Source organism: Roseovarius sp. MBR-79 (assembly GCF_053628555.1).
Map to the genome: position 1 here is coordinate 54,458 of NZ_JBRJGP010000006.1, position 53,547 is coordinate 108,004.

General features: G+C 66.3%; 59 protein-coding genes and 2 tRNA genes (1 of these 61 running past the window's edge). 38 read left to right on the forward strand and 23 right to left on the reverse strand.

Annotated features, from left to right (window positions below):
- On the forward strand, positions 1–888 hold the 3' portion of the coding sequence (locus ACSSV8_RS07710) for a hypothetical protein (protein ID WP_454282044.1). The gene continues 297 nt to the left of window position 1, outside the view; 888 of the gene's 1,185 nt are visible here — the last part of the coding sequence; its start codon lies beyond the left edge, outside the window; the stop codon is at positions 886–888.
- Here the strand turns inward: ACSSV8_RS07710 and ACSSV8_RS07715 are convergent.
- Together ACSSV8_RS07715 and ACSSV8_RS07720 are read right to left on the reverse strand one after the other, a co-directional pair.
- On the reverse strand, positions 874–1,788 hold the full coding sequence (locus ACSSV8_RS07715; RefSeq protein ID WP_454282045.1) for a LysR family transcriptional regulator: 915 nt from the start codon (positions 1,786–1,788) through the stop codon (positions 874–876). The genes ACSSV8_RS07710 and ACSSV8_RS07715 overlap by 15 nt on opposite strands.
- A 234-nt stretch (positions 1,789–2,022) precedes the next feature.
- A complete protein-coding gene (locus tag ACSSV8_RS07720) occupies positions 2,023–2,544 on the reverse strand; it encodes a hypothetical protein (protein WP_454282046.1) in 522 nt (173 codons plus the stop codon).
- A gap of 32 nt (positions 2,545–2,576) precedes the next feature.
- Between ACSSV8_RS07720 and trkA the strand changes: the two genes are divergently transcribed.
- The 6 genes from trkA to ACSSV8_RS07750 all read left to right on the forward strand — a co-directional run bounded on the left by trkA (position 2,577) and on the right by ACSSV8_RS07750 (position 7,422).
- A complete protein-coding gene (gene trkA / locus ACSSV8_RS07725) occupies positions 2,577–3,956 on the forward strand; it encodes a Trk system potassium transporter TrkA (protein ID WP_354538300.1) in 1,380 nt (459 codons plus the stop codon).
- A 4-nt stretch (positions 3,957–3,960) separates the two neighbouring features.
- Positions 3,961–5,484 (forward strand): TrkH family potassium uptake protein, encoded by a 1,524-nt coding sequence (locus ACSSV8_RS07730; protein WP_454282047.1) that lies wholly within the window; start codon positions 3,961–3,963, stop codon positions 5,482–5,484.
- A gap of 125 nt (positions 5,485–5,609) precedes the next feature.
- Complete coding sequence (gene hfq / locus ACSSV8_RS07735) at positions 5,610–5,849, forward strand: RNA chaperone Hfq (RefSeq protein ID WP_210876827.1); 240 nt, start codon at positions 5,610–5,612, stop codon at positions 5,847–5,849.
- Positions 5,846–7,123, forward strand: a complete 1,278-nt coding sequence (gene hflX, locus ACSSV8_RS07740; protein ID WP_354538298.1) for a GTPase HflX — start codon at positions 5,846–5,848, stop codon at positions 7,121–7,123. The genes hfq and hflX overlap by 4 nt, the downstream gene beginning before the upstream one ends.
- A gap of 112 nt (positions 7,124–7,235) precedes the next feature.
- A tRNA-Asp gene (locus ACSSV8_RS07745) sits at positions 7,236–7,312 on the forward strand.
- Between the two features lie 33 nt (positions 7,313–7,345).
- Positions 7,346–7,422: transfer RNA gene (locus ACSSV8_RS07750), tRNA-Asp, on the forward strand.
- Between the two features lie 78 nt (positions 7,423–7,500).
- On the opposite strand, the gene ACSSV8_RS07755 is transcribed toward ACSSV8_RS07750, so the two are convergent.
- Positions 7,501–8,355, reverse strand: a complete 855-nt coding sequence (locus tag ACSSV8_RS07755; RefSeq protein WP_454282048.1) for an alpha/beta fold hydrolase — start codon at positions 8,353–8,355, stop codon at positions 7,501–7,503.
- Positions 8,352–9,728 carry a M20/M25/M40 family metallo-hydrolase gene (locus tag ACSSV8_RS07760; protein WP_354538296.1) on the reverse strand — a complete coding sequence of 459 codons (1,377 nt, stop codon included), beginning with the start codon at positions 9,726–9,728 and terminating at the stop codon, positions 8,352–8,354. The genes ACSSV8_RS07755 and ACSSV8_RS07760 overlap by 4 nt, the downstream gene beginning before the upstream one ends.
- A gap of 211 nt (positions 9,729–9,939) precedes the next feature.
- Between ACSSV8_RS07760 and hemA the strand changes: the two genes are divergently transcribed.
- From hemA to ACSSV8_RS07785, 5 genes are all read left to right on the forward strand, one after another.
- The gene (hemA, locus tag ACSSV8_RS07765) at positions 9,940–11,169 is read left to right on the forward strand and encodes a 5-aminolevulinate synthase (protein ID WP_454282049.1); all 1,230 of its coding nucleotides are present in this window, start codon (positions 9,940–9,942) and stop codon (positions 11,167–11,169) included.
- Between the two features lie 116 nt (positions 11,170–11,285).
- Positions 11,286–12,497: a helix-turn-helix domain-containing protein gene (locus ACSSV8_RS07770; protein ID WP_454282050.1), complete on the forward strand. Its 1,212-nt coding sequence runs from the start codon at positions 11,286–11,288 to the stop codon at positions 12,495–12,497.
- Between the two features lie 72 nt (positions 12,498–12,569).
- A complete protein-coding gene (ispG, locus tag ACSSV8_RS07775; protein WP_454282051.1) occupies positions 12,570–13,694 on the forward strand; it encodes a flavodoxin-dependent (E)-4-hydroxy-3-methylbut-2-enyl-diphosphate synthase in 1,125 nt (374 codons plus the stop codon).
- Between the two features lie 64 nt (positions 13,695–13,758).
- Entirely contained in the window at positions 13,759–14,904 is a 1,146-nt protein-coding gene (locus ACSSV8_RS07780) for a DNA cytosine methyltransferase (RefSeq protein WP_454282052.1), read from the forward strand.
- The gene (locus ACSSV8_RS07785) at positions 14,901–15,440 is read left to right on the forward strand and encodes a GIY-YIG nuclease family protein (RefSeq protein WP_454282053.1); all 540 of its coding nucleotides are present in this window, start codon (positions 14,901–14,903) and stop codon (positions 15,438–15,440) included. Before ACSSV8_RS07780 ends, ACSSV8_RS07785 begins: the two co-directional genes overlap by 4 nt.
- Before the next feature lie 128 nt (positions 15,441–15,568).
- Here ACSSV8_RS07785 and ACSSV8_RS07790 read toward each other — a convergent pair whose 3' ends face one another.
- Positions 15,569–15,886, reverse strand: coding sequence for an H-NS histone family protein (locus tag ACSSV8_RS07790; RefSeq protein ID WP_354538290.1), 318 nt, complete (start codon positions 15,884–15,886; stop codon positions 15,569–15,571).
- Positions 15,887–16,122: 236 nt separating this feature from the next.
- Between ACSSV8_RS07790 and ACSSV8_RS07795 the strand changes: the two genes are divergently transcribed.
- The 16 genes from ACSSV8_RS07795 to ACSSV8_RS07870 all read left to right on the forward strand — a co-directional run bounded on the left by ACSSV8_RS07795 (position 16,123) and on the right by ACSSV8_RS07870 (position 29,656).
- Entirely contained in the window at positions 16,123–17,313 is a 1,191-nt protein-coding gene (locus ACSSV8_RS07795) for a phage portal protein (RefSeq protein WP_454282054.1), read from the forward strand.
- The gene (locus ACSSV8_RS07800; protein WP_354538288.1) at positions 17,306–17,548 is read left to right on the forward strand and encodes a GTA head formation protein, RCAP_rcc01685 family; all 243 of its coding nucleotides are present in this window, start codon (positions 17,306–17,308) and stop codon (positions 17,546–17,548) included. The genes ACSSV8_RS07795 and ACSSV8_RS07800 overlap by 8 nt, the downstream gene beginning before the upstream one ends.
- 17 nt (positions 17,549–17,565) lie before the next feature.
- The gene (locus ACSSV8_RS07805; RefSeq protein WP_354538472.1) at positions 17,566–18,114 is read left to right on the forward strand and encodes an HK97 family phage prohead protease; all 549 of its coding nucleotides are present in this window, start codon (positions 17,566–17,568) and stop codon (positions 18,112–18,114) included.
- A gap of 32 nt (positions 18,115–18,146) precedes the next feature.
- On the forward strand, positions 18,147–19,325 hold the full coding sequence (locus ACSSV8_RS07810) for a phage major capsid protein (RefSeq protein WP_354538287.1): 1,179 nt from the start codon (positions 18,147–18,149) through the stop codon (positions 19,323–19,325).
- 150 nt (positions 19,326–19,475) lie between these two features.
- Positions 19,476–20,075: a head-tail connector protein gene (locus ACSSV8_RS07815; protein WP_454282055.1), complete on the forward strand. Its 600-nt coding sequence runs from the start codon at positions 19,476–19,478 to the stop codon at positions 20,073–20,075.
- Complete coding sequence (locus tag ACSSV8_RS07820) at positions 20,072–20,413, forward strand: head-tail adaptor protein (protein WP_454282056.1); 342 nt, start codon at positions 20,072–20,074, stop codon at positions 20,411–20,413. Before ACSSV8_RS07815 ends, ACSSV8_RS07820 begins: the two co-directional genes overlap by 4 nt.
- A complete protein-coding gene (locus ACSSV8_RS07825; RefSeq protein WP_454282057.1) occupies positions 20,410–20,823 on the forward strand; it encodes a DUF3168 domain-containing protein in 414 nt (137 codons plus the stop codon). The genes ACSSV8_RS07820 and ACSSV8_RS07825 overlap by 4 nt, the downstream gene beginning before the upstream one ends.
- A gap of 22 nt (positions 20,824–20,845) precedes the next feature.
- Complete coding sequence (locus ACSSV8_RS07830; protein ID WP_354538283.1) at positions 20,846–21,259, forward strand: phage major tail protein, TP901-1 family; 414 nt, start codon at positions 20,846–20,848, stop codon at positions 21,257–21,259.
- A gap of 5 nt (positions 21,260–21,264) precedes the next feature.
- The gene (locus ACSSV8_RS07835) at positions 21,265–21,588 is read left to right on the forward strand and encodes a gene transfer agent family protein (RefSeq protein ID WP_454282058.1); all 324 of its coding nucleotides are present in this window, start codon (positions 21,265–21,267) and stop codon (positions 21,586–21,588) included.
- Complete coding sequence (locus ACSSV8_RS07840) at positions 21,585–21,791, forward strand: rcc01693 family protein (protein WP_454282059.1); 207 nt, start codon at positions 21,585–21,587, stop codon at positions 21,789–21,791. Before ACSSV8_RS07835 ends, ACSSV8_RS07840 begins: the two co-directional genes overlap by 4 nt.
- Entirely contained in the window at positions 21,784–22,446 is a 663-nt protein-coding gene (locus tag ACSSV8_RS07845) for a phage tail tape measure protein (protein WP_454282060.1), read from the forward strand. The genes ACSSV8_RS07840 and ACSSV8_RS07845 overlap by 8 nt, the downstream gene beginning before the upstream one ends.
- A gap of 12 nt (positions 22,447–22,458) precedes the next feature.
- Positions 22,459–23,091, forward strand: a complete 633-nt coding sequence (locus ACSSV8_RS07850) for a phage distal tail protein, Rcc01695 family (protein ID WP_454282061.1) — start codon at positions 22,459–22,461, stop codon at positions 23,089–23,091.
- The gene (locus ACSSV8_RS07855) at positions 23,088–23,975 is read left to right on the forward strand and encodes a DUF2163 domain-containing protein (protein ID WP_454282062.1); all 888 of its coding nucleotides are present in this window, start codon (positions 23,088–23,090) and stop codon (positions 23,973–23,975) included. The genes ACSSV8_RS07850 and ACSSV8_RS07855 overlap by 4 nt, the downstream gene beginning before the upstream one ends.
- On the forward strand, positions 23,972–24,409 hold the full coding sequence (locus ACSSV8_RS07860) for an NlpC/P60 family protein (RefSeq protein ID WP_354538277.1): 438 nt from the start codon (positions 23,972–23,974) through the stop codon (positions 24,407–24,409). Before ACSSV8_RS07855 ends, ACSSV8_RS07860 begins: the two co-directional genes overlap by 4 nt.
- A 3-nt stretch (positions 24,410–24,412) precedes the next feature.
- Positions 24,413–28,411 (forward strand): baseplate multidomain protein megatron, encoded by a 3,999-nt coding sequence (locus tag ACSSV8_RS07865; RefSeq protein WP_454282063.1) that lies wholly within the window; start codon positions 24,413–24,415, stop codon positions 28,409–28,411.
- Between the two features lie 84 nt (positions 28,412–28,495).
- Positions 28,496–29,656, forward strand: a complete 1,161-nt coding sequence (locus ACSSV8_RS07870; protein ID WP_354538275.1) for a M20 aminoacylase family protein — start codon at positions 28,496–28,498, stop codon at positions 29,654–29,656.
- A 74-nt stretch (positions 29,657–29,730) separates the two neighbouring features.
- On the opposite strand, the gene ACSSV8_RS07875 is transcribed toward ACSSV8_RS07870, so the two are convergent.
- Both ACSSV8_RS07875 and purB read right to left on the reverse strand, forming a co-directional pair.
- The gene (locus tag ACSSV8_RS07875; protein WP_454282064.1) at positions 29,731–29,895 is read right to left on the reverse strand and encodes a hypothetical protein; all 165 of its coding nucleotides are present in this window, start codon (positions 29,893–29,895) and stop codon (positions 29,731–29,733) included.
- Between the two features lie 34 nt (positions 29,896–29,929).
- A complete protein-coding gene (purB, locus tag ACSSV8_RS07880) occupies positions 29,930–31,237 on the reverse strand; it encodes an adenylosuccinate lyase (RefSeq protein WP_454282065.1) in 1,308 nt (435 codons plus the stop codon).
- A 76-nt stretch (positions 31,238–31,313) separates the two neighbouring features.
- Between purB and ACSSV8_RS07885 the strand changes: the two genes are divergently transcribed.
- Positions 31,314–31,715, forward strand: coding sequence for a DUF6314 family protein (locus ACSSV8_RS07885; protein WP_454282066.1), 402 nt, complete (start codon positions 31,314–31,316; stop codon positions 31,713–31,715).
- Complete coding sequence (locus ACSSV8_RS07890; RefSeq protein WP_454282067.1) at positions 31,712–32,434, forward strand: heme-dependent oxidative N-demethylase family protein; 723 nt, start codon at positions 31,712–31,714, stop codon at positions 32,432–32,434. Before ACSSV8_RS07885 ends, ACSSV8_RS07890 begins: the two co-directional genes overlap by 4 nt.
- A gap of 125 nt (positions 32,435–32,559) precedes the next feature.
- Here the strand turns inward: ACSSV8_RS07890 and trpA are convergent, their stop codons facing one another.
- The 4 genes from trpA to ACSSV8_RS07910 form a co-directional block, all read right to left on the reverse strand.
- Positions 32,560–33,351 carry a tryptophan synthase subunit alpha gene (gene trpA / locus ACSSV8_RS07895; RefSeq protein ID WP_354538270.1) on the reverse strand — a complete coding sequence of 264 codons (792 nt, stop codon included), beginning with the start codon at positions 33,349–33,351 and terminating at the stop codon, positions 32,560–32,562.
- 54 nt (positions 33,352–33,405) lie between these two features.
- On the reverse strand, positions 33,406–34,314 hold the full coding sequence (locus tag ACSSV8_RS07900) for a cation diffusion facilitator family transporter (protein WP_354538269.1): 909 nt from the start codon (positions 34,312–34,314) through the stop codon (positions 33,406–33,408).
- A 4-nt stretch (positions 34,315–34,318) separates the two neighbouring features.
- Positions 34,319–34,735, reverse strand: a complete 417-nt coding sequence (locus ACSSV8_RS07905) for a Fur family transcriptional regulator (protein ID WP_354538268.1) — start codon at positions 34,733–34,735, stop codon at positions 34,319–34,321.
- A gap of 71 nt (positions 34,736–34,806) precedes the next feature.
- Complete coding sequence (locus ACSSV8_RS07910; protein WP_454282146.1) at positions 34,807–35,139, reverse strand: SMR family transporter; 333 nt, start codon at positions 35,137–35,139, stop codon at positions 34,807–34,809.
- Positions 35,140–35,276: 137 nt separating this feature from the next.
- Between ACSSV8_RS07910 and ACSSV8_RS07915 the strand changes: the two genes are divergently transcribed.
- The 3 genes from ACSSV8_RS07915 to ACSSV8_RS07925 all read left to right on the forward strand — a co-directional run bounded on the left by ACSSV8_RS07915 (position 35,277) and on the right by ACSSV8_RS07925 (position 37,472).
- Complete coding sequence (locus ACSSV8_RS07915) at positions 35,277–35,921, forward strand: pyrimidine 5'-nucleotidase (RefSeq protein ID WP_354538266.1); 645 nt, start codon at positions 35,277–35,279, stop codon at positions 35,919–35,921.
- Positions 35,922–36,029: 108 nt separating this feature from the next.
- Entirely contained in the window at positions 36,030–36,248 is a 219-nt protein-coding gene (locus tag ACSSV8_RS07920; RefSeq protein ID WP_354538265.1) for a hypothetical protein, read from the forward strand.
- A 21-nt stretch (positions 36,249–36,269) separates the two neighbouring features.
- Positions 36,270–37,472 carry a UbiH/UbiF family hydroxylase gene (locus tag ACSSV8_RS07925; RefSeq protein WP_354538264.1) on the forward strand — a complete coding sequence of 401 codons (1,203 nt, stop codon included), beginning with the start codon at positions 36,270–36,272 and terminating at the stop codon, positions 37,470–37,472.
- Between the two features lie 247 nt (positions 37,473–37,719).
- On the opposite strand, the gene ACSSV8_RS07930 is transcribed toward ACSSV8_RS07925, so the two are convergent.
- The 4 genes from ACSSV8_RS07930 to ACSSV8_RS07945 form a co-directional block, all read right to left on the reverse strand.
- Positions 37,720–38,847 (reverse strand): aminotransferase class V-fold PLP-dependent enzyme, encoded by a 1,128-nt coding sequence (locus ACSSV8_RS07930; RefSeq protein WP_454282068.1) that lies wholly within the window; start codon positions 38,845–38,847, stop codon positions 37,720–37,722.
- A 62-nt stretch (positions 38,848–38,909) separates the two neighbouring features.
- A complete protein-coding gene (locus ACSSV8_RS07935) occupies positions 38,910–39,794 on the reverse strand; it encodes a CHAD domain-containing protein (protein WP_454282069.1) in 885 nt (294 codons plus the stop codon).
- 44 nt (positions 39,795–39,838) lie between these two features.
- A complete protein-coding gene (locus ACSSV8_RS07940; protein WP_454282070.1) occupies positions 39,839–40,297 on the reverse strand; it encodes an Lrp/AsnC family transcriptional regulator in 459 nt (152 codons plus the stop codon).
- Complete coding sequence (locus tag ACSSV8_RS07945; protein ID WP_354538260.1) at positions 40,294–40,749, reverse strand: Lrp/AsnC family transcriptional regulator; 456 nt, start codon at positions 40,747–40,749, stop codon at positions 40,294–40,296. The genes ACSSV8_RS07940 and ACSSV8_RS07945 overlap by 4 nt, the downstream gene beginning before the upstream one ends.
- Before the next feature lie 132 nt (positions 40,750–40,881).
- On the opposite strand from ACSSV8_RS07945, the gene ilvC reads away from it, so the two are divergent.
- Complete coding sequence (ilvC, locus tag ACSSV8_RS07950; protein WP_354538259.1) at positions 40,882–41,904, forward strand: ketol-acid reductoisomerase; 1,023 nt, start codon at positions 40,882–40,884, stop codon at positions 41,902–41,904.
- 100 nt (positions 41,905–42,004) lie between these two features.
- Here the strand turns inward: ilvC and ACSSV8_RS07955 are convergent, their stop codons facing one another.
- A complete protein-coding gene (locus ACSSV8_RS07955; protein WP_354538258.1) occupies positions 42,005–42,598 on the reverse strand; it encodes a lytic transglycosylase domain-containing protein in 594 nt (197 codons plus the stop codon).
- 191 nt (positions 42,599–42,789) lie between these two features.
- Here ACSSV8_RS07955 and ssb point away from each other — a divergent pair, with 191 nt between their 5' ends.
- Both ssb and typA read left to right on the forward strand, forming a co-directional pair.
- Positions 42,790–43,290: a single-stranded DNA-binding protein gene (ssb, locus tag ACSSV8_RS07960; protein WP_354538257.1), complete on the forward strand. Its 501-nt coding sequence runs from the start codon at positions 42,790–42,792 to the stop codon at positions 43,288–43,290.
- 82 nt (positions 43,291–43,372) lie between these two features.
- On the forward strand, positions 43,373–45,193 hold the full coding sequence (typA, locus tag ACSSV8_RS07965) for a translational GTPase TypA (protein WP_454282071.1): 1,821 nt from the start codon (positions 43,373–43,375) through the stop codon (positions 45,191–45,193).
- Positions 45,194–45,254: 61 nt separating this feature from the next.
- On the opposite strand, the gene ACSSV8_RS07970 is transcribed toward typA, so the two are convergent.
- Together ACSSV8_RS07970 and ACSSV8_RS07975 are read right to left on the reverse strand one after the other, a co-directional pair.
- Entirely contained in the window at positions 45,255–45,815 is a 561-nt protein-coding gene (locus ACSSV8_RS07970) for a histidine phosphatase family protein (protein ID WP_454282072.1), read from the reverse strand.
- Between the two features lie 40 nt (positions 45,816–45,855).
- A complete protein-coding gene (locus tag ACSSV8_RS07975) occupies positions 45,856–46,293 on the reverse strand; it encodes a PaaI family thioesterase (protein WP_454282073.1) in 438 nt (145 codons plus the stop codon).
- Between the two features lie 95 nt (positions 46,294–46,388).
- Between ACSSV8_RS07975 and ACSSV8_RS07980 the strand changes: the two genes are divergently transcribed.
- Positions 46,389–47,198, forward strand: coding sequence for a LytTR family DNA-binding domain-containing protein (locus tag ACSSV8_RS07980; protein ID WP_454282074.1), 810 nt, complete (start codon positions 46,389–46,391; stop codon positions 47,196–47,198).
- A 6-nt stretch (positions 47,199–47,204) separates the two neighbouring features.
- Here the strand turns inward: ACSSV8_RS07980 and bhcD are convergent, their stop codons facing one another.
- Genes bhcD through bhcA form a run of 4 tightly spaced genes read right to left on the reverse strand, consistent with a single transcriptional unit; the run spans position 47,205 to position 51,593 of the window.
- Positions 47,205–48,200: an iminosuccinate reductase BhcD gene (gene bhcD, locus ACSSV8_RS07985; protein ID WP_454282075.1), complete on the reverse strand. Its 996-nt coding sequence runs from the start codon at positions 48,198–48,200 to the stop codon at positions 47,205–47,207.
- Between the two features lie 10 nt (positions 48,201–48,210).
- On the reverse strand, positions 48,211–49,374 hold the full coding sequence (gene bhcC / locus ACSSV8_RS07990) for a 3-hydroxy-D-aspartate aldolase BhcC (RefSeq protein WP_454282076.1): 1,164 nt from the start codon (positions 49,372–49,374) through the stop codon (positions 48,211–48,213).
- A gap of 42 nt (positions 49,375–49,416) precedes the next feature.
- Positions 49,417–50,391 (reverse strand): beta-hydroxyaspartate dehydratase BhcB, encoded by a 975-nt coding sequence (gene bhcB, locus ACSSV8_RS07995; protein ID WP_454282077.1) that lies wholly within the window; start codon positions 50,389–50,391, stop codon positions 49,417–49,419.
- Positions 50,392–50,402: 11 nt separating this feature from the next.
- Positions 50,403–51,593, reverse strand: coding sequence for an L-aspartate--glyoxylate aminotransferase BhcA (gene bhcA / locus ACSSV8_RS08000; RefSeq protein ID WP_454282078.1), 1,191 nt, complete (start codon positions 51,591–51,593; stop codon positions 50,403–50,405).
- Between the two features lie 200 nt (positions 51,594–51,793).
- Here bhcA and ACSSV8_RS08005 point away from each other — a divergent pair, with 200 nt between their 5' ends.
- Entirely contained in the window at positions 51,794–52,615 is an 822-nt protein-coding gene (locus ACSSV8_RS08005) for an IclR family transcriptional regulator (protein ID WP_454282079.1), read from the forward strand.
- A 79-nt stretch (positions 52,616–52,694) separates the two neighbouring features.
- Here the strand turns inward: ACSSV8_RS08005 and truA are convergent, their stop codons facing one another.
- Complete coding sequence (truA, locus tag ACSSV8_RS08010; protein ID WP_454282080.1) at positions 52,695–53,465, reverse strand: tRNA pseudouridine(38-40) synthase TruA; 771 nt, start codon at positions 53,463–53,465, stop codon at positions 52,695–52,697.
- Positions 53,466–53,547: the final 82 nt, after the last annotated feature.

A 53,547-nucleotide genomic window follows, 5' to 3' on the forward strand; every position in this document is an offset into this window, starting at 1 on the left:
CTTTTCCCGGAGGTGGCGGGGGAGTTGGAGATCGGGTCCTTCACCCATCGGCTGACGCTGACCGGGGAGGGTGACAAGTGGTTTGACTACCCGCTGACCTCCGAACCGGTGCGTGTCTCGGTGCAGCCCGCGCCGGTGCCGCTGGCCGAGTGGTTCCCGGTGCGCGGGTTGCGCATCACCGACGAGTGGTCGAACCCGCCCGATCAGCTTGCCCCCGGCGAGGGGGTGTTGCGCGTGATCCGGCTGGAGGCGCTTGGCGCGCTGCCGGGGATGGTGCCGCCGATGCCGGAATTGCGCTCGCCCTCGGGCGGGGTCTTTGCCCATCCGGTCAAGCATCTGGTGGACCTCACCGCGCGCGGGCCGGTCACGATCACCTTCTGGCGCTGGACGATCCGGCCCGGCAACGGCGTGTCGGCCATCGTGGAGCCGGTGGCATTCGACTATTTCGACAGCGCGAACCGGGTGGCGCGGCGGGTGGAGATCGGCGCGCAACGCGTGGCCTATGGCGCGGTGGTCCCGGTGGCGCGCGAGGCCGTTGTGATCACGCCTGCGCGGCTGCCCGGAGCGGTCGAGGCGCTTGTGGCGCTGGCGGTGTTCGTGGCCGGGCTGGCGCTGGTTCTGGCCGGGTGGCGGCCCGGCGGCTGGCGCTGGCGGCCCGGTGATCCGCTGGCACGGCAGGCGCGGCGCGCGGCGCGGGCAGGGGATGCGGCGGGCTTGCGTCGTGCGCTGGCGGCAATGATCGCCCGGGACGGGCCGGACGGCGCGCGCCAGGCGGCTCTTGACCGGCTCGACGGGGCGGTGTTCGGTCGCGCGCAGGGGGCACCCGACCTTGTCACCCTTGCGCGCGCGGCCCGGTCACGCGGTTGGACGGCTTCAGGAGTTGACTGAAACAATCCGGGTCTGCCGGTTGCGCATCGCATGCTCGGGCAAGGCCGGAAGGCGCGCTGTCTGTCGGCAGATCCAGTCGATCACGCAGCGCAGGTCGGAGTCCTCGCTGCGGCTCTCGTGATAGATCATGTGAAGGTCGCGTGTGAGGTCAAGCCCGCTGCCGGGGATGTGGTCGAACGCGGGTTCGGACGCCCCCACCACGACCGGAAGGATGCCCGCAAGGCCAAGCGTGTGCATGGACATGACCGCCTGGGCGAAGCTATCGACCTTGAGGGCGGGTTCGGTGCCGAACCAGGTTTCGCGCGCCTCGGAGTAGCGGGCGGCGTAGCGGTCGGTCAGGCTCACCCAACCGTCCCCGTGCTGCCAGCCGGATGGCGCGTAGAGGCCGAAGGCGATGCTGCCGCAGCGGCGCGTCTTGATCCGTCCGCCCTCTGGCAGGGTAAAGACCAGCGCCACGTCGCACATGCCCAGCCCGACCTCCTGGATGCGGTTCTCGAAAACGGGACGCAGGCCGGGCACGGCACTGCGCAGCGCGCCAAGCGCGGGGATGAGCACCTCCACTATGACCGAGGGCATGGCACCGATGCGGATCTCGCGCGGGGCCTCCGGATCGGTGTCGATCAGGCGCCCGATCTCCGAGGCGATGGCCCCGTCGGCATGTTCGAACGTCTCGATCAGCGCGGTGATGCGGGGATTGAGCAGCCAGTCGCCTTCGGTCTTGATGAAGGGTGACACGCCGAGTGACTCGCGCAGGCGTGCGATCTGGCGTGACACGGTCGAGGTGGTCGTGTCCAGTTCCACCGCCGCGCGCGTCATGGAGCCGCAGCGATGCACCGTGAGCGCAACGCGCAGATCGTCAAAAAGACGGGCATAGGAGAGGTCGGAGCGGGACGTGGGCACGGCTGGTATGATCCTTTTCGGTTCGTGTGACATCGGGGTGCGGCGCTGCGGCAAACTTGCACGCAAATGAGGATACGCAGGCTGAAAACAAGGCCCTTCAATGCAAGGCCGATATGAGCTCAGCGGGACTGTCTGATTGATGACAGGCTAACACAATGAGGCCCAATGATGAACCCGGTGTGCATGTTTAGGGGCCTGATCGGCCAGAAACCACCTGCCCCTTTGGGTAGGGCGTCATCCGGGGGTCACGACCTGCCAGCCGCCATCCGGCAGGCGCCGCGCACAGCTTGTCGAGTTAAGCGGCGGTTGCGCGCTGTCTGGCGCAGGCGCGGGCGTGTCGCGGGGGCAGGCGGGCAGGCGCACGGGGCGGAAACCGGCCTCTGCCATGCATTGATCCACCACGCGGGCGCGCAGATCGGCATTGGCGTCGTAGCTCTCGGTGCGGCCCGGTTCGACCAGCACGAATCCGCGATGAAACCGGCCATGCGGCCCGTGATGGACGCGCGGGATATACCGTGGCGGCACATAGGTGGTGCGGATGTCGCGCGGCACGTCGCGCAAGGCCGCCACCTCGCATCGCGTGCGCAGCGCCGCGACCTGATCGGGCCCCGCGCCGGTCTTGTGAAAGAGCGGCGGCGGCGCGCAGGCGGTGAGGGCAACGAGGCAAAGAAGGAGCATGAGGCGCGACATGGCGGCACAATAGCAGCAGAGATGGCCGGGGACAAAGCGATTGACCGGTTTAGAGGCTTCTGTCATGCAACGGCCTCAGTCAGGACGGGGCGAAGGGCATGAAGGTCATCATCTGCGGGGCCGGTCAGGTGGGCTGGCAGATCGCGCGGCACCTCTCGGGCGAAAACAACGACGTGACGGTGGTGGACAGCAACCCCGATCTGGTGCGCCGCGCCACCGATACGCTCGACGTGGCCGGGATCATCGGCTTTGCCTCCTATCCGGATGTGCTCGACCAGGCGGGCGCGCGCGATGCCGAGATGATCATCGCCGCCACCTATTCCGACGAGGTCAACATGGTGACCTGCCAGGTGGCGCATTCGGTCTTTGGCATCCGGCGCAAGATCGCGCGGCTGCGCAGCCAGACCTATCTCGATCCGGCCTATGCCGATCTTTACCGCCGCGACCACATGCCGATCGACGTGATGATCAGCCCCGAGCGCGAGGTGGCGCAGGCGGCGCTGCGGCGACTGTCGGTGCCCGCGGCCTTCGATACCGAGCTTTTCATGGACGGGGCCGCGCAGCTCATGGGGCTGCGGCTTGACGGGGACTGCCCGGTGCTCAACACGCCCTTGCGGCAGCTCAGCGATCTCTTTTCGACGCTGCGGGTGGTGGTGCTGGCGGTGCGGCGCGAGGGGCGGCTCTTTGCGCCCGAGGCGGGGGATCAGCTTTTCGAGGGCGATGAGGCCTACCTCTTTGCGCCGGTGGAGGATGTGCCGCGCACACTCGAGGTCTTTGGCAAGTCGCAGAAGAAGCAGGAGCGGGTTGTGATCATCGGCGGCGGCAATATCGGCCTGTCGGTGGCGCGGTCGCTGGAAAAGCGGCAGGGCGGGCGCATCCGCGCCAAGGTGATCGAGATGAACCGCGCCCGCGCGGAGGTTGCGGCGGATGCGCTGGAGCGGACCATTGTGCTCAACGGCGACGGGCTCAACGCCGCGATTCTCGCCGAGGCGGGGATTGCGCGCGCCGACGCGGTTCTGGCCGTCACCGATGACGACAAGACCAACATGCTGGCCGCCGTGCGCGCCAAGTCCGAAGGCTGCCCCTTCGCCATCGCGCTGATCAACGATCCCACCCTCGTGCCGCTGCTCGAGCCCTTGGGGATCGACGCCTATATCAACCCGCGCTCGACCACGGTCAGCTCGATCCTGCGCCATATCCGGCACGGGCGGGTGCGCGGGGTCTATTCGATCGGCGACGCCGAGGGCGAGGTTCTGGAGGCAGAGGTGCTGTCGACCTCCTCCATCGCGGGCGCGGCGTTGCGCGACATCGACTTTCCCGAGGGGGTGCTTGTGGGGGGCGTGCGCAAGGGCGGACAGATCCACAAGCCCTCTGGCGGGCTTCGGGTCGAGGCGGGCGATGTCATCGTGATTTTCGCGCTTGCGGCGGATGTGGCGGCGGTCGAGCGGCTGTTGCAAGTCTCGGTCGATTATTTCTGATGCCATGAGCGCGCGGATCCTCCGATTTCCCTTGATCCTGATCCTCGGCGGTCTGGCGGCGCTCATGATGTTCCTGCCCGCCATCGATGCGTCGATGCGGGGCAACAGTCAGGTGGGGCGGGCGTTCCTCTATTCGGGGGCCTTGGGTCTTGCGGCGGTGATCTGTCTGGGGCTGGCGATCTCGAACCGGGTGGCCACGCGCGAGCCGACCGATGTGCAGAACCTCGCCTCGCTCCTGCTGGCCTATCTGGTGCTGCCGCTCTATCTGGCCCTGCCGTTTTATCTGGGGGTGCGCAATACCACGTTTCTGAATGCCTGGCTGGAGATGGTGTCGAGCCTGACCACCACGGGTGCCTCGATGTTCGACGCGACGGGCCGCATCAAGGAAAGCCTTCATCTGTGGCGCGGGCTGGTGGGCTGGGCTGGGGGGCTGCTCATCTGGGTGTCCGCCTTCGCGGTGCTGGCGCCCATGAGCCTTGGCGGCTTCGAGGTCACCGTGCGCGCCGAGCCGGGGCAGGATGACGCGGTGCTGGGCCGGTTTCAACGCGCGCGCCCGGCGCGGCGGCTGGCAATCGCCACGCGCACGCTTGTTCCGGTCTATGGCGGGCTGACGCTGGTGCTGTGGATCGCGCTGATGGCGACGGGAGAGCGGTCTTTCGTGGCGCTCATCCATGCCATGTCCACGCTGGCGACAAGCGGGATCTCTCCCATCGGCGGGTTTCAGAACGCGGCGTCGGGGCTTGTGGGCGAGGGGGTGGTCTTCCTCTTTTTCATCTTCGCACTGTCGCGGCTCACATTCTCGTCGGACACTGTGCCGACCGCGCGTCCCGGTCTGATCAACGATCCCGAGTTCCGGCTGGGGGTGCTGATCGTGGCGGTGGTGCCGCTGATCCTGTTCCTGCGCCACTGGATCGGGGCCATCGACATCGAGGCGGGGGCGACCTTTGCGGAGGCGCTGCACGCGCTCTGGGGGGCGGTCTTCACGGTGCTGTCCTTCCTTTCGACGACCGGTTTCGAGAGTGCCGACTGGCAGGCGGCGCGGGCCTGGTCGGGTCTGGGCACGCCGGGCCTCATCCTCATCGGGCTGGTGATGGTGGGCGGCGGGGTGGCCACGACGGCGGGCGGCGTCAAGCTCTTGCGCGTCTACGCGCTCTATCTGCACGCGCAGCGCGAGATGGAGCGGCTGGTGCATCCCTCCTCGGTGGGGCGCGCCTCTGATACCGGGCGACGCATCCGGCGGCAGGGGGCTTATGTGGCATGGGTTTTCTTCATGCTGTTTGCGATCTCGCTGGCGGGGGTGACGGCCGGTCTTTCGCTGGCGGGGCTCAATTTCGAGACGGCGCTCATCGTCGCCCTGTCCGGGCTCTCGTCCACGGGGCCGCTGATCCACAGCGCCGCCGAGGTGCCGATCCGCCTTGTGGAGCTTGGGGCGGGAGCCAAGATCATCTATGCGGGCGCGATGGTGCTGGGGCGGGTCGAGACGCTGGCGCTGATCGCGCTGCTCAACCCGGCGGCTTGGCGCACGTGAGCGCCCATGACAGGGCATTGAAATTCGGGCTGGAAACCCGGCCCGTTGCAAGACATACTCGGCCCGTCAGCGATGAATTTCCGCGTCGAAACGCGGCGCGAGCAAGAACAAGGGCAGGGAACGCAATGGCTTCGGATCGTCAGAATTTGCAGGACGCTTTTCTCAACCACGTGCGCAAGACCAAGATTCCGGTCACGATCTTCCTGATCAATGGCGTGAAATTGCAGGGCGTGATCACGTGGTTCGACAATTTCTGCATCCTGCTGCGCCGCGACGGGCAATCGCAGCTTGTCTACAAGCACGCGGTTTCCACCATCATGCCGTCGCAGCCGGTTTCGCTCTATGAAGGCGATGGCGAGAATTGAGGGAACACGCGCGCCCGATCACGCGGGCCTTTGTCATCCATCCTGAAATCGCCGGTGCCGAACGCGACCGTGAGCCCGCGCTTGCGCTGGAGGAGGCCGTGTCGCTGGCGCGCGCACTGCCCGATCTGGAGGTGGTGGGCGCCGTGGCCGTGCGATTGCGCAAGCCCGACGCGGGCAGGCTTTTCGGCAAGGGCAAGCGCGAGGAGTTGCACGCCGCGATTGCCGGGGCGGAGGCTGAACTGGTGCTGGTCGATGGTCCGCTCAGCCCGGTGCAGCAGCGCAATCTTGAAAAGCTCTGGGAGGTGAAGATCCTCGACCGGACGGGCCTGATCCTGGAAATATTCAGTGATCGGGCGGCGACGCGCGAGGGCGTGCTTCAGGTCGAGATGGCGGCGCTCAGCTATCAGCGCACGCGGCTGGTACGGGCATGGACCCACCTTGAGCGGCAGCGCGGGGGTCTCGGGTTCGTCGGCGGCCCCGGCGAGACGCAGATCGAGGCGGACCGGCGCGCCATCGACGAGCAGCTTGTGCGGCTGCGGCGGCAACTCGACAAGGTCGCGCGCACGCGCACCCTCCACCGCGCCGCGCGGGCCAAGGTGCCCTTTCCCGTCGTGGCGCTGGTGGGGTATACGAATGCCGGGAAATCGACCCTCTTCAACCGGCTGACCGGGGCCGATGTCCTGGCCAAGGACATGCTCTTTGCCACGCTCGACCCGACCATGCGGCGCGTCGCCCTGCCGGGTGGCGGCCCCGAGGTGATCCTGTCGGACACGGTGGGGTTCATCAGCGATCTGCCGACCGAACTGGTGGCGGCGTTTCGCGCCACGCTGGAAGAGGTGCTGGCCGCCGATCTCATCGTGCATGTGCGCGACATCTCGCATCCCGAAACGCAGGCGCAGGCGGATGATGTCGCGGCGATCCTCGAAAGCCTCGGGGTGGATGAGGCGGTGCCGCGTCTGGAGGTCTGGAACAAGATCGACCGGCTGGACGAGGGGGCGCATGACACGGTGCTGACGCAGGCGGCGCGCAGCGAAGGGGTGCTCGCGCTCTCGGCTGTGACGGGCGAGGGGCTGGCGGCGCTTGTTGCCGCGATCGGCGAGGTGCTGGCGCAGGTCACCCATCTGAGCAAGCTGCATCTGGGGTTCGACGAGGGGCGCAGGCGCGCCTGGCTCTTCGAGAGGGACCTTGTCGAAGACGAGCGTCAGGGCGAGGACGGTTTCGATCTGACCGTGCGCTGGAGCGCGCGCGACGAGGCGCGGTTTCGCGCGCTTTGAGGCGGCAAACCGGGCCTTTGCGGAAAATATCCAAAAGCCGTGCGCGGCGCTTGACGAGGGCGCGGGGGACGCTTAGAAGCGCCACACGTCCGAGGGATCGGGCGGGCAGCGAGCGGTTGTAGCTCAGTTGGTTAGAGTACCGGCCTGTCACGCCGGGGGTCGCGGGTTCGAGCCCCGTCAACCGCGCCACCGCTGCCCCGAACGATCCCGATGACGCATTGCGCGGTTGTAGCTCAGTTGGTTAGAGTACCGGCCTGTCACGCCGGGGGTCGCGGGTTCGAGCCCCGTCAACCGCGCCATTTTCCCGTTTTGTCCGATCCCTGAGGCGGCGCGCCCGTGGTGCGCGGGGAATTTGAGTATTTCTGGAACAGTGAAGCTCAGGGCGACAGAAACCCGAGCAGCGCGGCGGCGGTCTCCTCGGGGGCGGTATCGGGGAAGAAGTGCCCGCCCGTGATGGCACGGGCCTGCATGTCGGTGCATTTCGGGGCCCATGTGGCGGGCACGTCGTAATGTCTGGCCATGGCGCCCGTCGCCCCGTAGAGGATGAGCGTGGGGCAGGCGAGGCGCGCCGTCGCATCCGCGCTGTCATCGGCCATGTCATCGCCGAGCGTGGCGCGGTAATCGTTGCACATGCCGCGGATCGTGTCCGGATCGCGCCAGGCGGCGCGATACTGTGCGAGTTGGGTCGCGTCGAAATCCGAGAGCTGCGCGCCGCCCCAGCCGAGCAGGCAGGATTCGAAATAGCGATCGGGGTCGGCGGCGATCATGCGGTCGGGAAAGGGCGCGGGCTGGGCGAGGAAGAACCAGTGGTAATAGGCGCGCGCCACCGGCCAGCGCAGGTCCGAGAGCAGCGTGTGGGTGGGGATGATGTCGAGGAGCGCAAGACGCGCTACCCGGTCGGGCGCATCAAGCGCCAGACGATGCGCCACCCGCGCGCCCCGGTCATGGCCGATGAGGGCAAAGGTTGCGTGGCCGAGACTGGCCATGAGGGAGGTCATCTCTCGGGCCATGGCGCGGAAGCTGTAGGCGGCGAGGTCTTCGGGCTTGGTCGAGGCCCCGTAGCCGGGCAGGTCGGGGCAGATCACGGTATGGGTGCGCGCCAAGGCGGGGGCGATATGCGCCCACATGGCGCGGGTCTGGGGAAAGCCATGCAAGAGCAGGAGCGGCGGACCGTCGCCGCCGATGCTGAAGGCGAGCGTGTCCGTCCGGTGATCGGTGAAGCCGGGGATCATCGCGTGAGCGCGTCCAGCACGCGCGCCCAGCTTCGGATGCCCTTGTGGAAGCTCTGGACATTGTATTTCTCGTTGGGGGAATGGATGGCGTCATCCTCTTGCGCGAAGCCGATGAGCATGGCGTCGAGCCCGAGGATCTGTTTGAAAAACCCCGCGATGGGGATCGAACCGCCCATGCCGGTAAAGACCGCCTCGCGGTTCCATTCGTCGGAAAGCGCCTGGCGCGCTGCCTCGAATTCGGGGCGGTTGGTGTTCATCACGGCGGCGGGAGAGCCGTCAAGGTTCTGGTCCCAGGTGATTTTCGCGTCGGGCGAAAGCCGCTCCTCGACATGTTTGCGGATTTTGCGGCGCAGGCTGTCGGGGTCCATGTCGCCGACAAGGCGGCAGGTGAGCTTGCAATGCGCCTCTGACGGGATGACCGTCTTGGTGCCGGCACCCTGGTAGCCGCCCCAGAGGCCGTTGATTTCCAGCGTCGGGCGCGCCCATTGCTGCTCCAGCGTCGAATAGCCCTGCTCGCCATGGGCGCGGGTCATGCCGACCGAGGAGAGGTATTCGTGCTCGTCAAAGCCGCTGTTCTGCCATTGGCGCAAAAGGTCCTCCGGCACCTCGTGCACGCCCTCGTAGAAGCCCTCGACGGCGACGCGGCCCTGATCGTCGTGGAAGGTGGCGATGAGGCGGGAGATTTCGCGGAGCGGGTTGAGCGCGGGGCCGCCGTAATGGCCGGAATGGAGGTCGATGCGGGGGCCGGTAATGGTGAACTCGTCCTTGAGCATGCCCCGGAGTTGCGAGGCGATGGAGGGGATGCCGGGGGCAACCATGGAGGTATCGCAGATGAGTGCCAGATCGGCGGAAAGCTCGTCGGCATTGGCCTTCATGAAGGGGATGAGCGAGGGCGAGCCCGATTCCTCCTCGCCCTCGAAGAAGAAGGTGATCGCGCAGGGCAGGTTGCCGTGGACCGCTTTCCACGCGCGGCAGGCCTCGATGAAGGTCATGAGCTGGCCCTTGTCATCGGAGGCGCCGCGCGCGCGGATCACTTTTCCGTGGGGGGTGTCCTGAAGTTCGGGCGCAAAGGGATCGGTGTGCCACAGCTCGAGCGGGTCCACGGGTTGCACATCGTAATGGCCGTAGAAGAGAAGGTGGGGCCCGTCGCCGTCGATATGGCCCACGACCATCGCGCGGCCCGGGGTGGCGCGTTTTTCCGCTTTGACGCCGAGGCTTTGCAGATCGGCCACCAGCCAGTCGGCGGCGGCATCGCAGTGGGCGGCATAGGCCGGGTCCGTCGAAATCGACGGGATGCGCAACAGCTCCAGGAGGCGGTCGAGCGCCTCGGGCAAGGTGTCGTCGATGCGGGCGAGGGTGGCGGTGAGGGTCATGACGGGCCTTTGCGCTTGGTATATGTCCGGGTCGAGGGTATCAGGCGCGGCGGTGCTGTCCAGAGTTTGACCGAGGTCAAGGAGGGCAGGGGCGGCAATTTGTAATCTGGCGTCACGCGACGGGTGCTTTTACATGGTGCCCGACAGGACAGAAGTGGCCGAAAGGTGCCACAGCGCCGGGCACGCCCGCGCCAACGGAAGGAAGATGCCAGTGAACTACGCGGCCAGGCTCGATCAAGCGATCAACCGTCTGCACGAGGAGGGGCGTTATCGCACCTTCATCGACATCGAGCGCAAGAACGGCAATTTTCCCCATGCGCTCTGGCGGCGGCCCGATGGTGCCGAGCAGCCGATTACCGTCTGGTGCGGCAATGACTACCTCGGCATGGGGCAGCATCCCGAGGTGCTGCGCGCGATGCACGAGGCGATTGATGCAACCGGCGCGGGATCGGGTGGCACGCGCAACATTTCCGGCACGACCGTCTATCACAAGCGGCTGGAGGCCGAGTTGGCCGACCTGCATGGCAAGGAGGCGGCGCTGCTTTTTACCAGCGCCTATATCGCCAATGACGCCACGCTTTCGACGCTCCCCAAGTTGTTTCCGGGCCTGATCATCTATTCGGACGCGCTCAACCACGCCTCGATGATCGAGGGCGTGCGGCGCAATGGCGGGGCCAAGCGGATTTTCCGCCACAATGACGTGGCGCATCTGCGCGAATTGCTGCAAGCCGACGATCCGGGTGTGCCCAAGCTCATCGCGTTCGAGAGCGTCTATTCGATGGATGGCGATTTCGGACCCATCGAGGCGATCTGTGATCTGGCCGACGAGTTCGGCGCGCTGACCTATATCGACGAGGTGCACGCCGTCGGCATGTATGGGCCGCGCGGCGCGGGGATTTGCGAGCGGGACCGGCTGATGCACCGGCTCGACATCATCAACGGCACGCTGGCCAAGGCCTATGGCGTGATGGGCGGCTATATCGCGGCCTCCGCGAAAATGTGCGACGCGGTGCGCAGTTACGCGCCGGGGTTCATCTTTTCGACCTCGCTTGCCCCGGCGTTGGCAGCGGGGGCCACGGCCTCGGTCGCGTATCTCAAGACGGTCGAGGGACAAAAGCTGCGCGAGCGCCATCAGACGCAGGCGCGGATCCTCAAGACCCGGCTCAAGGGGCTTGGCCTGCCGCTGATCGACCATGGCAGCCACATCGTGCCGGTGATCGTGGGCGACCCGGTGCATACCAAGGCGCTGTCGGACATGCTGCTCGAGAGGTATGGCATCTACGTGCAGCCGATCAATTTCCCGACCGTGCCGCGGGGCACCGAGCGGCTGCGCTTCACCCCCTCGCCGGTGCACGGGTCCGATGAGATGGACAAGCTCGTGCAGGCGATGGACGATCTCTGGGCACATTGCGCGCTCAACCGCTCAGAAATGGCGGGATGACGCTGCGACGGGTGCAATTGTCATTGTCATGTGTTAATCTGGCGTAAAGAAAAGGGCAGGGGGCGAATCGAGAGTCCAACCCCAAGCCATGGGACACGCGAGAGGCACAAGAGCGCATGATCGGGCGGTGGAACGCACGCAAGGAAAAGGCTGAATACGCCGACACTCGTGGCTTTGATGCCTATGAGGTGCGTCTTGGCGACCTGATGCGCGGCGAACGGGCCACGCTTGGAAAGTCGCTGCTTGATGTCGAGCGGGAGCTTCGGATCCGCGCCAACTATGTCGCCGCCATCGAAAACGCGGATCCCTCCGTCTTCGATACCCCCGGTTTCATCCCCGGTTACGTGAGATCCTATGCGCGTTACCTCGGGATGGACCCGGACAAGGCCTTTGCCGCCTTTTGTGCGGAATCGGGATTTTCCATCGCGCATGGCATGTCGCAGGAGGCCTCCTCGCGCAGTGCGGCCGAGCGGAATGTGATCGCCAAACCGCGTGCTCAGGACCCGCTGATGGGAAATGGCACGCCGTTTTTGCCGGCCACCGAGAATTTTCTGGCGCGGATCGAACCGGCGGCGGTCGGATCGGCCCTGGTGCTGGTCGCTCTCATCGGGGCGATTGGCTATGGCGGCTGGAGCGTGCTTCGACAGGTGCAGCAGGTGCAGCTTGTGCCGGTGGAGAACACACCCGTCGTGCTCGCTGATCTCGACCCGCTGGCGCAGGTCGCGCGCGGGGAGAAGGTGGCGGAGGGTGCGGGCGTGTTCCAGCCCCCGCGCGAGGAGCGGGTGAGCAGGCTTTATCGCCCCAAGGCGCTTGATGTGCCGGTGATGGTGGCGCGTGACGCGCCGATATCGACGCTTGATCCGCGCGAGGTCGGCACGTTGAGCCCCGTCGCCCCGGTAACTGACCGCGAGAGCGCCATCGCATTCGCGTTGCGCGAGGCGCAGGAGATGGACCCGGACATGCCCCTGTCACCGCAGGTCGTTTCCAGTGACCGTGCCGGTGTTCAGGTTCTGGCGGTGCGTCCGGCATGGGTGCGGGTGAACGGGGCGGATGGCTCGGTCCTGTTCGAGGGTATCCTGAACGCGGGGCAGACCTATGAGGTGCCCGCGACCGAGGAACCGCCGGTCTTGCGGGTCGGTGAATCGGGGGCGGTCTATTTCGTCGTGAACGGGGCGCATTACGGCCCGGCAGGCCAGCGCGGGGCGGTTACGTCGAACGTGGCGCTTGAGGCCGGTGATCTTGTCGAGCGGTTCGCCGTCGCCGACATGGAGGCCGACCGCGATCTTCAGAGCCACATGGCGGCCATGTTGCAGTCAACGCAGGACTGAGCACGATTGCCGTGCGGGAGATGGCGCGCTATCTCTGGTGCAGAGAACATCCCAACCGAGCGGGGCTAAGCGATGTCGCACAATCCCATCCGCCCGTGGCGCAATATCGAGCGCCGCAAATCGCGTCAGATCATGGTGGGTCCGGTCCCGGTGGGTGGCGATGCGCCGATCACCGTGCAGACCATGACCAACACACTGACGACCGATGTGGCGGGCACCGTGGCACAGGTTCAGGCCGCCGCCGAGGCGGGGGCGGATATCGTGCGGGTTTCGGTGCCGGACGAGGCAAGCGCGAAAGCGCTGAAGGATATCGTGCGCGAAAGTCCTGTGCCGATCGTGGCGGATATACATTTCCATTACCGGCGCGGGATTGAAGCCGCCGAGGCCGGGGCGGCCTGTCTGCGGATCAATCCGGGAAATATCGGCAGCCCGGAACGGGTGCGCGAAGTCATTCAGGCGGCGCGCGATCACGGCTGTTCCATGCGGATCGGCGTCAATGCCGGAAGTCTTGAAAAGCATCTTCTGGACAAATACGGCGAGCCCTGTCCCGATGCGATGGTGGAATCGGGGCTGGATCATATCCGTATCCTTCAGGACAATGATTTTCACGAGTTCAAGATCAGCGTGAAAGCGTCGGACGTGTTCATGGCCGCCGCTGCCTATATGCAACTGGCCGAGGCGACGGACGCGCCCATCCATCTCGGAATCACCGAGGCGGGCGGGTTGATGACCGGCACGATCAAGAGCGCGATCGGGCTGGGCAACCTGCTTTGGTCGGGGATCGGCGATACGATCCGGGTGAGCCTCTCGGCCGATCCGGTGGAAGAGGTGAAGGTTGGCTATGAGATCCTCAAGGCGCTCGGGCTGCGGCATCGGGGGGTGAATATCATTTCCTGCCCGAGTTGCGCGCGGCAGGGTTTTGACGTGATCCGCACGGTGGAACGGCTTGAAGAACGGCTTGCGCATATAAAGACACCGATGAGCCTGTCGATCATCGGCTGCGTGGTCAACGGCCCCGGTGAGGCGCTGATGACCGATGTCGGCTTTACCGGTGGTGGGGCGGGCAACGGGATGGTCTATCTTGCGGGCAAGCAGAGCCACCGGATGGATAATGACGGCATGATCGAGCACATCGTCGAACAGGTCGAGCGCCGCGCGGCGGAGATCGAGGCCGAAAGCGCGAAGGCGGCGGAATAGATTAAGGTTTATTTAGTCTCGACAGGGCATACTCCAGCTCGTAGACATAGATATGGTGTGCGATATGGATCACCCGCCCAGGTATGCCGAGTTTTTTTGCGGCGGTGGTATGGTGCGCGCAGCACTTGACACGAGTTGGCAATGCGTTGTCGCCAATGACATCGACGCCATGAAATGCCGGGTCTACCGTGACAACTGGTCCGCAGCAGGGCTTGTCGAGGGGGATGTGGCAGCACTTGATCCGGACGTATTGAAGCAACCCATCGATCTCTACTGGGCGTCAAGCCCGTGTCAGGATTTCAGCCTTGCCGGCAAGGGCTTAGGGCTTGGGGGGGCGCGGAGCGGTGTGTTCAATCCTTGGTTCGAAAAGGTGCGCGCCGCTGTTATCGCCGGATTTGCGCCGCGACTGATTGCATTCGAGAACGTGACGGGCCTGTTGTCGCGCGACGCAGGCAGAGATCTTGATCACATCCTGAGATCGTTCATATCGGTTGGCTACAAGGTCGGGGCACTTGAAATCGACGCCTGTCATTTCGTGCCGCAGAGCCGACCGCGTCTTTTCGTGATCGCGGTGCGTGGGGAACTGGACGTGGGTGATCTTTGTCAGTCACAAGCGGCTGGCTTTTTTTGCACGCCACGCCTGCGGCGTTTCCATGACAGGTCCAGCCAATTGATACGAAAAAACTGGTTGTGGTTTCGCCTGCCACCCCCGACCGTATCGCGCGAAAACTTGCAGAACATTCTTGACACCGACCCCGATACATCCTGGTTTACCGAAGATCAGATCGGGCGTTTGCTTTCGATGATGTCAACCCCGAGCCTTGCGCGGGTCGCCGCGGCGACGCGAGCAGGCCAGACAGTTGTCGGAACACTCTACAAGCGAGGGCGGCCCGACGAGTCCGGGCGTGTGCGTCAGCGGGCGGAGGTGCGGTTTGACGGTATCGCGGGTTGTTTGCGAACACCGGCGGGGGGCTCTTCCCGTCAAACAATTCTGATTATTCGCGGAGACAAGATCGAGGCGCGCCTGTTGTCGCGACGCGAGGTTGCCCGCCTTATGGGGCTGCCCAAGACGTATCGAATGCCCGATCGTTACAATGATGCCTACCGGATCGCAGGAGACGGTGTGGTTGTTCCCATCGTGAAACATCTGGACGAGCATCTTTTTCAACCGATCCTGCTCAAGACTGCGGCGGAAAGGGCTGTTGCGTGAGTAATGTTCAGTCTTTCAGCGGGGACGCGCTGAGGGACTTGACTGATGAAATCGGTGTTTACGCGCTTTGTGATCTGGATGGCGTTCCGATCTATGTCGGGCAATCCGTTGATGGAATCCGATCCCGTGTTCGCCGCCATTTGACCTCGGCACGGTCGGATGTGATTGCCAATCGACAAGTGGATGTTTGGGAAATCGCCTATGTATGGGCCTGGCCTGTCAAGCATGTGTCCGAGATTGCGCGATTGGAAGCACATCTGTTCAACGAGTTTGATCCGTGCGTCAGGTTGATGAACGGCAAGGGCATGCTGGTCCCGGATCAACCGGTTGACGTGCCCGAAAAACAGGTCATTCAAGTCATCGAAGAGGATGAGCGCATCAATCGCCAAGACCCCGCTTTGCGACTGCCGCGTCAGATCATGCAATATAACCTGTTGGTCGACTATATTTTGAATGTGAAAGATGCGGCGCATCTCAAACGCTCGCTTGACGCTCATTTCGAGCGCTTGGTCAAATATCACCGAACCTTTCTTTAAGGGTCCGGCGCTATGTAGCGTAGAGCGCGCAGGCGGCGGAGTAAGTGGCTACAAATGCATGACTCGCTACTTTGACGGGCTGCGTCAGGCGGGGCATGAGGGCGCGGCAATGCCGCGCCCTTTTGCTGTCAGACTGCGAAATCCTGAAGTGAACGGCCAGCGGCCTCGGCTTCGACCAGCCAGCCGGGTTTTCTGCCGCGTCCGGTCCAGGTTTTCGAGGGATCGGCGGGGTCTCGGTATTTCACCACGGATTTGACGGATTTCCGGGCCGGCGTATCGGTGCCCGGAAATATATCTGCGATCGTATAACCGGCGTCGCGGATTTGCTTTACAATCTCTGCGCGAAGCTGCTTTTTCTCGTCTTCTTTTCTGGCAACTGCCAGCTCACGCGCCTCTTTTGCGAGGTTTTCGAGTTCCTGTGAGGAAAGTTTTGACAGGTCAGTCATTCTGGTCTCCTTTTATGAACCATTTATTTACAGAGATGTTTTGCAGATGCAAGGGAAACCGGAATGCATGACGTTTCAGCGTTTTATAAAATCGGCCTCCTCGCGAAAAACGGCATTTGTGCTTGGCGGTCACCCTGCCCGGGGCGGATGCGGATCGGGAGCGTGCGGTGGGGTTAAGAAGTCTTAAATCTTTGACCGTCTGATGCCCTTCACGCGCCGAGATGAAGGAGCACGCAATGATACTGGATTTCTTCCGGCAGGGAGGGACGGAGGCGGCAGGACCGCCCGAGACGAAGGCGAGTGCCGCCGGCCGGGTCATGGCCTGGGGGATGCAGGGCCGCGCGGCCTGGGGGCCGCGCGACACGGCGGGCCTCATGCGCACGGGGTTTGCGGGCAATCCGGTGGGGTTCCGCTGCGTGAAGATGATCGCCGAGGCGGCGGCGGCGCTGCCGCTTGTCTTGCAGGACAGCGAGCGGCGTTTTGCAGCCCATCCGGTGCTTGATCTGGTGGCGCGGCCCAACCCGGCGCAGGGGCGGGCGGAGCTTTTCGAGGCGCTCTATGGTCAGCTTCTGCTGAGCGGCAATGCCTTTGTCGAGGCGGTCGGTGCGGGTGGGGTTCCGTTGGAATTGCATGTGCTGCGCTCGGACCGGATGAGCGTCATTCCCGGCCCGGATGGCTGGCCGGTGGGCTATGAGTATCAGGTGGGCGGACGCAAGCACCGGTTTCATCTGGGCGAGGGCGCGCCCTGCATCTGTCATATCCGCAGTTTTCACCCGCAGGACGACCATTACGGTCTGTCGCCGCTGCAACCGGCGGCACAGGCGATTGACGTGCACAATGCGGCAAGCCGTTGGTCGAAGGCGCTTCTGGACAATGCGGCGCGGCCATCGGGGGCGATTGTCTACAAGGGGGCCGAGGGGCAGGGGAACCTGACCGAGGATCAATACACCCGCCTTGTGGCCGAGATGGAGGCGCATCATCAGGGCGCGCGCAATGCCGGGCGGCCGATGTTGCTCGAGGGCGGGCTGGACTGGAAGCCGATGGGATTCTCGCCCTCGGACATGGAATTCCAGAAAACCAAGGAAGCGGCGGCGCGCGAGATCGCGCTGGCCTTCGGCGTGCCGCCGATGCTGCTGGGGATACCGGGCGATGCGACATTCGCCAACTATCAGGAGGCCAACCGCGCCTTTTACCGCCTGACGGTGCTGCCGCTGGCGGCGCGGGTGAGCGCGGCGGTGGCGGCGTGGCTGGCGGCGTTCACGGGCGAGGCGCTGGAGCTTGCGCCCGACCTTGACCGGGTGCCTGCGCTGGCCGCCGAGCGCGATGCGCACTGGGCGCGGGTGGCGGGGGCGGATTTCCTGACGGCGGCGGAGAAGCGCGCGCTTCTGGGGCTGCCGCCGCTGGCGGAGGTGGGCGCGGATGGCTGAGCCCGCGCCACCCCCGCGTTACGGGTTCGAGGCGTTCGATTGTGCGCCCGCGCTGCGGCTGGAGGCGCATGAACGGGTCTCGGATTTGCAGCATCGCGCCATGGTGGAGCGGCTGGAGCGGATGGAGGCGGCACTGGAGCGATTGGAGCGGCGGCTGTGGCTGGCGGTGTATGGCGTGGTGGCAGCGGTCTTGGTGCAGGCGTTTCAGCCGATATTGGCGGCACTGCCGGGATGAGGCGAAAGGGCGAGATGATGGAGACGGGACTGGAACGGAAATTCATGGGCGGCGCGACGGATGCGCTGCGCGTCACCGAGGCGGGCGCGATCGAGGGCTATGCGAGCCTTTTCGATGCGCCCGACCAGGGCGGCGACGTGGTGGCCAGGGGGGCCTATGCGGCGAGCCTGAAGCGGCTGGCGGATGAGGGGCGCCGGGTGCGGATGCTCTGGCAGCACGACCCGCGCGAGCCCATCGGGATATGGGACGAGGTGCGCGAGGATGCGCGCGGCCTCTACGTGAAGGGGCGGCTGCTCGATGGCGTGGCGCGGGCGCGCGAGGCTTCGGCGTTGATTGCCGCGGGCGCGCTTGACGGGCTGAGCATCGGCTATCGCACCGTGCGTGCCAGCCGGAACGAGAAGGGCCAGAGGCTCTTGCAGGAACTGGAGCTTTGGGAGGTGTCGCTGGTGACCTTCCCGATGCTGCCCAGTGCGCGGGTGGCCGCCAAGGGAGAAGACCCCGGCGACACCTGGCGCGATCTGGCGGCCGTGCTGCGGGCGGTGCGCCGGGAGATGGCGCGGCCCTGAGCCGCCCCACCCGTAACCGAGAGGAGTTGACGATGACGACCGAGACAAAGGCTCGGACCGGGGGAGAGATGTCTCCGGCCACCGAGATGCGCGAGGCCCTGGGCGGGTTTCTCGACGAGTTCAGGGGCTTTCGGGCCGAGATCAGCAAACGGTTTCAACAACAGGATGACAAGATGACGATGATCGAACGCAAGAGCCTGACGCAGGGCCGCCCGCATCTGGCAGGCGAGCGCGACAGCGGCGCGCCGCATCGCAAGGCGTTTGACGCCTATCTGCGCTCGGGCGATGATGACGGGCTGCGGGGCCTCGAGATGGAGGGCAAGGCGCTCAACACCTCGGTGGCTGCCGAGGGTGGCTACCTGGTCGATCCGCAGACCTCGGAGACGATCCGCTCGGTGATGAATTCCACCGCCTCGATCCGCGCGATTGCCAATGTCGTGACGGTGGAGGCGACGAGTTTCGACGTGCTGGTGGATCACACCGATCTGGGCCACGGCTGGGCCTCGGAGACGGGCGCGGTGACCGAGACCGCCACGCCGGTGATAGACCGCATCTCGATCCCGCTCCATGAGCTGAGCGCGCTCCCCAAGGCAAGCCAGCGGCTGCTCGATGACAGCGCCTTTGATGTCGAGGGCTGGCTGGCGGCGCGCATCGCCGACCGGTTCGCGCGTGCCGAGGCGGCGGCGTTCGTCGCGGGCGACGGGGTGGACAAGCCGCGCGGCTTCCTTAGCCGTCCGGCCGTGGATAACGATGTCTGGACCTGGGGCAACCTGGGTTATGTGCCGACCGGGGTTGCGGGCGATCTGGGCGGGCCGGATGCGATTGTCGATCTGGTCTATGCGCTGGGGGCGGAATACCGCGCCAACGCCACCTTCGTGATGAATTCGCGCACGGCGGGCGTGGTGCGCAAGCTCAAGGATGCCGATGGGCGGTTCCTGTGGTCGGACGGTCTTGCGGCGGCGGAACCTGCGCGGCTCATGGGCTATCCGGTGCTGATTGCCGAGGACATGCCCGAGATCGCGGCGGGCGCGGACGCCATTGCCTTTGGCGATTTCCGCGCCGGTTACACGGTGGCCGAGCGTCCCGACCTGCGCATCCTGCGCGACCCGTTCAGCGCCAAGCCGCATGTGCTGTTCTACGCGACCAAGCGCGTGGGCGGCGATGTGAGCGATTTCAAGGCGATCAAGCTCTTGCGGTTCGCCGCCGCCTGAGGCGCGCGGTGAAGGCGGGCGGGGGCGCATCGCCCCCGTCCCGGGGCGCGTGCCGCAAAATGCGGCTTTGTTCAGCTTCCCCTCCGTCCGGGCAAGGCCGGGCGGCACGCGCCAATACGCGGGAGGGGTCCGGAATGATGGAGATGGTCCATGTTGCTGATGGAAGAGAGCGCGGTGGCGGCAGCCGCCTTGCCGCTGGCGGAGTTCAAGGCGCATCTGCGGCTGGGCACCGGTTTTGCGGATGATGATATTCAGGACCCCGTTCTGGAGGGATTTCTGCGTGCGGCCATGGCCGCGATCGAGGGGCGCACCGGCAAGGTGCTGATCGAACGGAATTTTTCATGGGTTCTGCATGGCTGGCAGGACGCCACGGGCCAAGCCCTGCCGGTTGCGCCGGTGGGGGCAGTCCTGAGCCTTGTGCTGCGCGACCGGCGCGATGAGGTGGAGGTGATCGATCCGGCCCTTTACCGGCTGGAGCGTGACGCGCATCGTCCGGTGCTGCGGCCGGCGGGGACGCTTTTGCCGATGGTGCCGACGGGCGGGGTGGCCGAGATCGTGTTTCGCGCGGGCTATGGCGTGGGCTGGGGCGACCTGCCGTCCGATCTGGGGCAGGCGGTCTTGATGCTGGCCGCGCATTTCTACGAGCACCGCGCCGAGACCGCATTGCGCGAGGGCTGCATGCCGTTTGGCGTGGCAAGCCTGATCGAGCGCTATCGCAAGGTGCGCCTGCTCGGGGGGGGCGCGCGATGAGAGGGGCGGTGACGCTGTCGCGCCCGCTGGTGCTCGAGGCCCCGGCGCGGGTGGGCGATGGCGCGGGCGGCTTCACGGAGGTCTGGGAGGTGCGCGGCACGCTCTGGGCCGAGGTGGTGGCGCGCACGGGCCGCGAGGGGCCGGGCGAGGGCGCAAGCGTGGCGCGGGCGGCTTACCGGATCACGGTGCGCGCCGCGCCGCAGGGGGCGCCCTCGCGTCCGCTGGCGGGGCAGCGGCTGCGTGATGGCGCGCGGCTCTTCCTGATCGAGGCGGTGACCGAGAGCGCGGCGGGGCGGGGATACCTGACCCTCTGGGCCGAAGAGGAGGTGGTGGCATGAGCTATGGCGCAGCGGCCGCCCTTCAGGCGGCGATCTATGAGCGGCTCATTGCCGATCCGGCGCTGGGCGCGCTGGTGGGCGGCGCGATCCACGACGCGGTGCCGCAGGGCAGGGTGCCCGATCTTTACGTCACGCTTGGCCCCGAGGAGGTGCGCGAGCGCGGCGACATGACCGGCGCGGGGGCGGAGCATCGCGTGACCGTCTCGGTGGTGGCGCAGGCGGCGGGGTTTCTGACCGCCAAGCAGGCGGCGGCGGCGGTCAGCGATGCGCTCGATGGTGCGGCGCTGAGCCTCGTGCGGGGGCGGCTGGTGGCGCTTCACTTCTTGCGCGCGCGAGCGATCCGCACCGGCACGGCACAGCGGCGGCGGATTGATCTGACCTTCCGGGCGCGCGTGGACGACAGCGTTTGAGACACAGGAACGGAGACCCAAAATGGCAGTTCAGAATGGCAAGGACCTTCTCATCAAGGTCGATCTCACCGGCAGCGGCAATTTCCAGACCGTGGCGGGGCTGCGCGCAACGCGCGTCAGCTTCAACGCCGAGAGCGTGGATGTCACGAGCCTTGAATCGGCGGGGGGCTGGCGCGAATTGCTGGCGGGCGCGGGCGTGAAATCGGCGGGGCTCAGCGGCTCGGGGATCTTCCGCGATGCCGCGAGCGATGCGCGGATGCGGCAGATCTTCTTTGACGGGGAGATGCCGGATTTTCAGGTGATCATCCCCGATTTCGGCACCATCGAGGGGCCGTTTCAGGTGACCTCGATCGAGTATGGCGGCACCCATGACGGCGAGGCGACCTATGAGGTGGCGCTCGCGTCGGCGGGGCAGTTGACCTTCACGGTGCTGTGAGCGCGATGGCGAACCCCTGGGCAGGCGAGGTGGCGCTGGTGCTGGATGGCGAGGCCCGCGTGATGCGGCTCACGCTCGGGGCGCTGGCAGAGCTGGAGGCGGCGCTGGCGGCGGGATCGCTGGTCGATCTGGTTGCCCGCTTCGAGGGCGGCGCGTTTTCCACGCGCGATGTGCTGGCGGTGATCGTCGCGGGCTTGCGCGGCGGTGGCTGGCGCGGATCGGCGGCGGAGTTGCTCAGTGCCGAGATCGAAGGCGGGCCGCTGGCGGCGGCGCGCGCGGCGGCGCAGCTTCTGGCGCGGGCCTTTGCCTTGCCCGAGGGGGGCGCATGAGCGCGCGCTTTGACTGGCCCGCGCTCATGCGGGCGGGCGTGCAGGGGCTGGGGCTGCGCCCGGCGGAGTTCTGGGCGCTGACACCGGTGGAATTGCGGCTGATGCTGGGCGAGGGGCGCGCGGGGCAACCGATGGCGCGGGCGGGACTGGAGGCGCTGTTGGCGGCCTTCCCCGACGAGACAGGAGATTTGGGCGATGGATGAGATCGAGCGCACGGAGGAGCTGGAGGCGCAGATCGCGGCGCTTGATGCCGCGATGGGGCAGGCAGGGGCGATGGCGGCGACCTTTGCCGGGGAATTGGGGCGGGTGCGCGGTGGCTTTGCCGCTGCCGGTCAGGATGCGCAGAGCCTTGAGCGTGGGCTGAGCCGGGGATTGCGCGGCGCGCTGCGCGGAGCCGTGGTGGAGGGCGACAGCCTGAGCGAAAGCCTGCGGCGGTTGGCCACGACGCTGGTCAATACCGCCTTCAACGACGCGGTGCGCCCGGTCACCGATCAGGTGGGGGGGCTCGTCTCGCAGGGTGTTGGCGCGCTTCTGGGCGGGCTCTTGCCCTTCGCCAAGGGCGGCGGGTTCACCCAAGGCCGGGTCATGCCCTTTGCCAATGGCGGCGTGGTGAGCGGGCCGGTCACGTTTCCGATGCGCGGCGGGCGCACCGGGCTGATGGGCGAGGCGGGGCCGGAGGCGATCCTGCCCCTCTCGCGCGGCGCGGACGGGCGGCTCGGGGTGCGCGCGCAGGGCGGCGGCGCGGTCAGCGTGGTGATGAATGTCACGACACCCGATGTGGAGGGGTTCCGCCGCAGCCAGGGTCAGATCGCGGCGCAGCTTGGCCGCGTCATCGGGCGCGGCGCGCGCAATCGGTAAGCGGAGGGAAACATGGGATTTCACGAGATACGGTTTCCGGCCAACCTGAGCTTTGGCTCGATCGGTGGGCCTGAGCGGCTGACCGAGATCGTCACGCTGGCCAGCGGGCATGAGGAGCGCAATTCACCTTGGGCGCAGGCGCGCAGGCGCTATGACGCGGGCGTGGCGCTGCGCAGCCTTGAGGATATCGAGGCGCTCATTGCGTTTTTCGAGGCGCGGCAGGGGCAGCTTTACGGGTTCCGCTGGAAGGACTGGAGCGATTTCAAATCGAGCCGCGCCGGGGCCGCGCCCGCCTTTGACGATCAGCGCATCGGGGTGGGCGACGATGAAACGCGCGCGTTCCAACTGGTCAAGACCTATCGCTCGGGCGTGCAGGTGGCGGTGCGGCCCATCGTGAAGCCCGTGCGCGGCAGCGTGCGCATGGGGCTGGGCGATGTCGAGATGCGCGAGGGCGTGCATTACGAGGTGGACGAGACCACCGGGATCGTGACCTTTGCCGAGCCGCCCAACAGGGGCGTGCCGGTCACCGCCGGATATGAATTCGACGTGCCGGTGCGGTTCGATACCGACCGCATCCAGGTGAGCCTTGCATCGTTTCAGGCGGGCGAGGTGCCCAATGTACCGGTGGTGGAGGTCCGGCTATGAGCGGTGCCGAGGCTTTTGCCGCGCATCTGGGGCGCGGGATCACCACGGTGTGCCGCTGCTGGGCGCTGACGCGCCGCGACGGGCGGGTGATGGGGTTTACCGATCACGACCGGGTGCTGAGCTTTGACGGCATCGCCTTTCGCCCCGGCACGGGGATGAGCGCGCGCGCGGTGGAAGAGAGCACCGGGCTGGCGGTCAACAATACGGAGGCGTTTGGCGCGCTCTCGGACGAGGGCATTACCGAAGCGGAAATCGAGGCCGGGCGCTATGACGGCGCGGGGCTGCGCGCCTGGGTGGTGAACTGGCAGGACGTGGCCGAGCGGCTGGAGATTTTCGCGGGCACCCTGGGCGATATCCGCCGCGCGGGCGGTGCGTTCGAGGCGGAATTGCGCGGCCTCACGGATGCGCTCAACGTGCCCTTGGGGCGGGTCTATCAGAAGCGGTGCAGCGCCATCCTGGGGGATCGCGACTGCACATTCGATCTGGATACGCCGGGGTATGTTGCCGAGCGACCTGCCGAGGCGGTTGACGAAAACCGGGTGTTTCGCTTCGCGCAGATGGGCGGATTTGCCGAGGACTGGTTCCGCCATGGCTTGATCCGGGTGCAATCGGGGGCGGCGGCGGGCCTGTCGGGTCTGATCAAACGCGACCGTATGGAGGGGGCGGGACGGGTGATCGAGCTGTGGCATCCGTTGGGGGCCCCGGTGGCCATGGGCGACGCGCTGCGCATCGAGGCGGGCTGCGACAAGGCGATGGAGACCTGCCTGTTCAAATTCGACAACCTGCTGAATTTCCAGGGCTTCCCCGATATTCCCGGCGATGACTGGGTGATCACCGATCCGACCAAATCGCCGCGTCTTGACGGCGGGAGCCGGCGGCGATGAGGGCCGCGCGGATCGTGGCCGCCGCCCGCGGCTGGCTTGGCACGCCCTACCGGCATCAGGCGGCGTGCCGGGGGGCGGGCTGCGATTGCCTGGGGCTGGTGCGCGGTGTCTGGCGCGAGGTGATGGGGGCCGAGCCCGAGCGCCCGCCCGCCTATTCGATGGACTGGGCCGAGCCTGCGCGCGAGGAGGCGCTCTGGGCGGCGGCATTGCGGCATCTGCACCCCAGGCCGCTGGAGGAGGAGGCCCCCGGCGACGTGATCCTGTTCCGGATGCGCGAAGGGGCGGTGGCCAAGCATCTGGGCATTGCCGCCGAAACGGGTGCGCGGGTCACGTTTATTCACGCCTATTCGGGGCATGGCGTGGTCGAAAGCGCGCTGAGCCTGCCCTGGCGGCGGCGCATCGTCGGGCGCTTTGCCTTTCCTGAGGAGAGATAGACCATGGCAACGATACTTCTGTCGGCGGCGGGCGCGGCGATTGGCGGCGCGGTCGGCGGCTCGGTGCTGGGCCTTTCGTCGGTCGCGCTCGGGCGGTTTGCGGGCGCGCTGGTGGGGCGGTCCATCGACCAGCGGCTCTTGGGGCAGGGCTCGGGCGTGGTGGAGACGGGTCGCGTGAGCCGCCTGCGCCTGACGGGCGCGGGCGAGGGCGATGCGATCCCGCAGGTCTTCGGGCGGATGCGCGTTGGCGGACAAGTGATCTGGGCCACCGAGTTCCGCGAGACTGTCACCGTGACGCGCGGGCGCGGGGGCGGCAAGGGGACCCCCAAACCTGCCACGCCCGACACGCGCGAGATCAGCTATTCGGTGAGCCTGGCGCTGGCGCTTTGCGAGGGCGAGATCAGCCGTGTCGCGCGCATCTGGGCCGATGGCACCGAGATTGCGCCCGCAAGCCTCAACATGCGGGTCTATCCCGGCACGCGCGACCAGTTGCCCGATCCGGTGATCGAGGCGGTCGAGGGGGCGGGCCGCGTGCCTGCCTATCGCGGCACGGCCTATGTGGTGATCGAGGATCTGGACCTGTCGCAATTCGGCACGCGGGTGCCGCAGTTCAGTTTTGAGGTGTGCCGCCCGTCTCAGGCCGGCGACGAGGGCGCGGCGCTTGATCCGGTGCGCGCGCTGCGCGGCGTGGCGATGCTGCCTGGAACGGGGGAGTATGCGCTGGCCACGACACCGGTGATGATGGATTTCGGCTTTGGCGCGTCGGGCCCGGCCAATGTCAATTCGGTGCAGGAACGGCCCGATTTCGTCGTGGCATTGGAGGCGCTGCGCGAGGAGTTGCCGCAGGTGCGCGCCACCTCGCTCATCGTGAGCTGGTTCGGCGACGATCTGCGCTGCGGGAACTGTCAAATCCGGCCTCGGGTGGAGAAAAAGACGTTTGACGCGCGCAACATGCCTTGGACGGTGTCAAGCCTGACGCGCGCGGGCGCGGGCGAGGTGCCGAAGGACGCCGAGGGGCGCGAAGTCTATGGCGGCACGCCCGCCGATCAGGCGGTGGTGGAGGCGATCCTGTCGCTGAAAGCCGCCGGCCAGGACGTGCTTTATTATCCGTTCATCCTGATGGAGCAGATGGCGGGCAATGGCCTGCCCGATCCATGGAGCGCGGCACCCGATCAGCCGGTGCTGCCCTGGCGGGGGCGCATCACCACCTCGAAGGCACCGGGACAGCCCGGTTCGCCCGATGGCACGGCAGAGGCCGAGGCCGAGGTTGCGGCCTTCTTCGGCACGGCGCGGGCGGCGGATTTCATCGTGACGCCGGTTGCGGCGGTGCCGCTGGAGGAGCCGGGGACCGGCGCGCTCGACCTCTTGAGCTTTGGCGGCGCGGTGAAGCGCAGCCCGGTGGCCTATGCCGGCCCCGAGGAATGGTCCTACCGGCGGTTCATTCTGCATCAGGCGGCGCTCTGTGCGGCGGCGGGGGGCGTGGAGAGTTTTGCCATCGGCTCGGAAATGCGCAGCCTGACGCAAGTCAGGGGGGCGGGCGACAGCTTTCCGGCGGTGGCGCAGCTCATCGCGCTGACCGCCGAGGTGCGCGAGTTGCTCGGGTCGGAGGTGAAGATCACCTATGCCGCCGACTGGACCGAATATTTCGGCTATCAGCCGGGGGGTGGCGACCGCTTCTTTCACCTCGATCCGCTCTGGGCGGACGCGAATATCGACTTCATCGGCATCGACAATTACATGCCGCTGTCGGATTGGCGCGAGGGATATGAGCATCTCGACGCGCGCGACTGGCCCTCGATTCATGATCTCGATTACCTGCAATCCAATATCGAGGGCGGCGAGGGGTTTGACTGGTTCTATCCCAGCGAGGAGGCGCGCGCGGCGCAGCGGCGCGAACCGATCACCGATGGTGAGCATGGTGAGCCATGGGTCTGGCGTTTCAAGGACCTGCGCAATTGGTGGGCCAATACCCATCACGAGCGGGTTGGGGGCGTGCGAAGTGCCGAGCCGACCGCGTGGGAGCCGCAATCGAAATCCATCCGCTTTACCGAATATGGCTGCGCGGCGGTGGACAAGGGCACCAATGAGCCCAACAAGTTCCTCGATCCCAAGTCGTCCGAATCGAGCCTGCCGCGCTTTTCCACCGGGCAGCGGGACGATCTGATCCAGATGCAGTATTTGCGCGCGGTGACGGGCTATTGGTCCGACAGCGCGCGCAACCCGGTGTCGGAAATCTACGACGCGCCGATGATCGACATGGATCACGCCTATGTCTGGGCCTGGGACGCGCGGCCGTTCCCGTGGTTTCCGGGCAATACCGGTCGGTGGTCGGATGGCGCGAACTATGCGCGCGGGCACTGGATCACCGGACGCGTGAGCGGGCGCAGGCTGGGTGAGGTGATCGGCGAGATTGGCGGGCGCGCAGGTGTTGCGGCGCTCGATCTGGCGCGGGCGGAGGGGTTTTTGCGCGGCTATCTGGTCGATCAGGTGGGCAGCGCCCGCGCCGCGTTGCAACCCGTGCTGATGGCGTATGGTGTGGATGCGGTGGAGCGGGGCGGCGTGCTGGCGTTTCGGCGCCGCGACGGGCGCGCCGATCATCTGGTCGATCTCGACCGGGTGGTGCGCGATGCGGAACTGGGCGGCGCGCTGGAAGAGACGCGCGGCTCTGACCTGGAACTGGCGGGGCGGGTGCGGCTGCGCTTCGTCGAGGCGGATGCCGATTTTGATGCGGTATCCGAGGAGGCGATCCTGCCCGACGAGGCCACGCATGCCGTGGCCACCTCGGAAATGCCGCTGGCGCTGACGCGCGCGGAGGGGCGGCAGGTGGTGGAGCGGTGGCTGTCGGAGGCGCGGCTTTCGGTCGATACGCTGCGGCTGACGCTGCCGCCCTCGAAGCTGCTCATTGGCGCGGGCGATGTGCTGCAACTGCCCCAAGGCGCGGGCGGCGGGCGCTTCCGCATCGACCGGGTGGAGCAGATGGCGGGCGCGCAGCGGGTGGAGGCCACGCGCACCGACCCCGAAAGCTTTCGCCCCATTCTGGTCGAGGACGCGCCCGCGCGGTTGCGCCCGTTCACCGCACCGGGGCCGGTCACGCCGCTTTTCCTCGATCTGCCGCTAATGAGCGGCGAGGAAGTGCCGCACGCGCCGCATCTGGCGGTGATCGCCGATCCCTGGCCGGGCACGGCGGCGCTTTATGCCTCGGACGAGGATGCGAATTACGCGCTCGATACGCTGGTCGCCGCGCAGGCGACGGTGGGGTTGACCGAGACGCCGCTGTTCCCGGCCTATCCGGGCAGGGTTGACCGGGGCGACGGTCTTTTCGTGCGGATGCGCCACGGGGGGTTGGAAAGCGTCAGCGATCTGGCCCTGCTCAACGGGGCCAATCTCTGCGCGATCGGTGACGGCACGCCGGATGGCTGGGAGCTTTTCCAGTTCCGCGATGCCGAACTGGTGGCCCCCGAGACCTGGATCCTGCGTCACCGGCTGCGCGGGCAGTTGGGCACCGAAGGGGCAGGCACTTGGCCGCCCGGTTCGATCCTCGTGCGGCTCGACGGGGTGCCGCAGCAGATCGGGCTGTCAGAGGCGCAGCGCGGGCAGGCGCGCCATTACCGCATCGGACCGGGCGGGCGTCCGGTGGACGATCCGAGTTTCGGCCATGCGGTGCTGGCCTTTGACGGGATCGGGTTGCGCCCCCTTGCGCCGGTGCATCTGCGTGTGGCGCAGGCGGCGGGCGATCTGCGGGTGTCCTGGGTGCGGCGCACGCGGATCGGCGGCGACCGCTGGGACACGCCCGATGTGCCGCTTGCTGAGGAAAGCGAGCGCTATCTGGTGCGCGTCCGGCGCGGCGCGCAGGTGCTGCGCGAGGTGGACGTTGCCACGCCGGACTGGACCTACCCGGCAGCCGCGCGCGCCGCCGACGGCCCCGACGCAGGCAAGCGGATCGAGGTGGCGCAGGTCTCGGCGCTGTTCGGGCCGGGGCGTTTCGCGATCCGCGCGTTGTGATCCCGGTGCGGGCGCGGCCCCTTGCCGCCGCCCGCCCTTTGCGTCACCTTGTGCCGCGACAGACATGCGCACAGGGAGGCCACGATGCCCGTCAAGAACCGCTTTGCCGAAATGCACCCCGAAATCACCGAATGGCGACGCGATATCCACGCCCATCCTGAAATCCTCTACGAGACGCACCGCACCAGCGCGCTTGTGGCCGAAAAGCTGACCGCCTTCGGCTGTGACGAAGTGGTGACGGGCATCGGGCGCACCGGTGTTGTCGGCGTGATCCGGGGCAAATCCAATAGCTCGGGGCGGGTGATCGGGCTGCGCGCCGACATGGATGCGCTGCCCATCCATGAGGCGACGGGGGTGGACTATGCCAGCAAGACCCCGGGCGCTATGCATGCCTGCGGCCATGACGGGCATACCGCGATGCTGCTGGGGGCTGCGAAATACCTCGCCGAGACGCGCAATTTCGACGGCACTGCCGTGGTGATCTTTCAGCCCGCCGAAGAGGGCGGCGCGGGCGGCAAGGCGATGTGCGACGACGGGCTGATGGAGCGGTTCGGCATTCAGGAGGTCTACGGGATGCATAACTGGCCCGGCAAGCCGGTGGGCAGTTTCGCCATCCGTCCGGGTGCCTTTTTCGCCGCCACCGATCAATTCGACATCGCGCTGACCGGCAAGGGCGGGCACGCCGCCAAACCGCACGAAACGGTGGACACCACCGTGATGGCCGCGCATCTGGTGACGATGTTCCAGACCATCGCCAGCCGCAATGCCGATCCGGTGGATCAGGTCGTGGTCTCGGTCACCTCGTTCCAGACCTCATCCAATGCCTTCAACGTGATCCCGCAGGGCGTGCATCTCAAGGGCACGGTGCGCACGATGAGCACGGCGATGCGCGACCTGGCCGAGGCGCGGATCCGCGCGCTTTCTGAGCATGTCACCGCAGGCTTCGGCGGCACGGCCGAGGTCAGCTATCATCGCGGGTATCCGGTGATGGTGAACCACGAGGAACAGACGGACTTCGCGGCACGGGTTGCGGCAAAGGTGGCAGGGGACTGCGATGACGCGCCGCTGGTCATGGGCGGCGAGGATTTCGCCTTCATGCTCGAGGAACGGCCCGGGGCCTATATTCTGGTGGGGAATGGCGACACGGCCATGGTCCACCACCCGCAATACAATTTCAACGACGAGGCCATTCCGGCAGGCTGTAGCTGGTGGGCGGGGATCGTCGAGGAACGGATGCCGGCCTGAGCACGGCAGCGGTGCAGGTTGAGTATTTTTGGAACAGTGAAACGGGGGCGGGGATCATCCCGCCCCTTTCGGTGTCAGCTCGACGTCGGCAGGCAGCTCCGGGTCGCGCTGTCATAGGTTGTGCCTTCGGCGCAGGACATCGCCTGTTTGCTTTTGCCGTAGTTGCAGCCACCCGTGGCCAGCGCCACCGAGGGCAACGCCACGAGGGCGAGGGCGGCAAGTCCGAATGTCAGTTTCATGATCTGTCTCCCTGTTGAACAGGATTTCAGATTATCACGATTCGCCGAAAACCCGCGCGAAGATCGTATCGACATGCTTGGTGTGATAGCCCAAGTCGAATTTTTCATCAATCTCGGCGGGGCTGAGGGCGGCGGTGACCTCCGGATCGTTCAAGAGCTCGGTCCGGAAATCAACACCCGTTTCCCAGACCTTGAGCGCGTTGCGCTGCACGAGACGGTAGGCGTCCTCGCGGCTGACGCCCGCCTGCGTGAGCGCCAGAAGCACGCGCTGGCTCATCACGAGGCCGGGGAACTTGTCGAGATTGGCGCGCATGTTCTCGGGGAAGATCAGCATCTTGTCGATGACGCCTGTGAGGCGCGCGAGCGCGAAATCGAGCGTGATCGTGGCATCCGGCCCGATCATCCGCTCGACCGAACTGTGCGAGATGTCGCGCTCGTGCCAGAGCGCCACGTTTTCCATCGCGGGCACCACCATGCCGCGCACGAGCCGTGCCAGCCCGGTGAGGTTCTCGGTCAGCACCGGGTTTTTCTTGTGCGGCATGGCCGAGGAGCCCTTTTGCCCCATCGAGAAGAACTCGGCCCCCTCCAGCACTTCGGTGCGCTGCATGTGGCGGATCTCGATGGCGATATTCTCGATGCTGCTCGCCACCACGCCAAGCGTAGCGAAGAAGGCCGCGTGGCGGTCGCGGGGGATGACCTGCGTGCTGATCGGCTCCGGCGCGAGGCCCAGTTTGGCGCAGACATGCGCCTCCACGCGCGGATCGACATTGGCGAAGGTGCCGACCGCGCCGGAAATGGCTCCGGTGGCAATCTCTTCGCGTGCGGTGCGCAGGCGGCGCAGGTTGCGGTCCATCTCGGCGTAAAAGCGCGCGAAGGTCAGGCCCATCGTGGTGGGTTCGGCATGGATGCCGTGGCTGCGCCCGATGCGGATGGTGTCCTTGTGCTCATGGGCGCGGCGCTTGAGGGCGGCCAGAAGCGCCTCGGTATCGGCAATCAGGATATCGGCGGCGCGGGTGAGCTGCACGTTGAAACAGGTGTCGAGCACATCCGAGGAGGTCATGCCCTGATGCACGAAGCGGGCCTCGTCGCTGCCGACATGCTCGGCCAGATGCGTCAGGAAGGCGATCACGTCGTGTTTCGTCTCGGCCTCGATTTCGTCGATGCGCGCCACGTCGAACTCCACATCGCGCGCTTTCCAGACGGCCTCGGCATTCGCGCGCGGGATCACGCCAAGATCGGCCATCGCGTCGCAGGCATGGGCCTCGATCTCGAACCAGATGCGGAATTTCGTGGAAGGCTCCCAGATCTGGACCATTTCGGGGCGGGAATAGCGCGGGATCATCTTGTCGTCCTTTGGCGGATGGGGTTTGGTGCGCTTCTAGTGGCAGAGGCGGACCGCGGCAAGGCAGGGAGGGTGCGTGCGGCAATTGGCGGATTTCGAGGGCGTGTGGCGGTTTGAGCGCCGCGTGACCGAGGCGGACGGAGGGTTGACGCAGGTCACGGGCCGCGCGGTCTGGACGCGCGACGGCGCGGGCCTTGTCTGCGAGGAGACGGGTGAAATGCGCGTGCCCGGCCACGCGCCGATGCAGGTGATGCGCCGCACGCTCTGGGGGCCGGGGCTATGTGTGGCCTTCGAGGACGGGCGCCCCTTTCATACGGTGCCGCCCGGGGGCGGGCCGGTGGCGCATCGGTGCGACCCTGACCAGTATGACGGCGATTATGATTTCGGCCAATGGCCCGATTTCCGGGTGGTGTGGCATGTGAAAGGTCCACGAAAGGACTACCGGATGGTGACAGAGTATCGGCGAGAGGGGTCATGACCCCGATCCTGCAAGAAAAAACCCCTTATGACGTGACCGCCTTGCGCCCGTTGCCGGGAATTGCGCCGCTGGATATGGCCGAGTGGCTGCTGGTCGATGAGGCATTTGCCGCGCAGATGCTTGAGCGCGCGCGGCTTTTGGCCGAACGCCGTGCCGATGTGCTGGCCGTGACCGAGGGGGCAGGGCCGGCGGTGGACGAGCTTTTGCAATTCGTGCTGGACTGGCTGGCGAAAAATGGCTCTGGCTATGAGATTTTTGCAAATGAGGTGCGCCGCCCGGATGGCGTGACCGTGCCGGTTTGCCGGGCTGATCCGATGCTGACCCTCGGCCATCTGGTTCAGGAGGACCTTTGCATCATGGAAAAACGCGGCGAGGAGCATGTGCTGACCGCCGCCGTGCTTTGCTTTCCGGCAAGCTGGCGGCTGGCCGAGAAGATCGGTCGTCCGCTTCTGGCGATTCATGTGCCGGTGCCCGACTATCCGCAGATCGCGCCGCGTGTGCAGCGGCTTTTCGACGGGGTGCAGCCGGGCCGCCCGCTCTGGCGGTTCAATGTCCATGGCTATGGCGATCCGGCGCTTTACCATCCGATGCGCGAGAATGTCGATGAGGCGGCGCGCGCGCGCCTGCCCTATCTGCGGTCGGAGCGGCAATGCGTGCTGCGTCTGCCAGAGACGCGGGCCTGCGTGTTCTCGATCCACACCTATGTCATGGCGCGCTGAGGCGCGTCGCTCGGAGGAAACCCCCGGATCGGGTCCGGGGGTGACTCGCGTGGTTCAGGCCGTGTCATCCTCCGGCCTGACCGGAGGATCTCTTGCAATCCGGGCTCCGTCGCCTGATGACGCGGTCAGGCGCGATGCGCCCCCGCCGCCAGCCCGCGCACGAAATCGAGCACCTCCGCGACCGGGCGCCCCTTGGCGATCTCGCTCACGATGGCGGAGCCGACGACGCAGCCATCGGCGACGCTGGCGATGGTCTGCGCGGTCTCGGGCGTGCGGATACCGAAGCCCACGATCACCGGCAGGTCGGTCTGCGCCTTGATGCGCGCGACCTCGGGGGCCACGTCGCCCGCCTCTGCCGCCGCCGCGCCGGTGATGCCGGTGATCGAGACGTAATAGACGAAACCCGTGGTGTTTTGAAGCACCTTGGGCAGGCGCTTGTCATCGGTGGTGGGGGTCGCCAGACGGATGAAATTCAAGCCCGCCGCCGTCGCGGGCAGGCACAACTCCTCATCCTCTTCGGGGGGCAGGTCCACGACGATCAGCCCATCGACCCCGGCGGCCGTGGCATCGGCCAGAAACCGCGCCACGCCGCGATTGTAGATCGGGTTGTAATAGCCCATGAGCACGATCGGCGTCGTGGTGTCGCCCTTGCGGAACTCGGCCACCATTCCGAGCGCCTTCGAGAGCGTCATGCCGCCCGCAAGCGCGCGTTGCCCGGCCAACTGGATGGTCGGGCCGTCGGCCATCGGATCGGTGAAGGGCACGCCCAGCTCAATGACATCGACACCCGCCTCGGGCAGCCCCTTCATAACCGCAAGCGATGTTTCCATGTCCGGATCCCCGGCCATGATGTAGGAGACAAAGGCCTTGCGGCCTGCGGCGGTCAACTCGGCGAATTTGGCGTCGATACGGGTCATGGCGGGCCTTCGGTGATGATGTTCCGGCGGGTTTGGCGCAAATGGCGGCGGAAATCAATGGTGCGGCTGGCTCAGGCTGACATGGGCACCTTCCTTGGCCTTGTGCTCTGGCTCCACATGGATGGTGACGCGCGCATCGGGCAGGGCGGCCATCAGCGCCGCCTCGATCCGGTCGCAGATCTCGTGCGCGTCCTCGACCGTGGTCTCGCCCGGAACGACGAGGTGAAAGTCGATGAAGGTCACCGGGCCTGCGTGCCGCGTGCGCAGGTCATGCGCCTCGAGCGCCACGCCGTCGCGCCCTTCCTCGGCGATGACCGTGCGGATCGTCGCCTGTTCGGCGTCTGATACCGCCTCGTCCATCAGCCCGCTGAGCGATCCCTTGATCACGGCCCATCCCGACCACAGGATGTTGAGCGCGACCAGCACCGCCATCGCCGGATCGAGCACCCACCAGCCGGTGAGCACCGCCAGCCCCACGCCGATCAGCACGCCGAGCGACGAGACGACATCGGTCATCAAATGCCTGCCATCGGCCACCAGCGCCGGAGATCGATGCGCGCGCCCCGCGCGGATCAAGATCAAGGCCCAGACCCCGTTGATCGCCCCCGCGCCCGCGCTGATGACCATGCCGAGGATCGGCGCGTCCATGGCGCGCGGGGCCGCAAAGCCGTCCCAGGCCTCGCGCAGGATGAAAAGTGCTGCCAGCACGATGAGCACGCCCTCCAGCACCGCCGAGAAGAATTCCGCCTTGTGGTGGCCGTAAGGGTGGTTGTCGTCTGCCGGGCGCTTGGCCACGCGCAGGGCCACGATCACCGCCAGCGCGGTGGCGAGGTTCACAAGGCTTTCCAGCGCGTCCGACATCAGCGCGACCGAGCCGGTCACCTGCCAGGCCACCAGCTTCAGGGCCATGACGAAAAGCCCCACCAGCACCGAGCCGATGGCCAGCCGCATCACCCGATCCATCGTTTTAGCCTTTCTTGTGGCGCGGCACGCCGTAAAGCTCCAGCCGGTGCCCGACCAGCCGATAGCCCAGTTTCTCGGCGATCCGCTCCTGAAGCGCCTCGATCTCGGGATCGACGAATTCGATCACTTCGCCCGACTGCATGTCGATGAGGTGGTCGTGATGCTCGCGCTCGGCATCCTCGTAGCGCGCGCGCCCGTCGCCGAATTCGAGCTTGTCGAGAATGCCCGCCTCCTCGAAGAGCTTGACCGTGCGATAGACCGTGGCGATGGAGATGCGCGCATCGCGCGCGGCGGCGCGGGCGTGCAATGCCTCGACATCCGGGTGGTCCTCGGCCTCTTCCAGCACCTCGGCGATGGTCCGCCGCTGCCCGGTCATGCGCAGGCCCTTGGCCTCGCAGCGTTCGGTGATGGTGTCGGGCATCGCGCCTCTCCGGTCGGGTCGTGGCGAGGGGATAGCGGGAGAGGCCGCGCTTTTCCAGCCGTTTTCGCCGTTCAATGCGGCGACACCTTCGAGAAAAGCTGGATAACCACGATCCCGGCGAGGATCATCGCCGTGCCGATCACCGCAGGCAGGTCGAGCTTCTGGCCGAAGATCACATAGCCGATGGCGGCGATGAACACGATCCCCAGCCCCGACCAGATGGCATAGACCACGCCCACGGGCATGTAGCGCAGCGTCTGCGCCAGAAGGTAGAAGCTGATCGCATAGGCCACCACCACGATCACTGATGGCCAGAGCCGCGTGAATTGCTGGCTGGCCTGAAGCGCGGTCGTGCCCGCCGTCTCCGCGAGGATTGCCAGAGCAAGGAAAAGATAGACCTGCATGTTCATCGGATGCCCCGTGACTTGTGTCGCAGCCCCCGGATACGCGCAGACAGGCACCGGGTCCAGCCCGGAGCGGTCGCGCGCATCCGCGCGCTCACACGATTGCGCGCGCCCGCGCCTTGGCCTAGGGTGCGGCCATGGCGAAACAGGATTTTGCCCATGTGACCACATGGGTCTTTGACCTCGACAATACACTCTACCCGCCGGCCGCGCGTCTCTTCGATCAGATAGAGCTGCGGATGACGACCTTCGTGCGCGATTTCCTCAAGGTGAGCACCGACGAGGCCGACCGCATCCGCCACGACTATTGGCGCGAGCATGGCACGACGCTGGCCGGGTTGATGCGCTGCCATGATCTCGATCCCGGCCCCTATTTGCAGGCCGTGCACGATATCTCGCTCGATCATCTGGCACCCGATCCTGATTTGCGCGCGGCCATCGCGCGGCTGCCGGGGCGGCGGATCGTCTATACCAACGGTTCGGGCGAGTATGCCGGCCGGGTGGTGGCGGCGCGCGGCCTTGCGGGGGTGTTCGACGCGATCTATGGCGTGGAGGACGCGGGCTATCGCCCCAAGCCCGAGGCCGGGGCCTTTGCCGCCGTGTTGACGCGCGACGGTTCGGCGGCGGGGCGTTCCGCGATGTTCGAGGATGATCCGCGCAATCTCGAAGCCCCGCACGCGATGGGGATGCGCACCGTCCATGTCGCTCCCGCACCGGTCAGGGCGGCGCATATCCACCATCACACGGACGATCTGGGCGGGTTCCTCGGGCGGCTGGTCTGAAAGCTGGTTAAAGGGGGGCGGCGCACCTGCGGCGAGACGTCTCTTTGAAGGTGGCGGGGGGGCCGCATATCTGAGCCTCATACTCAGCTTTTGCAAAAGGATCGCCCGATGAGCCTGACCGACACCCATGCCGCTGCCCATGCCCCAAGCCACGCCCCTGCCGAAGGCGAGACCGCGACCGTGCTGAAAATCCTGTTGAGTGTGGCCGTCTTTGTCGCAGGCTGGGCGACAAGCGTTGTGCTCTGGGGGATTCCGGGGCTTTATATCCCGGCGCTCCTCCTCGTTCCGGTGGTCTGGGCGCTGCTTCTGATCATTTCGCGCGGTTAGGCGCGGGCGAAAGGCACGCAGATGACACGCGAGACTGTCGATATCCTGATTTCGGGCGGGGGCGTGGCCGGGCTCACCGCCGCAGCCCTGTTCGGGCGCGCGGGGTTCTCGGTGCTTTGCGTCGATCCCGCGCCGCCCGTCACCACGCGCGACGCCGAAGGGTCGGACCTGCGCAGCACGGCCTTCCTGCAACCCTCGCAGGCGCTTCTGGACCGCGCAGGTCTGTGGGAGAGGCTGGAACCCCATGCCGCGCCGTTGCGGATCATGCGCGTCGTCGATGCCGGTGGTGCGGTGCCCGAGCCGCGCATCGTCAAGGATTTCGACGCCTCGGAGATTTCCGACCGGCCCTTTGGCTGGAACCTGCCCAACTGGCTCTTGCGGCGCGAGATGGTGGCGCATCTGGACGGGCTGGAAAATGTCACCTTCCGCCCCGGCACCGGCACGGTTTCGCTTTTCACCCGAGAGGCGGAGGCGCGCGTGAGGCTCTCGGATGGCAGCCGCGTGCGCGCGCGGCTTGTGATCGCCGCCGACGGGCGCAAGTCGCCCATCCGCGAGGCGGCGGGTGTTGCCGTGAAAACCACGCGCTACGGGCAGAAGGCGCTGGCCTTTGCCGTCACCCATCCGATCCCGCATGACAATGTCTCGACCGAGATACACCGCTCCGGCGGGCCGTTCACGCTTGTGCCGCTGCCCGATCACGAGGGGCGGCCCTCCTCTGCCGTGGTCTGGATGGAGGAAGGGCCGGAGGCGGCGCGCCTGGCCGCCCTGCCGGTGGCGGCGTTCGAGGAGGCGATGAATACGCGCTCGTGCCTGCTTTTCGGCCCGCTCACGCTGGCCTCGCGGCGCACGGTCTGGCCGATCATCAGCCAGATCGCCGACCGCATGTATGCCGAGCGCGTGGCGCTGGTGGCGGAGGCCGCGCATGTGGTGCCACCCATCGGGGCGCAGGGGCTGAACATGAGCCTGGCCGACATGCGCGTGCTGGCCGACCTGGCCCTTGCTGCGCCCGACCGGCTGGGCGAGCGCGCCATGCTCGAAGACTATCACCGCAAGCGCCACTGGGAGGTGGCGGCGCGGGTGCGCGGCATCGACCTGCTCAACCGCGCCTCGATGCTTGCGGCCCCGCCGTTGCGCGACGCGCGCGCCAGCGCGCTCAACGCGCTTTATTCATTGGCCCCGGTGCGCAAGACGCTGATGCAGATGGGGCTTGGCGCGCGGGGGTGAGGCGGGCGGCGTTTGGCCTGAAGGGGACGTTGGTGGTGCCGCGCGAGGGCCCGACCGCGGGTGGGCGCTGCTCGGGCTTTGGTGGGCGCTTTATGGTGCCAAATACTGGAACGATTGAAGGGAGTTTGACGTTGCAGAAGCGCCCGCCCGGGGGGCGGTCGGGCGCTCGCGCGGCGGCGTGCAAGCACGCCTTGATTCCGCGCGGGGGACAGGGGGCGACCGTCCCCTTCAGGCCAGTCGCCCCCCGTCACAACACCCGCTCAAGCACCGTCTCCAGCCGCGCAAGCGCGCCCTCCACATCATAAAGCTTGTCCAGCCCGAAAAGCCCCAGCCGGAAGGTGCGAAAGCCCTCCGGCTCTCCCACCTGCAACGGCACACCGGCGGCAATCTGCATCCCCTCTGCGGCGAATTTCCTGCCGTTCTGGATGTCGGGATCGTCCGTGTAGCTGACCACCACCCCCGGCGCGCCAAACCCCTCGGCGGCGACCGAGGTCACGCCGCGCGCGGCCAGCATCGCGCGCACGCCGTTGCCCATCTCCCACTGTGCATCGCGCAACCGCTCGAACCCGTAATCGCGCGTCTCGATCATCGTGTCGCGGAAGGCGCGCAGCGCATCGGTGGGCATGGTCGCGTGATAGGCATGTCCGCCACCCTCATAGGCAGCCATGATCGAGCGCCATTTCTTGAGATCGAGGGCGAAACTGTCCGATGTGGTTTCCTCGAGCCGTGCCACGGCGCGCGCCGACAGCATCACCAGACCGGTCGAGGGCGAGGCCGACCAGCCCTTTTGCGGGGCCGAGATCAGCACATCGACGCCGGTGGCCTGCATGTCGATCCAGGCGCAGCCAGAGGCGATGCAATCGAGCACCATGAGCGCGCCCACCTCATGCGCGGCCGCTGCCAGCGCCGTCACGTAGTCGTCGGGCAGGATCAGCCCGGCCGAGGTTTCCACATGCGGCGCAAAGACCACGTCCGGTTTCACCTCGCGGATCTTCGCCGCAACCTCCTCGATGGGGGCAGGGGCAAAGGGCGTGGTGGCACCATTGCCGGTCTGGCGCGCCATGCAGACGGTGGTGTCGGCTGTGAACTGGCCTGCGTCGAAAATCTGGCTCCAGCGGAAGGAAAACCAGCCGTTGCGCACGATGAGCGCATGGGTGCCGCGCCCGAACTGCCGCGCCACAGCCTCCATCGCGTATGTGCCGCCACCGGGGATCACGGCCACCGCGTCGGCGTTGTAGACCTCTTTCAGCATGGCCGAGATGTCGCGCATGACCTCCTGAAACGAGGCCGACATGTGGTTGAGCGACCGGTCGGTGAATACCACCGAATATTCCAGAAGGCCGTCGGGATCGACATGGTCGAGAAGGGCGGGCATGGGGATCTCCTGATGCTGTGTCGCGGGCAGAGTGCGCAAGACCGGCGGAAAAGTCCACGCGTCTAATGGTCGTGCCAATCTTTCCACCAGCGTTGCCAGCGGCGCGCGAGGGCCGCGGGGTCGTCCTCGAAGAGCCGTGCGCCAAGCGCGAGCGCCCCGGCCTCCATCCGGGCCATCTCTGCCGCGATGGGGGCCTGCATGGCGGCCACGGCCCTGGAGGGGAAATCGCCCGTCGCCAGATGCGCGCGCATGTCGTGAAGGTCGTGATGATCGCCCAGCATCTCGCCCAGGGCCTTGGCAAGGTCGCGCTGCGGGTCGATCCGCCGGGGCTTCACCGGGCGCAGGAGTTGCGCGTGATACCAATGGTATTTCACCGGCTTGCGCCAGTCGTGGAACGCCTCCGCCGTGCCGCTCTGCCGTGCGCGCTCCAGCCCGCGCTGCCCCTGCGCATAGGTTTTTTGCAACCCTTTGCGCGCGGGGGCAAAGCCCCTGGACGAGAGCCGCCAGTCTGCGATTCGTGCGCGCGCATCGCTCAACAACGCGCGGAAGGCGGCGATATCGGCGCGGCGGTCGGTGGCAAGGTGGGGCAGGGCCTCGGCTTTGAACCGCGCGCGGATCGTGGCCAGCGCGTCCGCGTCCAGACCGTCGGGCGCGGCCGCGCGCAGCCGGTCGAGCGTTTCCAGCCCGGCACCGCCCGCGCGCAGGCGTTCGAGCGCCTTGGCCGCGTCGCGGAAGGCCGCATTCTCGGCGTCGAAACCGGGAAAGGCGGGCCGCACGAGACGGATGAGGCCGCGCAACTTCTTGCACCGCGCGCGGGCCTCATGGATGTCGCGCGGGGTCTCGCCGGGACGATCCGCAGCCTCGAGCGCGCCGTCGATCTGCGCGCGGGCGATGCGGCGCAGCGCCGCCGTCAGGCTCTTGTCGGATGTCTTGAGGCGATAGACCATGATGCCCCGAAGATAAGCGTTCCGCGCGCCCCCACAAGCCTGCCTCAACCGATCGGGCCGGGCCGCCGCTCCTCGGACAAAAGCACGTTGGCCTCCACATTGCCCACCCCCGGCAGGGTCATGATCCGCCGCCGCAGCACACGCTCGAAATCGGAAATGTCACGCGCCACGACGCGCAGCCGGTAATCGTAAAGCCCGAGGATATGCTCGACCGTCTGCACCTCGGGGATGGCCGAGACCGCGCGCTCGAAATCCTCGAGGCTGACGCGGCCCTTGGTGGCGAGCTTGACGCCCAGAAACACGGTCACGCCAAAGCCCAGCTTTTCGTGATCCAGATCAAGACGTTGCCCCTTGATCACCCCCGCCTCCTGAAGCCGCCGGATGCGCCGCCACGCCGCGGGCTGCGACAGGCCGAGCGCGCGCCCGATGGCCGTGGCACTCTGCGTCGCATCCTCGCAAAGCGCGCGCAGGATCTGCCGGTCGAGCGTGTCGAGCGCGATCATATCGGCAGCGCCTCGTCGGACTTGATCCGCGCCACATGCATCAGCGCCTCGATATCGGCGATATGCGGCAGGGTCAGGATGGCGCTGCGATAGAGGTCCTGATAATGCGCCATGTCGCGCGCGATGACCGAAAGGCGCAGATCGACGCGCCCGAGAAATGTCTGGATTTCCAGCACTTCCGGCACAAGTCGCGCGGCGGCGATGAATTCGTCAAAGGCGCGCGGCTGCGTCTTGTCGAGCGCGATGCGCAAGCTCACCTCGACCGCGTAGCCAAGCGCGCGCCAGTCGATCACCGCGCGATTGGCGCGGATGATGCCCATGGCGCGCAACCGCTCCAGACGGCGCGCACAGGTGGCCGGGGCAAGGCCCGCGCGCTGCGCCAGCTCCGCCGGGCCAAGATCGGGCGCATGCTGATATTGCCGCAAGAGGCGGCGGTCTGTGTCATCGAGCATGAAATTTCCATCAAACCTTCACTGTTCGAATAAATACTCAAAAATCCGACCGAATACACGCGAAATAACACGCGCTATTCCGGGTGCATGCGCTTAGTTTGCCCCTATCCAACCAATCTGAAGGAGACCGCCATGCGCGTCTATTACGATCGTGACTGCGACATCAACCTGATCAAGGACAAGAAGGTGGCCATTCTCGGCTATGGCAGCCAGGGCCATGCCCATGCGCTGAACCTGCGGGATTCGGGCGCGAAAAACCTTGTTGTCGCGCTGCGTGAGGGGTCGAAATCCGCGAAGAAGGCCGAGGCCGAGGGCCTCAAGGTCATGGGAATCGCCGAGGCCGCCGCGTGGTGCGACCTGATGATGTTCACCATGCCGGATGAGCTGCAGGGCGAGACCTATCGCAAATACGTGCATGACAACATCAAGCCCGGTGCAGCGATTGCCTTTGCCCATGGTCTCAACATCCATTTCGGCCTGATCGAGCCGAAAGAGGGCGTGGACGTGATCATGATGGCCCCCAAGGGCCCCGGTCACACCGTGCGCGGCGAATATGTCAAGGGTGGCGGCGTGCCCTGCCTTGTGGCGGTGAACAACGATGCCTCCGGCAAGGCGCTGGAGCTGGGCCTCAGCTATTGCTCTGCCATCGGCGGCGGGCGCTCGGGGATCATCGAGACCAATTTCCGCGAAGAGTGCGAAACCGATCTCTTCGGCGAGCAGGCGGTGCTGTGCGGCGGTCTGGTGGAACTCATCCGCATGGGCTTCGAGACGCTGGTCGAGGCGGGCTATGCGCCCGAGATGGCCTATTTCGAGTGTCTGCACGAGGTGAAGCTGATTGTCGATCTGATCTATGAGGGCGGTATCGCCAACATGAATTATTCGATCTCGAACACCGCCGAATATGGCGAATATGTCAGCGGGCCGCGTGTGCTGCCCTACGAGCAGACCAAGAAAGAGATGAAGGCCATTCTGCGCGACATCCAGACCGGCAAATTCGTGCGCGACTTCATGCAGGAAAACGCCGTGGGCCAGCCCTTCTTCAAGGGCACGCGCCGGATGAACGATGCCCATCAGATCGAGGAAGTGGGCAAGAAGCTGCGCGCCATGATGCCGTGGATCTCGGCGGGCAAGCTGGTGGATCAGGACAAGAACTGAGCCCACGTTCTGCGCGGGACACCTTTCGGGGTGCCCGACCCATGCCTTGCAAACCCGGTCATCATGGCCGGGTTTGTCGCATCCGGCGTCGCGCGCGGCCTCAGCTTCCCAGGATCACCTTGACGTAGTTGCGCGTCTCCTTGAACGGGGGCACGCCGCCATATTTCTCGACCGCCTGCGGCCCCGCGTTATAGGCGGCAAGCGCCAGCCGCCAGGAGCCGAACTTGCGGTATTGCTCGGCCAGATAGCGCGCGCCCCCCTCAAGGTTCTGGCGCGGGTCGTTCGGGTTCACCCCCAGCAGGCGCGCGGTGCCGGGCATGAGTTGCGCCAGCCCGATCGCCCCCTTGTGCGAGACCGCATCCGCGCGCCAGCCCGATTCCTGCTGCACGAGGCGCAGAAACAGGCTCTCGGGGACGTCGTGCCGCCGCGCCGCCTGTTTCGCCATCTCGAGATAGGGGCCACGATAGGCACCGCGAAACATCGGGGACGGATCAAGATCGTCCCACATCGTCGGGGCTTTGAAGCTTTGCGGCTGAAGCCGGACCGAATTGCTGTATTGCTGGCTTGCGCGGCTGTCGAGCACGCGCGTCTGCGACTTGAACACGCCGATGCGCCCCTTGGTCGACAGGGTGTCGGCCTCAGCCGCCGCAGGCAGAATAAGTCCGGCCACAAGCGCCAGAACAGTGACTCGCATCAAAAACCGTCCCCAACCCGTTCCTCAGCGAGCACTATATGAATTTCACCTCGAAATTCGAGCGATTTTCGCGCATGTTACAGGGCGCGCGCGGGAAATCGCCGGTTTGTGGCGAATTTTAACCTTTCCTTCATCCCGGTGCGATGATGTAACCGGGCAAACACCATCCGCAAGCGGCAGGAGGGAACTGAATGGCCGGGTCCGTGAACAAGGTAATCATCGTCGGCAATCTTGGCCGCGATCCAGAGGTGCGCACATTCCAGAACGGCGGCAAGGTGTGCAACCTGCGCATCGCCACCTCCGAAACGTGGAAAGACAAGACCACAGGCGAGCGGCGCGAGCGCACGGAATGGCATTCGGTGGCGATCTTTCAGGAAGGGCTTGTGCGTGTGGCTGAACAATACCTGCGCAAGGGTTCCAAGGTCTATCTCGAGGGCAAGCTGCAGACCCGCAAATGGCAGGATCAGTCCGGTCAGGACCGTTATACCACGGAGGTTGTGCTTCAGGGTTTTGACGGAACGCTCGTGATGCTCGATGGCCGTGGCGAAGGCGGCGGCGGTGGCGGCGGCGGCGGCGGCTATTCCGGCGGGCAGGATCAGGGCTATGGCGGCCCCGATTACGGGGCCGATCAGGGTGGCGGTGCCCCGGCAGGCCGTCCGTCGCGTGACATGGATGACGAAATCCCGTTCTGAGGGCGCTTTGCGGGCTTTGGCTCTGGCCTTTCTGCGTCGCGGCGTCTAAGGCGCGGGCGGAACAGCATCAGGACACGTCCCAATGGATATGCGCAACATCGCCATCATCGCCCATGTCGACCACGGCAAGACCACGCTCGTGGACGAACTTCTCAAGCAGTCCGGCGCGTTTCGCGCAGGGCAGGCGGTCGATGAGCGCGCGATGGACAGCAACGACATCGAGCGTGAGCGCGGCATCACCATCTTTGCCAAGCCCACCTCGGTGGTGTGGAAAACCACCCGCATCAACATCGTCGACACCCCCGGCCACGCCGATTTCGGCGGCGAGGTGGAGCGGATCCTGTCGATGGTCGATGGCGTCGTGCTCTTGGTCGATGCCGCCGAAGGCCCCATGCCGCAGACCAAGTTCGTCACGTCCAAGGCGCTGCGCCTCGGGCTGCGCCCGATCGTGGTGCTCAACAAGGTCGACAAGCCCGATGCCGAGCCGGACCGCGCTCTTGACGAGTGTTTCGATCTTTTCGCCAATCTCGGGGCCAACGAGGATCAGCTCGATTTTCCGCACATGTATGCGTCCGGCCGTTCCGGCTGGGCCGATCACGAGCTTGACGGCCCGCGCAAGGATCTCTCGGCGCTGTTTGACCTCATCATCAACCACGTGCCCGCGCCCCGGCAGATCAAGCATGTGGATGAGGATTTCCGCATGCTCGCCACCACGCTTGGGGCCGATCCCTTTGTCGGGCGACTGCTGACCGGACGGGTGGAATCGGGCCGTCTCCGGGTGGGGCAGACCGTGCAGGCGCTCTCGCGCATCGGCCAGAAGATCGAACAGTTCCGCGTGACGCGGATTCAGGCGTTTCGCGGCCTCTCCTCGCAGGATATCGAAGAGGCCAGCGCGGGCGATATCGTGTCCATCGCGGGCATGTCCAAGGCCACCGTGGCCGATACGATCTGCGCGCTTGCCGTCGAGGATCCGATTGCCGCGCAACCGATCGATCCGCCGACCATCACCGTCACCTTCGGCATCAATGACAGCCCGCTTGCGGGCCGTGACGGCAAGAAGGTCCAGAGCCGGGTCATTCGTGAGCGGCTGATGAAAGAGGCCGAATCGAACGTCGCCATCAAGGTCACGGATACACCGGGCGGCGAGGCGTTCGAGGTCGCGGGGCGCGGCGAATTGCAGATGGGCGTTCTGATCGAGAACATGCGCCGCGAGGGGTTCGAGCTCAGCATCTCGCGCCCGCAGGTTCTGATGCGCGCGGGCGAGAACGGCGAGCGGCTGGAGCCGGTCGAAGAGGTCACCATCGACGTGGACGACGAATATACCGGCGCGGTGATCGAGAAGATTACCGGCGCGCGCAAGGGCGATCTGGTCGAGATGAAGCCCTCCGGCGTGGGCAAGACCCGGATCGTGGCGCATGTGCCGTCGCGCGGGCTCATCGGCTATCACGGCGAGTTTCTGACCGACACGCGCGGCACCGGCGTGCTCAACCGCGTGTTTCACGGCTGGGTGCCGCATCGCGGGCCTATCCCCGGGCGGCGCGCGGGCGTGCTCATCTCGATGGAGAACGGCGAGGCGGTGGCCTATGCCTTGTGGAACCTCGAAGAGCGCGGGCGGCTTTTTCTGGGCGCGCAGGCCCCGGTCTATACCGGCATGATCATCGGCGAGCACAGCCGCGAGAACGACCTCGAGGTGAACCCCCTGAAGGGCAAGAAGCTGACCAACGTGCGCGCCTCCGGCACCGATGAGGCGGTGCGCCTGACCACGCCGATCACGCTCAGCCTCGAAGAGGCCATCGCGTATATCAACGACGATGAACTGGTCGAGGTGACACCGAACGCCATTCGTTTGCGCAAGCGCCATCTTGATCCGCATGAGCGCAAGCGCGCCTCGAAACAGGGCTAGGGCCTGTTGCTCAAAATCGGGAACCGGTTTTGGGCGTCTCTATCATGCGAAATGAGAAAGTTCAGGGCGCGATCAGGTAGCGCCCGACGGGCCCAAGGCCCGTGGTCCCGCGCCGTGTCACGATGATCTCGCCCGAGCCGACGCCAAGCCCGGTCAGGGCGGTGATGTTGACCTGATGGGTCACGATCAGAAGACGGGTATCCTCGGGCAGTGCCGCGATCAGGGCGAGCGCCGCCTCGGTCTGCGCGGTCCCGTCGCCGCGACCGGCGAAGAAGGAATCGAGCGGCGGCATCTCTTCGGGCGTGCCCATCTCCATCAGCGCCGCAGTGTCGCGCGCCCGACACCAGCGGCTTGTCCAGATCCGATCGAAGGTCACGCCCGCCGCCCGCAGTGCCGCGCCGGTGCGCGCCGCCTGCGCGCGGCCGCGCGCATCGAGATTGCGTTGCGTGGCGCAATTGCCGGCACGAACCCCGCCGGATCGCCCGTGCCGGGGGCGAGCGCGTGCCGCATGAGCGCCACCACGCCGGGGGCCTTCAGGGCCTCGTTCGGCTCCGCTGCCACGGCGCCTGCCGTCAGACACATCCAGATCGCCAGCACGATGCGCATGGTTGCCCCCTTTCACGGGGTCACATAGCGGGCAGGGGGTGCGTGGCAACGCCCGCTCACGGCGCAAGCGGAATCATCGTCCCCGTCATGAGCGCGACATGGCTCTCGCGCCCGTCCTTCAGCGCGTGCACATCCGCCTGAACGATCACCAGCCGACGGCCCGGACGAATCACCCGGCCCGTGGCGACAAGCAGATCGCCCGTCGCGGGCGCGAGCAGGTGGATCTTCATTTCGGTGGTGAGCACCTCATGCCCCTCGGGCATCATGCTCAGCGCGGCATAACCCGCCGCACTGTCGCCGATGGCGAATGTCAGCCCGGCATGGGCAAAGCCGTGCTGCTGGCGGCTGCCGGGCAGGATCGGTGCCTCGATCCGCACCTGGCCCCGCTCCACGCCGACAAGCCGCGCGCCGAGCGTCGCCATCATGCTCTGCGCGCCGAAACTCTGGTGGATGCGCGCCTCTTGCGCCGGGGAAAGCGCCGCGTTATTTCCCATCACCTTTGCCCTTCTGCCCGGTCATGTTCGGATCACATATTCCAACTCCGTGTTGGAATTGCAAAGCCCGCCTGATAGATACACGTAAGAAGGGTATGAGCAAGGGTGTCGAGTTGATCTGGTCCGAGTTCCGGCGTCATGTCATGCGGACATTCGCCGTGTTCAAATCGCTGACCAGCCTGTCGGTTCTCCTGACAGGATGGCTCGTGGCCGTGGTCGCAGGCCCGTTCGGGACGTTTCAGACCATGTCCATGCCGCTGCGCCTTGTTTATTGGGGGTCGGTGATCCTGTCGGGTGTGGCGCTCGGGGCCGTCAGCCGGGCGACGCTTCTGACATTTTGCGGGCATTGGCGGCCCTTGCTGCTCGATCTCAAGATAAGCCTTGCCACCACGACCCTGCTTGCGCCGCTCATCTACACGTTGCGGGCCACGCTCGATCCGGCCCTGACGCATGCCGATCTGTTGCCGGGGTCGATATGGGTCAACACTCTGTTCTTCGTCACTCCGGTTTTCCTGTTCCACCGTCAGTTCGGGCTTGGGACGGTCGAGGCCGGGGACACGCCGCCGCCCCCCCGTCTTGTGCGCCGCCTGCCCGAGGCCTTGCAGGGGGCACAGATCCTGCGTCTCTCGGGGAGCGGCCACAATGTGGAGGTGGTGACGGACCGGGGAACGGAGACCCTGCGCCTGCGTCTGTCGGATGCGATCGACGAGATGGAGCCGGTCGAGGGCCTGTGCACCCATCGTTCGCACTGGGTGGCGCTTGCGGCCATCACCGCCAGCGAGCGGCGGCAGGGCAAGGTGTTCGTGCGCCTGAGCAATGGCGAGCGCGTGCCGGTCACGCGCACCTATGCGCCGAATCTGGAAGCGGCGGGCCTGATCCCGCCGCGTTCCGAGGTGGAGGAGTGACGCGGCTCAGCCAAGCCGCGCCATGTCTCCCAGCCCGCGTTCGCGCGCGATGCGCGCCGCGACCGAGGCCACGGCCAGATCCTGCAACCCCACGCCGGTGCCGTCGAAAAGCGTGATCTCGTCGTCAGAGCCGCGCCCCGGATGGGTGCCGTTGATGACCGCGCCGATGGGGGTGATGTCGCCTTCGGCGATCAGCCCCTGCGCCACCGCGTGCTGCGCCTCGCCGATGCTGATGGATTGCGCGATCTCGTCGGCAAAGACCGTTGCCCGCTTGAGCAGGGCCGGGTCCACCTCCTGCTTGCCCTTGGTATCGGTGCCCATGCAGGCGATGTGCGTGCCGGGCTTGATCCAACCGGCCATGACCAGCGGCTCGAAGGCGCTCGTGATCGTGATGATCACATCGGCCTCTGCGCCCAGCTCCTCCTGGCTCACCGCCTCGAAGGCCAGCCCCAGTTCCTCGGCCACCGCGCCGAGGCGCGGCAGCATGTCGGGATGCGGGTTCCACGCGACGACCTTCTCGAACGACCGCTGCTCGACGGCGGCGCGCAACTGGAAGGTCGATTGGTGGCCCGCGCCGACCATGCCCAGAACCTTTGCGTCCTTGCGCGCCAGATGGGCGATGGAGACCGAGGATGAGGCCGCCGTGCGCAGCGCCGTGAGGTAATTGCCGCCCACCAGCGCCGACAACTGCCCGGTATCGGGATCGAAGAGGAACACGGTGGACTGATGGTTGGTCAGCCCCTTGTCCATGTTGCCGGGCCAGTAGCCCCCCGCCTTCAAGCCAAGCGCCAGCCCCGCACGATCAAACCCGCCCTTGAAGCCGTAAAGCGCGTCCGCGTGGCCGATCGCCTCGCGCACCACGGGAAAGTTATACGCATCCCCCCGTGCCATGGCGGCGAAGACCGCCTCCACCGCGCCGAAAGCATCGGCGCGGGTGATCACCTCTTCGCAGATCGCCTCGGAGACGATGACGATGCCCTGCGCCGTGCTCTGCGTGTCCATGCCCATGCCCTCAATAGGCCCGGCCGCGCGCCGAGACCGGCCAGACGGTTTCGACCTTGCCGCCGCGCACGCCCACATACCAGTCATGGACGTTGCAGGTCGGATCGCAATGGCCCGGCACCAGCCGCAGCTTGTCGTTGACCTTGAGCACGCCGTCGGGGTCGGCCACCACGCCATGCTCGTCCGAGCATTTCACATATTGCACATCCGTGCGGCCAAAGATCACCGGCAGGCCACTATCGACCGACTGCGCCTTGAGGCCGGCATCGACAATCGCCTTGTCGGCCTTGGCATGGCTCATCACCGAGGTCAGGATGAACAGCGCGTTTTCCCACTCGCCCTGGTCGATGCGGTTGCCGTCCTTGTCGAGGATACGCCCGTAATCGGCATCCATGAAGGCGTAGGAGCCGCATTGAAGCTCGTTATAGACGCCGGAGGTGCCTTCGAAATAGTAGCTGCCCGTGCCGCCGCCGCCGACGATGTCGCACTCCAGCCCCTCGGCCTTGAGCGTGTCCACCGCGTCCTTGACCATGGCCACGGCCACCTCGATCTTGGCCTTGCGATCCTCATAGCTGTCCATGTGCTGCATCGCGCCCTGATAGGCCTGGATACCGGCGAATTTCAGTCCCGGTGCGGCGTCGATGGCCTTGGCAATCTCGATCACGGCGGGGGTGGTCGTCACGCCGCAGCGTCCCGCGCCGCAGTCGATTTCGACAAGGCATTCGATCTGGGTGCCGTGCTTGACCGCCGCCGCCGACAGGTCCGCCACATTGGCCAGATCATCGACACAGCAGATGGTGCGCGCGCCCAGCTTGGGCAGGCGCGCCAGACGGTCGATCTTGGCCGGGTCGCGCACCTGGTTGGACACGAGCACGTCCTTGATGCCGCCGCGCGCGAACACCTCCGCCTCGCTGACCTTCTGGCAGCAGACACCGCAGGCGCCGCCAAGGCTTTCCTGCAATTTCGCCACATCGACCGATTTGTGCATCTTGCCATGCACGCGGTGGCGCACGCCATGCGCCTTTGCCCAGTCGCCCATCTTCTTGATATTGCGCTCCAGCGCGTCGAGATCGAGGATCAGGCACGGCGTCTGGATATCCGCCTCGTCCATGCCGGGCAGGGCGGGAATGTCGAAACCCACTTCGTATTCGTCAAGGTTGATTGCGTCTTTCATGGTATCCTCCGGTTGTTTTACAGGGGCGCGCGCTCGGCGGCCTCACTTGATCCAGGGCAGGCTGTCGAGATCGACATTGCCGCCTGTGATGATGACGCCGACGCGCTTGCCGGCAAATATCTCGGGGTTCTTCAGGATGGTGGCCAGCGGCACGGCGCAGCTTGCCTCGATCACGATCTTCATGCGCGCCCAGGTGAGTTTCATCGCGTCGATGATCTCTTCCTCGCTCGCGGTCAGCACATCCTCCACGAAATGGCTGACGAAATGCCAGGTGTTTTCCTTGAGGGGCACCTTGAGCCCGTCGGCCACCGTTACCGGCGCGTCGTCGGCGATGATATGGCCCGCGCGGAACGACCGCGCCGCATCGTCGGCCTGCTCCGGCTCGGCGGCATAGATTTTCACCCCCGGCGCGAGATTGGACAGCGTCAGGCACGTGCCCGAGACCATGCCGCCGCCGCCGATGGGGGCGATCACCGCATCGAGCCCCTCTACCTGCTCGATCAGTTCCGCCGAGCAGGTGGCCTGCCCCGCGATCACGCGCGGATCGTTGTAGGGATGAACGAACTCCGCCCCCGTGCGCGCCTGCACCTCGGCAAAGACCGCCTCGCGGCTCGTGGTCGAGGGCTCGCATTCGGTGATGATCCCGCCATAGCCGCGCACGGCGTCCTTCTTGGCCTGCGGCGCGGTATGCGGCATGACCACGTGGCACGGGATTCCCCGCCGACCGGCCGCGTAGCTGAGCGAGAGCGCGTGGTTGCCGCTGGAATGGGTGGCAACGCCGCGCTTGGCCACCTCGTCGCTGAGGCCGAAAACCGCGTTCGAGGCACCGCGCACCTTGAACGCACCGGCCTTCTGGAAGTTCTCGCACTTGAAGAACAGCTCCGCCCCGGTCAGGTCGTTGAGGAACGACGAGATCAGCACCGGCGTGCGGTGGATATAGGGCGCGATCCGCGCGCGCGCGGCGAGCATATCGTCAAGCGTCAGATCGGCCCCGGTCTTGTCTTTCACGTCAAGCATGGTCTCTCCCCTCATGCGGCCTTGGTCAGCGCGGGTTTCGCGGTGGCGCGGAAATGCTCCTGCGCCGCCGTCACACCGCTGCCCAGGCGGATCGGATACCCGAGATCGGCCATGGCCATCTCGATCGTGGCCAGCCCCGACAGGACCATGGAATCGGTCAGGCTGCCCAGGTGGCCGATGCGGAAGGCCCGACCGTTCATCTCGCCCAGACCCACGCCAAAGCTCATCCCGTAGGTGGCGAAAGCGTGGTTGACAAGCGCGTTGCTGTCAAACCCTTCCGGCACGAATATCGCGCTTACCGTGTCCGAGTAAAGATCGGGCGATTGCGCGACAAGGCGCAGCCCCCAGGCATCAACGGCACGCCGCACCCCCTCGGCCAGTCGTGTGTGGCGGGCATAGACCTTGTCCAGCCCTTCCTCGAACAGCATCTCGAGGCTCTCGGCCATGCCGAAAATGAGTTGCAGTGGCGGCGTGTAGGGAAATCCGCCCTTGGCGTTGGCGCCCATCATGTCGCGGAAATCAAAGAAGGTGCGGGGCAGGGTGGCCGCGTCCATCGCCGCCAGCGCCTTGGGGCTCACCGCAAGGATCGCCATGCCGGTCGTCAGCATGAAGCCCTTCTGCGAGCCCGCAACGGCGATATCCACGCCCCAGGCATCCATCTCGAACGGCATCGAGGCCAGCGACGAGACACAATCCACCATCAGGAGCGCCGGATGTCCGGCCGCGTCCATCGCGCGGCGCACGGCGGCGATATCAGAGCGCACGCCGGTCGCCGTCTCATTGTGCGTCACCAGAACGGCCTTGATCGCGTGGGCGGTGTCGGCGCGCAGCGCCGCCTCGAACCGGTCGGCGGGGGCACCGCTGCCCCAGGCGCATTCGAGGATCTGAACGTCCAGCCCGTGACGCTGGCACATGTCGATCCAGCGATGGCTGAACATGCCGTAGCGCGCCACAAGAACCGTGTCGCCGGCCGAGAGCGTGTTGGTGATCGCCGCTTCCCAGCCGCCGGTGCCGGAGGCGGGGAATGTCACGATCTCACCGGAGGTCATGCCGAAAACCGTCTTGCAGCCGTCCAGAACCGGAGCAAGAGCGCCGGCAAAGGCGGGCGAACGGTGATCCATGGTCTGCACCTGCATCGCACGGCGCAGGCGGTCGGGAATATTGGTCGGGCCGGGGATGAACACCGGATTCTGATCTGACATGGCAAAGCCCTCCTCAAGATGTGCCATAATCGCCTGTCACGGAGTCGGATGCAATTTTCTTGAAATATTTTTTCATTTCTTTCGAAATGCGCATATGTGTATGATATAAAAAAATATTTCGTTTTTCATCTTGGGCGGCGTGAAAAATATTTGGAAATATTTTTCACTTTATCTATCCTCACCCCTGAAAGGACCATTTCATGACCCAGACCAAACGCCCCCGCGGCCGCCCCAAATCGCAATTCACCGAAAGCAGTGCGGGCACCATGCAGGCGCTTGACCGGGCGCTCTCGGTCCTGACCGCCGTCGCGCAGCATGACGGCATCAGCCTGACCGATCTCTCGCGCGTCCTCGACATCCCCACCGCCACCACGCACCGCATCCTGACCACGCTGCAAGCCCGGGCCTTCCTGCGTTTCGACGAGGAGCGTCAGGACTGGTCCATCGGCATCGAGGCCTATCGCACGGGTGTGGCCTATCTCAAGCGTGCGGGGCTTGCCGATATGGGCCGCCCGGTCATGCGCGCGCTGATGGAAGAGACCGGCGAGACCGCCAATCTTGCCGTGCCCGACGGGGCCGAGGTGGTCTTTATCGGTCAGATCGAGACACCCAACCCGATTCGCGCCTTCTTTCCCCCCGGCTCGCGCACGCCGATGCACGCCTCGGGCACCGGCAAGGCGATCCTTGCCGCCCTGCCGGAGGCGCGCCGCGCGCGGCTTTTGCCCGCGACGGGGCTTCCGGGCTTTACCGCGCGCACCCATGTCAGCCTTGCCAGCCTCGCGGCCGATCTCGATACGATTCGCGCGCGCGGCTGGTCCTTTGACCGTGACGAGCGGTATGAGGGCATGTCCTGCATCGGCGCGGCCATCTTCAACGACCGGGGCGAACCCTGCGCGGGCATCTCGATTTCGGGCCCGTCCTCGCGCTTTGCCGAGGATCGCCTGACCGGGTTCGGCACCGCCGTGGCGGAGGCGGCGCGCCAGATCACCGCGCGGATCGCCGGACAGACGATCCTCGGATGACGGCATCCGCGTTGCGCCATTTCGAGCCCGTGCGCCCCCCGGCTGGTCGCGGACCCCTCGCAGGGCCGCAGCGGCCGCCCTACGCGTCGAACGGATCGACCGGATAGCGCACCCCGGCCAGATAGAGCCCGTGCGGGGGGGCCACGGGGCCGCAGGCGGCGCGGTTGCGCGCCTCCAGTGCCGCGCGCACATCGTCCGGCGGCCAGGCCCCGCTTCCCACGCGTTCGAGCGTGCCCACAAAGCTGCGCACCTGATTGTGCAGGAACGAGCGCGCGGCGAAATGCAGGTGTATTTCCGGGCCGGTGGGGGTTTCGACCGCGTCGATGCGCACCTCGTCGAGTGTCTTGACCGGGCTTTGTGCCTGGCAGATCGACGACCGGAAGGTGGTGAAATCGTGATGTCCGACCAGATGCGCGGCACCCGCGCGCATGGCGTGGATGTCAAGCGGGTGACGCAGGTGCCAGACGCGGCCCGCCGCGATGGCAGGCGGCGCACGGCGGCTGAGGATACGAAATACATAGCGCCGTCCCGTCGCCGAAAACCGCGCGTGCCAGTCCTCGGCTGTGCGCGCGCAGGCGGTAATGGCGACGGGCAGCGGTTTGAGGTGATGGTTGAGCGCCTCGGACAGGCGGAACGGATCCCAGTCGCGCGCCAGATCGCACTGCGCCACCTGCGCCATCGCATGCACGCCCGCATCGGTGCGCCCGGCAGCGGCGATGGTATGTGCGCCCGGCTCCAGCTTGGCCAGCGCGGCCTCGATGGCACCCTGCACCGAAGCGTGCTCGGCCTGCCGCTGCCAGCCGACAAACGGCGCGCCGTCATATTCGACCCTGAGGGCGTAACGGGGCATCGGGCCTCCTTTCTCGGGGCCGATCTTGTGCGCGCTCGGGCGCGGCGGGGCAAGTCCAATCCGCGCCTTTCGCCCGGCCCGA

What these genes read in the sequence shown, in the direction of transcription:
- ACSSV8_RS07720 (WP_454282046.1), bottom strand. Translation starts at nt 2,544, where the DNA reads ATGACAGAAGCCTCTAAACCGGTCAATCGCTTTGTCCCCGGCCATCTC.
- trkA (WP_354538300.1), top strand. Translation starts at nt 2,577, where the DNA reads ATGAAGGTCATCATCTGCGGGGCCGGTCAGGTGGGCTGGCAGATCGCG.
- ACSSV8_RS07730 (WP_454282047.1), top strand. Translation starts at nt 3,961, where the DNA reads ATGAGCGCGCGGATCCTCCGATTTCCCTTGATCCTGATCCTCGGCGGT.
- hfq (WP_210876827.1), top strand. Translation starts at nt 5,610, where the DNA reads ATGGCTTCGGATCGTCAGAATTTGCAGGACGCTTTTCTCAACCACGTG.
- ACSSV8_RS07755 (WP_454282048.1), bottom strand. Translation starts at nt 8,355, where the DNA reads ATGATCCCCGGCTTCACCGATCACCGGACGGACACGCTCGCCTTCAGC.
- ACSSV8_RS07760 (WP_354538296.1), bottom strand. Translation starts at nt 9,728, where the DNA reads ATGACCCTCACCGCCACCCTCGCCCGCATCGACGACACCTTGCCCGAG.
- ACSSV8_RS07770 (WP_454282050.1), top strand. Translation starts at nt 11,286, where the DNA reads ATGATCGGGCGGTGGAACGCACGCAAGGAAAAGGCTGAATACGCCGAC.
- ispG (WP_454282051.1), top strand. Translation starts at nt 12,570, where the DNA reads ATGTCGCACAATCCCATCCGCCCGTGGCGCAATATCGAGCGCCGCAAA.
- ACSSV8_RS07780 (WP_454282052.1), top strand. Translation starts at nt 13,759, where the DNA reads ATGGATCACCCGCCCAGGTATGCCGAGTTTTTTTGCGGCGGTGGTATG.
- ACSSV8_RS07790 (WP_354538290.1), bottom strand. Translation starts at nt 15,886, where the DNA reads ATGACTGACCTGTCAAAACTTTCCTCACAGGAACTCGAAAACCTCGCA.
- ACSSV8_RS07795 (WP_454282054.1), top strand. Translation starts at nt 16,123, where the DNA reads ATGATACTGGATTTCTTCCGGCAGGGAGGGACGGAGGCGGCAGGACCG.
- ACSSV8_RS07800 (WP_354538288.1), top strand. Translation starts at nt 17,306, where the DNA reads ATGGCTGAGCCCGCGCCACCCCCGCGTTACGGGTTCGAGGCGTTCGAT.
- ACSSV8_RS07805 (WP_354538472.1), top strand. Translation starts at nt 17,566, where the DNA reads ATGGAGACGGGACTGGAACGGAAATTCATGGGCGGCGCGACGGATGCG.
- ACSSV8_RS07810 (WP_354538287.1), top strand. Translation starts at nt 18,147, where the DNA reads ATGACGACCGAGACAAAGGCTCGGACCGGGGGAGAGATGTCTCCGGCC.
- ACSSV8_RS07815 (WP_454282055.1), top strand. Translation starts at nt 19,476, where the DNA reads ATGTTGCTGATGGAAGAGAGCGCGGTGGCGGCAGCCGCCTTGCCGCTG.
- ACSSV8_RS07820 (WP_454282056.1), top strand. Translation starts at nt 20,072, where the DNA reads ATGAGAGGGGCGGTGACGCTGTCGCGCCCGCTGGTGCTCGAGGCCCCG.
- ACSSV8_RS07825 (WP_454282057.1), top strand. Translation starts at nt 20,410, where the DNA reads ATGAGCTATGGCGCAGCGGCCGCCCTTCAGGCGGCGATCTATGAGCGG.
- ACSSV8_RS07830 (WP_354538283.1), top strand. Translation starts at nt 20,846, where the DNA reads ATGGCAGTTCAGAATGGCAAGGACCTTCTCATCAAGGTCGATCTCACC.
- ACSSV8_RS07835 (WP_454282058.1), top strand. Translation starts at nt 21,265, where the DNA reads ATGGCGAACCCCTGGGCAGGCGAGGTGGCGCTGGTGCTGGATGGCGAG.
- ACSSV8_RS07840 (WP_454282059.1), top strand. Translation starts at nt 21,585, where the DNA reads ATGAGCGCGCGCTTTGACTGGCCCGCGCTCATGCGGGCGGGCGTGCAG.
- ACSSV8_RS07845 (WP_454282060.1), top strand. Translation starts at nt 21,784, where the DNA reads ATGGATGAGATCGAGCGCACGGAGGAGCTGGAGGCGCAGATCGCGGCG.
- ACSSV8_RS07850 (WP_454282061.1), top strand. Translation starts at nt 22,459, where the DNA reads ATGGGATTTCACGAGATACGGTTTCCGGCCAACCTGAGCTTTGGCTCG.
- ACSSV8_RS07855 (WP_454282062.1), top strand. Translation starts at nt 23,088, where the DNA reads ATGAGCGGTGCCGAGGCTTTTGCCGCGCATCTGGGGCGCGGGATCACC.
- ACSSV8_RS07860 (WP_354538277.1), top strand. Translation starts at nt 23,972, where the DNA reads ATGAGGGCCGCGCGGATCGTGGCCGCCGCCCGCGGCTGGCTTGGCACG.
- ACSSV8_RS07865 (WP_454282063.1), top strand. Translation starts at nt 24,413, where the DNA reads ATGGCAACGATACTTCTGTCGGCGGCGGGCGCGGCGATTGGCGGCGCG.
- ACSSV8_RS07870 (WP_354538275.1), top strand. Translation starts at nt 28,496, where the DNA reads ATGCCCGTCAAGAACCGCTTTGCCGAAATGCACCCCGAAATCACCGAA.
- ACSSV8_RS07875 (WP_454282064.1), bottom strand. Translation starts at nt 29,895, where the DNA reads ATGAAACTGACATTCGGACTTGCCGCCCTCGCCCTCGTGGCGTTGCCC.
- purB (WP_454282065.1), bottom strand. Translation starts at nt 31,237, where the DNA reads ATGATCCCGCGCTATTCCCGCCCCGAAATGGTCCAGATCTGGGAGCCT.
- ACSSV8_RS07890 (WP_454282067.1), top strand. Translation starts at nt 31,712, where the DNA reads ATGACCCCGATCCTGCAAGAAAAAACCCCTTATGACGTGACCGCCTTG.
- trpA (WP_354538270.1), bottom strand. Translation starts at nt 33,351, where the DNA reads ATGACCCGTATCGACGCCAAATTCGCCGAGTTGACCGCCGCAGGCCGC.
- ACSSV8_RS07900 (WP_354538269.1), bottom strand. Translation starts at nt 34,314, where the DNA reads ATGGATCGGGTGATGCGGCTGGCCATCGGCTCGGTGCTGGTGGGGCTT.
- ACSSV8_RS07905 (WP_354538268.1), bottom strand. Translation starts at nt 34,735, where the DNA reads ATGCCCGACACCATCACCGAACGCTGCGAGGCCAAGGGCCTGCGCATG.
- ACSSV8_RS07910 (WP_454282146.1), bottom strand. Translation starts at nt 35,139, where the DNA reads ATGCAGGTCTATCTTTTCCTTGCTCTGGCAATCCTCGCGGAGACGGCG.
- ACSSV8_RS07915 (WP_354538266.1), top strand. Translation starts at nt 35,277, where the DNA reads ATGGCGAAACAGGATTTTGCCCATGTGACCACATGGGTCTTTGACCTC.
- ACSSV8_RS07920 (WP_354538265.1), top strand. Translation starts at nt 36,030, where the DNA reads ATGAGCCTGACCGACACCCATGCCGCTGCCCATGCCCCAAGCCACGCC.
- ACSSV8_RS07925 (WP_354538264.1), top strand. Translation starts at nt 36,270, where the DNA reads ATGACACGCGAGACTGTCGATATCCTGATTTCGGGCGGGGGCGTGGCC.
- ACSSV8_RS07930 (WP_454282068.1), bottom strand. Translation starts at nt 38,847, where the DNA reads ATGCCCGCCCTTCTCGACCATGTCGATCCCGACGGCCTTCTGGAATAT.
- ACSSV8_RS07935 (WP_454282069.1), bottom strand. Translation starts at nt 39,794, where the DNA reads ATGGTCTATCGCCTCAAGACATCCGACAAGAGCCTGACGGCGGCGCTG.
- ACSSV8_RS07940 (WP_454282070.1), bottom strand. Translation starts at nt 40,297, where the DNA reads ATGATCGCGCTCGACACGCTCGACCGGCAGATCCTGCGCGCGCTTTGC.
- ACSSV8_RS07945 (WP_354538260.1), bottom strand. Translation starts at nt 40,749, where the DNA reads ATGCTCGATGACACAGACCGCCGCCTCTTGCGGCAATATCAGCATGCG.
- ilvC (WP_354538259.1), top strand. Translation starts at nt 40,882, where the DNA reads ATGCGCGTCTATTACGATCGTGACTGCGACATCAACCTGATCAAGGAC.
- ACSSV8_RS07955 (WP_354538258.1), bottom strand. Translation starts at nt 42,598, where the DNA reads ATGCGAGTCACTGTTCTGGCGCTTGTGGCCGGACTTATTCTGCCTGCG.
- ssb (WP_354538257.1), top strand. Translation starts at nt 42,790, where the DNA reads ATGGCCGGGTCCGTGAACAAGGTAATCATCGTCGGCAATCTTGGCCGC.
- typA (WP_454282071.1), top strand. Translation starts at nt 43,373, where the DNA reads ATGGATATGCGCAACATCGCCATCATCGCCCATGTCGACCACGGCAAG.
- ACSSV8_RS07975 (WP_454282073.1), bottom strand. Translation starts at nt 46,293, where the DNA reads ATGGGAAATAACGCGGCGCTTTCCCCGGCGCAAGAGGCGCGCATCCAC.
- ACSSV8_RS07980 (WP_454282074.1), top strand. Translation starts at nt 46,389, where the DNA reads ATGAGCAAGGGTGTCGAGTTGATCTGGTCCGAGTTCCGGCGTCATGTC.
- bhcD (WP_454282075.1), bottom strand. Translation starts at nt 48,200, where the DNA reads ATGGACACGCAGAGCACGGCGCAGGGCATCGTCATCGTCTCCGAGGCG.
- bhcC (WP_454282076.1), bottom strand. Translation starts at nt 49,374, where the DNA reads ATGAAAGACGCAATCAACCTTGACGAATACGAAGTGGGTTTCGACATT.
- bhcB (WP_454282077.1), bottom strand. Translation starts at nt 50,391, where the DNA reads ATGCTTGACGTGAAAGACAAGACCGGGGCCGATCTGACGCTTGACGAT.
- bhcA (WP_454282078.1), bottom strand. Translation starts at nt 51,593, where the DNA reads ATGTCAGATCAGAATCCGGTGTTCATCCCCGGCCCGACCAATATTCCC.
- ACSSV8_RS08005 (WP_454282079.1), top strand. Translation starts at nt 51,794, where the DNA reads ATGACCCAGACCAAACGCCCCCGCGGCCGCCCCAAATCGCAATTCACC.
- truA (WP_454282080.1), bottom strand. Translation starts at nt 53,465, where the DNA reads ATGCCCCGTTACGCCCTCAGGGTCGAATATGACGGCGCGCCGTTTGTC.